This is a genomic window from Dysgonomonas termitidis (genome assembly GCF_054657735.1).
Genome location: NZ_BAAHYD010000003.1, coordinates 1 through 57,671, shown reverse-complemented (window position 1 = coordinate 57,671; position 57,671 = coordinate 1). Strand labels below are relative to the sequence as shown.

47 protein-coding genes (1 of these 47 running past the window's edge) are annotated in these 57,671 nt (G+C 39.1%); 24 read left to right on the top strand and 23 right to left on the bottom strand.

Annotated features, from left to right (window positions below; genetic code table 11):
* The 3 genes from ACYQ3L_RS21310 to ACYQ3L_RS21300 all read right to left on the bottom strand — a co-directional run.
* Positions 1-246, bottom strand: the 5' portion of a protein-coding gene (locus ACYQ3L_RS21310) for a CYTH domain-containing protein (RefSeq protein WP_379994953.1). It extends 231 nt beyond the left edge of the window; 246 of the gene's 477 nt are visible here — the first part of the coding sequence; its start codon is at positions 244-246; its stop codon lies beyond the left edge, outside the window.
* Positions 247-389: 143 nt separating this feature from the next.
* Positions 390-1,469 carry a DUF4831 family protein gene (locus tag ACYQ3L_RS21305; protein ID WP_379994956.1) on the bottom strand — a complete coding sequence of 360 codons (1,080 nt, stop codon included), beginning with the start codon at positions 1,467-1,469 and terminating at the stop codon, positions 390-392.
* A 314-nt stretch (positions 1,470-1,783) separates the two neighbouring features.
* Positions 1,784-2,371 carry a phosphoglycerate mutase family protein gene (locus ACYQ3L_RS21300; RefSeq protein WP_379994958.1) on the bottom strand — a complete coding sequence of 196 codons (588 nt, stop codon included), beginning with the start codon at positions 2,369-2,371 and terminating at the stop codon, positions 1,784-1,786.
* 185 nt (positions 2,372-2,556) lie between these two features.
* Here ACYQ3L_RS21300 and ACYQ3L_RS21295 point away from each other — a divergent pair, with 185 nt between their 5' ends.
* The 3 genes from ACYQ3L_RS21295 to ACYQ3L_RS21285 all read left to right on the top strand — a co-directional run bounded on the left by ACYQ3L_RS21295 (position 2,557) and on the right by ACYQ3L_RS21285 (position 6,238).
* On the top strand, positions 2,557-3,531 hold the full coding sequence (locus ACYQ3L_RS21295; RefSeq protein ID WP_379994961.1) for a hypothetical protein: 975 nt from the start codon (positions 2,557-2,559) through the stop codon (positions 3,529-3,531).
* A gap of 288 nt (positions 3,532-3,819) precedes the next feature.
* Positions 3,820-4,773 carry an NAD(P)H-dependent flavin oxidoreductase gene (locus tag ACYQ3L_RS21290; protein ID WP_379994963.1) on the top strand — a complete coding sequence of 318 codons (954 nt, stop codon included), beginning with the start codon at positions 3,820-3,822 and terminating at the stop codon, positions 4,771-4,773.
* A gap of 79 nt (positions 4,774-4,852) precedes the next feature.
* Positions 4,853-6,238, top strand: a complete 1,386-nt coding sequence (locus ACYQ3L_RS21285; protein ID WP_379994965.1) for an MltF family protein — start codon at positions 4,853-4,855, stop codon at positions 6,236-6,238.
* 56 nt (positions 6,239-6,294) lie between these two features.
* Here the strand turns inward: ACYQ3L_RS21285 and pnp are convergent, their stop codons facing one another.
* The 6 genes from pnp to ACYQ3L_RS21255 form a co-directional block, all read right to left on the bottom strand.
* On the bottom strand, positions 6,295-8,457 hold the full coding sequence (gene pnp, locus ACYQ3L_RS21280; protein WP_379994966.1) for a polyribonucleotide nucleotidyltransferase: 2,163 nt from the start codon (positions 8,455-8,457) through the stop codon (positions 6,295-6,297).
* 447 nt (positions 8,458-8,904) lie between these two features.
* Positions 8,905-9,576 carry a porin family protein gene (locus ACYQ3L_RS21275; RefSeq protein WP_379994968.1) on the bottom strand — a complete coding sequence of 224 codons (672 nt, stop codon included), beginning with the start codon at positions 9,574-9,576 and terminating at the stop codon, positions 8,905-8,907.
* A gap of 142 nt (positions 9,577-9,718) precedes the next feature.
* Complete coding sequence (gene argB, locus ACYQ3L_RS21270) at positions 9,719-10,492, bottom strand: acetylglutamate kinase (RefSeq protein WP_379994969.1); 774 nt, start codon at positions 10,490-10,492, stop codon at positions 9,719-9,721.
* A gap of 90 nt (positions 10,493-10,582) precedes the next feature.
* Positions 10,583-10,852 (bottom strand): 30S ribosomal protein S15, encoded by a 270-nt coding sequence (rpsO, locus tag ACYQ3L_RS21265; protein ID WP_379994971.1) that lies wholly within the window; start codon positions 10,850-10,852, stop codon positions 10,583-10,585.
* 81 nt (positions 10,853-10,933) lie between these two features.
* Complete coding sequence (locus ACYQ3L_RS21260) at positions 10,934-11,305, bottom strand: DUF3127 domain-containing protein (protein WP_379994973.1); 372 nt, start codon at positions 11,303-11,305, stop codon at positions 10,934-10,936.
* 62 nt (positions 11,306-11,367) lie between these two features.
* Positions 11,368-12,504 carry an AI-2E family transporter gene (locus ACYQ3L_RS21255; RefSeq protein ID WP_379994975.1) on the bottom strand — a complete coding sequence of 379 codons (1,137 nt, stop codon included), beginning with the start codon at positions 12,502-12,504 and terminating at the stop codon, positions 11,368-11,370.
* Between the two features lie 80 nt (positions 12,505-12,584).
* Between ACYQ3L_RS21255 and dacB the strand changes: the two genes are divergently transcribed.
* Positions 12,585-14,030, top strand: a complete 1,446-nt coding sequence (dacB, locus tag ACYQ3L_RS21250; protein ID WP_379994977.1) for a D-alanyl-D-alanine carboxypeptidase/D-alanyl-D-alanine endopeptidase — start codon at positions 12,585-12,587, stop codon at positions 14,028-14,030.
* A gap of 253 nt (positions 14,031-14,283) precedes the next feature.
* On the opposite strand, the gene ACYQ3L_RS21245 is transcribed toward dacB, so the two are convergent.
* Positions 14,284-15,417, bottom strand: coding sequence for a redoxin domain-containing protein (locus ACYQ3L_RS21245; RefSeq protein ID WP_379994979.1), 1,134 nt, complete (start codon positions 15,415-15,417; stop codon positions 14,284-14,286).
* Between the two features lie 236 nt (positions 15,418-15,653).
* Between ACYQ3L_RS21245 and ACYQ3L_RS21240 the strand changes: the two genes are divergently transcribed.
* On the top strand, positions 15,654-17,813 hold the full coding sequence (locus ACYQ3L_RS21240; protein WP_379994981.1) for a S9 family peptidase: 2,160 nt from the start codon (positions 15,654-15,656) through the stop codon (positions 17,811-17,813).
* Positions 17,814-19,133: 1,320 nt separating this feature from the next.
* On the opposite strand, the gene ACYQ3L_RS21235 is transcribed toward ACYQ3L_RS21240, so the two are convergent.
* Complete coding sequence (locus ACYQ3L_RS21235) at positions 19,134-20,939, bottom strand: hypothetical protein (protein ID WP_379994983.1); 1,806 nt, start codon at positions 20,937-20,939, stop codon at positions 19,134-19,136.
* A gap of 84 nt (positions 20,940-21,023) precedes the next feature.
* Here ACYQ3L_RS21235 and ACYQ3L_RS21230 point away from each other — a divergent pair, with 84 nt between their 5' ends.
* Positions 21,024-22,523, top strand: coding sequence for an IS1182 family transposase (locus tag ACYQ3L_RS21230; RefSeq protein ID WP_459952481.1), 1,500 nt, complete (start codon positions 21,024-21,026; stop codon positions 22,521-22,523).
* A gap of 144 nt (positions 22,524-22,667) precedes the next feature.
* On the opposite strand, the gene ACYQ3L_RS21225 is transcribed toward ACYQ3L_RS21230, so the two are convergent.
* On the bottom strand, positions 22,668-24,872 hold the full coding sequence (locus tag ACYQ3L_RS21225) for an Ig-like domain-containing protein (RefSeq protein WP_379997564.1): 2,205 nt from the start codon (positions 24,870-24,872) through the stop codon (positions 22,668-22,670).
* Positions 24,873-25,854: 982 nt separating this feature from the next.
* On the opposite strand from ACYQ3L_RS21225, the gene ACYQ3L_RS21220 reads away from it, so the two are divergent.
* From ACYQ3L_RS21220 to ACYQ3L_RS21210, 3 genes are read left to right on the top strand one after another with little or no spacing between them, the layout of a single operon-like run.
* Complete coding sequence (locus ACYQ3L_RS21220; RefSeq protein WP_379997566.1) at positions 25,855-26,904, top strand: hypothetical protein; 1,050 nt, start codon at positions 25,855-25,857, stop codon at positions 26,902-26,904.
* Positions 26,904-27,683 carry a radical SAM protein gene (locus tag ACYQ3L_RS21215; RefSeq protein WP_379997568.1) on the top strand — a complete coding sequence of 260 codons (780 nt, stop codon included), beginning with the start codon at positions 26,904-26,906 and terminating at the stop codon, positions 27,681-27,683. Before ACYQ3L_RS21220 ends, ACYQ3L_RS21215 begins: the two co-directional genes overlap by 1 nt.
* Positions 27,684-27,728: 45 nt before the next feature.
* Positions 27,729-28,283 (top strand): NAD(P)H-dependent oxidoreductase, encoded by a 555-nt coding sequence (locus tag ACYQ3L_RS21210; protein ID WP_291109858.1) that lies wholly within the window; start codon positions 27,729-27,731, stop codon positions 28,281-28,283.
* Between the two features lie 73 nt (positions 28,284-28,356).
* Here the strand turns inward: ACYQ3L_RS21210 and tsaE are convergent, their stop codons facing one another.
* The 7 genes from tsaE to ACYQ3L_RS21175 all read right to left on the bottom strand — a co-directional run bounded on the left by tsaE (position 28,357) and on the right by ACYQ3L_RS21175 (position 39,338).
* Entirely contained in the window at positions 28,357-28,773 is a 417-nt protein-coding gene (gene tsaE / locus ACYQ3L_RS21205) for a tRNA (adenosine(37)-N6)-threonylcarbamoyltransferase complex ATPase subunit type 1 TsaE (RefSeq protein WP_379997571.1), read from the bottom strand.
* A gap of 827 nt (positions 28,774-29,600) precedes the next feature.
* On the bottom strand, positions 29,601-33,212 hold the full coding sequence (locus ACYQ3L_RS21200; protein ID WP_379997573.1) for an ORC-CDC6 family AAA ATPase: 3,612 nt from the start codon (positions 33,210-33,212) through the stop codon (positions 29,601-29,603).
* 2 nt (positions 33,213-33,214) lie between these two features.
* Complete coding sequence (locus ACYQ3L_RS21195) at positions 33,215-34,381, bottom strand: hypothetical protein (protein ID WP_379997575.1); 1,167 nt, start codon at positions 34,379-34,381, stop codon at positions 33,215-33,217.
* A gap of 11 nt (positions 34,382-34,392) precedes the next feature.
* Positions 34,393-35,703 (bottom strand): hypothetical protein, encoded by a 1,311-nt coding sequence (locus tag ACYQ3L_RS21190; RefSeq protein WP_459952480.1) that lies wholly within the window; start codon positions 35,701-35,703, stop codon positions 34,393-34,395.
* Positions 35,704-35,719: 16 nt separating this feature from the next.
* Entirely contained in the window at positions 35,720-37,822 is a 2,103-nt protein-coding gene (locus ACYQ3L_RS21185; RefSeq protein WP_379997577.1) for an ATP-binding protein, read from the bottom strand.
* Positions 37,813-38,901, bottom strand: coding sequence for a DNA cytosine methyltransferase (locus ACYQ3L_RS21180; protein WP_379997579.1), 1,089 nt, complete (start codon positions 38,899-38,901; stop codon positions 37,813-37,815). The genes ACYQ3L_RS21185 and ACYQ3L_RS21180 overlap by 10 nt, the downstream gene beginning before the upstream one ends.
* 14 nt (positions 38,902-38,915) lie before the next feature.
* On the bottom strand, positions 38,916-39,338 hold the full coding sequence (locus tag ACYQ3L_RS21175) for a very short patch repair endonuclease (protein ID WP_379997581.1): 423 nt from the start codon (positions 39,336-39,338) through the stop codon (positions 38,916-38,918).
* A gap of 650 nt (positions 39,339-39,988) precedes the next feature.
* Between ACYQ3L_RS21175 and ACYQ3L_RS21170 the strand changes: the two genes are divergently transcribed.
* Positions 39,989-40,375: a helix-turn-helix domain-containing protein gene (locus tag ACYQ3L_RS21170; RefSeq protein ID WP_379997583.1), complete on the top strand. Its 387-nt coding sequence runs from the start codon at positions 39,989-39,991 to the stop codon at positions 40,373-40,375.
* Positions 40,376-40,443: 68 nt separating this feature from the next.
* On the opposite strand, the gene ACYQ3L_RS21165 is transcribed toward ACYQ3L_RS21170, so the two are convergent.
* Together ACYQ3L_RS21165 and ACYQ3L_RS21160 are read right to left on the bottom strand one after the other, a co-directional pair.
* Positions 40,444-41,319: an IS3 family transposase gene (locus tag ACYQ3L_RS21165; RefSeq protein WP_379997585.1), complete on the bottom strand. Its 876-nt coding sequence runs from the start codon at positions 41,317-41,319 to the stop codon at positions 40,444-40,446.
* Positions 41,320-41,321: 2 nt separating this feature from the next.
* Positions 41,322-41,729 carry a hypothetical protein gene (locus ACYQ3L_RS21160; protein WP_379997587.1) on the bottom strand — a complete coding sequence of 136 codons (408 nt, stop codon included), beginning with the start codon at positions 41,727-41,729 and terminating at the stop codon, positions 41,322-41,324.
* 435 nt (positions 41,730-42,164) lie between these two features.
* Between ACYQ3L_RS21160 and ACYQ3L_RS21155 the strand changes: the two genes are divergently transcribed.
* A complete protein-coding gene (locus tag ACYQ3L_RS21155; protein WP_379997589.1) occupies positions 42,165-42,491 on the top strand; it encodes a DUF6922 domain-containing protein in 327 nt (108 codons plus the stop codon).
* An 8-nt stretch (positions 42,492-42,499) separates the two neighbouring features.
* Complete coding sequence (locus ACYQ3L_RS21150) at positions 42,500-43,147, top strand: nucleotidyl transferase AbiEii/AbiGii toxin family protein (protein WP_379997591.1); 648 nt, start codon at positions 42,500-42,502, stop codon at positions 43,145-43,147.
* A 140-nt stretch (positions 43,148-43,287) separates the two neighbouring features.
* On the opposite strand, the gene ACYQ3L_RS21145 is transcribed toward ACYQ3L_RS21150, so the two are convergent.
* Entirely contained in the window at positions 43,288-44,169 is an 882-nt protein-coding gene (locus ACYQ3L_RS21145; RefSeq protein ID WP_459952479.1) for a site-specific integrase, read from the bottom strand.
* Positions 44,170-44,368: 199 nt separating this feature from the next.
* Between ACYQ3L_RS21145 and istA (ACYQ3L_RS21140) the strand changes: the two genes are divergently transcribed.
* Positions 44,369-45,952: an IS21 family transposase gene (istA, locus tag ACYQ3L_RS21140; protein ID WP_380002093.1), complete on the top strand. Its 1,584-nt coding sequence runs from the start codon at positions 44,369-44,371 to the stop codon at positions 45,950-45,952.
* Positions 45,939-46,721, top strand: coding sequence for an IS21-like element helper ATPase IstB (gene istB / locus ACYQ3L_RS21135; protein WP_459952321.1), 783 nt, complete (start codon positions 45,939-45,941; stop codon positions 46,719-46,721). Before istA (ACYQ3L_RS21140) ends, istB begins: the two co-directional genes overlap by 14 nt.
* Before the next feature lie 71 nt (positions 46,722-46,792).
* On the opposite strand, the gene ACYQ3L_RS21130 is transcribed toward istB, so the two are convergent.
* Positions 46,793-47,125: an Arm DNA-binding domain-containing protein gene (locus tag ACYQ3L_RS21130; RefSeq protein WP_379999156.1), complete on the bottom strand. Its 333-nt coding sequence runs from the start codon at positions 47,123-47,125 to the stop codon at positions 46,793-46,795.
* An 821-nt stretch (positions 47,126-47,946) separates the two neighbouring features.
* Between ACYQ3L_RS21130 and ACYQ3L_RS21125 the strand changes: the two genes are divergently transcribed.
* From ACYQ3L_RS21125 to tnpC, 10 genes are all read left to right on the top strand, one after another.
* Entirely contained in the window at positions 47,947-48,192 is a 246-nt protein-coding gene (locus ACYQ3L_RS21125; RefSeq protein WP_379999158.1) for a hypothetical protein, read from the top strand.
* Positions 48,193-48,760: 568 nt separating this feature from the next.
* Positions 48,761-49,294: an RteC domain-containing protein gene (locus ACYQ3L_RS21120; RefSeq protein WP_379999160.1), complete on the top strand. Its 534-nt coding sequence runs from the start codon at positions 48,761-48,763 to the stop codon at positions 49,292-49,294.
* A gap of 117 nt (positions 49,295-49,411) precedes the next feature.
* Positions 49,412-49,687 (top strand): helix-turn-helix domain-containing protein, encoded by a 276-nt coding sequence (locus ACYQ3L_RS21115; RefSeq protein ID WP_379999162.1) that lies wholly within the window; start codon positions 49,412-49,414, stop codon positions 49,685-49,687.
* A gap of 750 nt (positions 49,688-50,437) precedes the next feature.
* A complete protein-coding gene (locus tag ACYQ3L_RS21110; RefSeq protein WP_459952478.1) occupies positions 50,438-52,138 on the top strand; it encodes an ISL3 family transposase in 1,701 nt (566 codons plus the stop codon).
* A gap of 98 nt (positions 52,139-52,236) precedes the next feature.
* A complete protein-coding gene (istA, locus tag ACYQ3L_RS21105; protein WP_380001124.1) occupies positions 52,237-53,775 on the top strand; it encodes an IS21 family transposase in 1,539 nt (512 codons plus the stop codon).
* 30 nt (positions 53,776-53,805) lie between these two features.
* Complete coding sequence (locus ACYQ3L_RS21100; protein ID WP_380001122.1) at positions 53,806-54,528, top strand: ATP-binding protein; 723 nt, start codon at positions 53,806-53,808, stop codon at positions 54,526-54,528.
* Positions 54,446-54,811 (top strand): IS66 family insertion sequence element accessory protein TnpA, encoded by a 366-nt coding sequence (gene tnpA, locus ACYQ3L_RS21095; RefSeq protein WP_459952477.1) that lies wholly within the window; start codon positions 54,446-54,448, stop codon positions 54,809-54,811. The genes ACYQ3L_RS21100 and tnpA overlap by 83 nt, the downstream gene beginning before the upstream one ends.
* Entirely contained in the window at positions 54,811-55,572 is a 762-nt protein-coding gene (gene tnpB, locus ACYQ3L_RS21090; RefSeq protein WP_459952476.1) for an IS66 family insertion sequence element accessory protein TnpB, read from the top strand. The genes tnpA and tnpB (ACYQ3L_RS21090) overlap by 1 nt, the downstream gene beginning before the upstream one ends.
* Positions 55,572-55,934 (top strand): IS66 family insertion sequence element accessory protein TnpB, encoded by a 363-nt coding sequence (gene tnpB, locus ACYQ3L_RS21085; RefSeq protein ID WP_459952231.1) that lies wholly within the window; start codon positions 55,572-55,574, stop codon positions 55,932-55,934. Before tnpB (ACYQ3L_RS21090) ends, tnpB (ACYQ3L_RS21085) begins: the two co-directional genes overlap by 1 nt.
* Positions 55,935-55,985: 51 nt before the next feature.
* On the top strand, positions 55,986-57,512 hold the full coding sequence (gene tnpC / locus ACYQ3L_RS21080) for an IS66 family transposase (protein ID WP_459952232.1): 1,527 nt from the start codon (positions 55,986-55,988) through the stop codon (positions 57,510-57,512).
* Positions 57,513-57,671 lie beyond the last annotated feature (159 nt).

Sequence of the window (57,671 nt, the reverse complement as noted above, 5' to 3'; positions counted from 1 at the left end):
CTCACATAGCTTCATCAATTCCCGGGCTTCCTCTCCGGGTATTTCTTTTTCCCATTCGTAACGCGACATCCCCGACTCATCGCCTGCGCCTTTGATGGTAATATAAGCCTTATCCCCTTTTATACGGATACGAACCGTACGTTCAGTGACAGAGGACAGGTAGCCCTGCACGATCTCCTCATGTGCATAGGCGTACTGTTTAAAGTCCCCTTTGACTAAAAATTTCCGTTCTGTTTCTAAAGCCATAATTTCAATCAGTAAATTTGAAAATAAGCATATCAGCAAATGCTTTGGGCAGACCATCCCAATACCCCCGCGGAAAACAATATGCCAATGGATAGAGTACTTTACACTTTACCTCATTGGCATACCGGTCATATACCCGCGGTTTATTGTATGATCTGTTTTATCGCTCCCATGTCTGGATAAAAGATGACCTTTACAGGTAATTTATTGTTATCAAACATCTTTGGAACGAGTACATCCTGTACGCCATATTGTACAATGTCACAATCTTTCTGCACATAGTTTCGTCCATTATATGATATTTGCAAAGCGGCTTTTCCCGGAATATTATAAATTATTCCCGCAGAGAATTTCTTTTCCAGCTCTTTCTCCTCCTTAGGGGTAAGTACCTGCGCTTCCCTTGGCTCTTTATTCTTTAGCGTCAGGGCCACAGGAGAACCCGAAAGATCGTCCGCGCCCACAATACCCAGCTTGGAGGAAAAACGGAAGATAATACGGTTGTCTATATTCTTATCATCAGGGATAACGGTAAATTCCCTTGTCCCGGTTTCTATCGTTTCCATGCCTGCAAACATGGCTGTCAGTGCTTTCTCCTGCTCTTCCAGCTGGGTCATCACCAGTTTATAAGCGTTGCCATCAGGCGGCATATTATCGGCATCTCCGGTAAGAATATTGTTACGGCTTTCGCGCAACCGGTAAATCTGTTTAGCGATCAGTTCTGCCTGCTTCGCAGTGGAGCCGGCCCTTAATATTTCTTCCGACAAGAAGCTGCGCGGATTTGGAAGGACGGCTGAAGCCACAGGAGCATCTCCCCTGATTTCTTCTTTAGGGAATGTATAATCATCGTTAATAGCGCATATCAGGCCGTCCTTTGTCAGTGTTACAAACGGAGAAGTCGTGTTTGACCTGAATTCTACCAGATATGATTTATCTTTATCCACCACACCTTTTGTTGTTGCGTCTATTTTATCCAATGTATAAGATACCGCGTCTTCCGTTATAGGATTGGAAATGCTCAGATAACGCTCGGCATACTGAAAAAACTCTCCGGCTTTACGCGTCTTTTTTGTATAATCTACGGTGATCACCAGCGATGTTTTGGGCAGTGAATAAGCGACACCATAGTTATTCGCTTTCACAGCGCTCATTTTTACTGTTGTCTGGGCTGTTCCGTAATTTGCCCCGATAAAGAGGAACAATAATAAACTTATATAATATCTCATAAGTCTTTCATTTAAAAATATTAGAGTCTGTTTAAAATTTACAGCTGAATTTTTTGATAATTATTTCAAGATGGATTTTTTGATTTTTACTTGCGGGTTTAGCTGACTAAATCAAAAGTAAAAAGTAAAAAAGACGCTCAAAAGAATATAAAAAAAGCAGCTAAGATTTATTTTAAAGAGCCTTAAGAAAACATTTCGCTAAAATTTAAACAGGCTCTTAGTCTCACAAAGCTAATTATTTTTTTGTGAAATACTTAGAAACGGTTTGTATTTTACCGGTCCGGGTTCTCATTTAAAAGAATAAAATAATCAGGTTAAGGAATCCACTCCACAACGTTTTTCACCGGATTTTTTTCTCTCCATTCAATAAAATCCTGAACATTGTCTATCCCATCCCTGATAACAGCCTGATAATATTCTACCCCTATTATCTTTCCCATTCCGCGGGTTTCATATTTCAGTCTCAGTATCGTCTCCTTCTGACCGGGAGTCATAACTTCATTTATTCTTTTTGCCATTTGTTCAAAATACCCATCATACCTGGAACCTTTCAATATATGAATGACATCGATTTTCCATACTGATCCATCATCATCCTGATACCATACATGCCACTCGATACACTGTTCTTCCGTTTCTATACCGTTTATATATTCCAGCCGCATAATACCGGGATTTTCCGCCAGCTTACCCATTGCCAGAAAACTGTCGGATATGAGCAGCGGGGAAGAATAGACATGGAAATCGATGTCGTTGTTGGTCATTAGCAATCCCGTTTTGAGAGAGCCAACAAGGTTGACTTCTGCTCCTACCGACTCCCAGATAAGGATGATGCCGGTTTTTTCTATTATCTCATATGCTTTTTCCTGATTCTTTACCGCAATGTTAATAATACTCTCCATCGTCATCGTTTTTTTAAAGGCTCTAAGATATTTATTTTTTTATATAATTCATACGGAAAACACCTGTCTTGCCGTACCTGAATCATTTTATCCAATCTATTTTCTACATAAAGGATTCGCCATCTCCATTTTTTTTGTAAGTTTGTTAATGTCATCTTTTTATAAATTTTCAACAACTCAGCCTAATGTCAATATTCGGTTACGCGATTCTTATCTTTATTATTATCCGGTTTGTAAATCATTTTATAAAACAAAGCCGGGACCAGAAACAAACCTCCTCAAGCGGGTTCAACTGGTCTGATTCCTATTCCCTAAGGCTTCGTTCTGTACTTAAGACCTGTGAGGAATTCAACGATGATGAAATAATAGACAGTGCTGTAGGTTTCTATTTATTCAGCTACGATAATACAGCCCGGGAATTCATCTTCATAGAAGATGACGATGTCATTCACCGGCTGTCTTACAGTAATCTTATAGAATATAAAGTAAGGGAGAACAAGGACTATAAAATCATGATCGACCTCAAGGCCTCTTTTTCCGGAAAACCGTATATTTCGCTTGCCTGCTTTGACAGGGAGAAGCTTTTGCGGAAAATGCCTCAATTACAATATAAGCTGTATGAAATAGACAACCTGTATGAGTTGGAGCGGAACAAGATCGATGAGATTGAGGATATCCTGTCGGGAATTATAGAAGAAAATAAGATGCTTACCGGCACTCCGCCTCCTTACAAGAAAGAAGTGATCGTAAAAGAACCCAATGTAATCAAAATTGAGATTCCTCCTGTTACGGCAAATGTAGCCGATATAGTTACGGCAATAAAAGAAGAGAAGGAAGATGCTGTTACATTTTTGGAAGAAAGGCCTGTAATAGAGCCTGCAGAGGAAAATTCCGGTGTTTCCGAAATAGTAGCGGAAACAAAGGTGGAACAACCCGGGCCGGTTCCGGAGAAGGAAGAGGCAACAGATATTGAGCCTGAGGTGGAAGAAGAAGTGCCTGTAATAGATGGGAACATACAAATCTCACTTGCGGAAATAGAAGAATATTCACGTGGAAAATTTCTTGAATATGAAGTCCGGTCGGCGGTAAGCGATGCCAAAATGAAGGGGCAGAAATACATCTGTCTTTCTAAAGAGCAACTGGAGAAGCTGAAGTCATAAAAAGGCTATAAGGTTGAACCTGTATTGGATTTTTTTGGAAAACTTTATCTATATAATAAGAGCTAATAGCTTTTAGCGGATAACTCTTTGACAGATTGATTAAAGCAGTTACAAGTTACTGCGCCCTTCGGGCAATTACGGGTTACAAGTAAACAAGATACGAGTAAACGAGATACGAGATACAAGTTGTTAACTGATGACTGTTTACTGTTCACTGAAACAAGTGTTACCTTTGTAACCTTTTCCAAGATATGATTAACAAGTAAAAATCAAAATATAAACTAAACAATGACAAACAGAATAACATCTTTATTTGGAATAAAATATCCCATTATTTCGGGAGGAATGGTATGGTGTAGTGGCTGGAAGCTGGCTTCGGCTGTGAGTAATGCAGGCGGATTAGGGCTCATCGGGGCCGGTTCGATGCATCCCGAAACACTTCGCGAACATATCCAAAAATGTAAAGCTGCAACAGATAAACCATTTGGAGTCAACGTGCCGTTGATGTACCCTGAAATAGACACGATAATGGACATCATTATTTCCGAAGGGGTGAAAATTGTATTTACATCGGCAGGTAATCCAAAGCTTTGGACTAAAAAATTACAGGATAACAGTATCATTGTAACCCATGTTGTATCCAGTTCCAGGTTTGCCCTGAAATGCCAGGAAGCAGGTGTGGATGCGGTTGTAGCCGAAGGGTTCGAAGCCGGAGGACACAACGGCCGAGAGGAGACATCTACGATGGTACTTATACCACAGGTGAGACAGAGCATACATATTCCGCTCATTGCAGCAGGAGGGATCGGCACAGGCAACGGAATGCTGGCAGCCTTTGCGCTAGGTGCGGAAGGAATACAAATGGGTACGCGCTTTGCCCTGACACAGGAAAGTTCGGCGTCTCAGGAATTTAAGGAATTATGTATTAACCTGAAAGAAGGCGATACTATCCTCTCTCTGAAAAAACTCAGTCCTACCCGCATGATAAAGAATGACTTCTATAATGCTGTGCAGTCTGCCGAAGACAGGGGTGCATCGGTAGAAGAAATGCGCGAGTTGCTCGGACGCGGCCGTTCTAAAAGGGGAATATTCGAAGGAGACCTTGTGGAAGGTGAGCTGGAAATAGGCCAGGTCAGCTCATTAATAGATAGCTTACCTGCAGCCGGAGATGTGATAAATCATATCGTTGCGGAATATAATATCAAAGTGGAAGATATAATCACTGGCGATTTTAAATTATAATATACTGATTATCTTTGGTCTGTAAAGATTAAGAAAATCAGAACAAGCGAATCACAATGTATTAAAACAGGGGCACACTATGAAATATAACCTTATTATCTACCTGTTGCTTTCATCCTGCTTTTTTTTCTCTTGTAAGAAAAAGCAGGAGCAGCCTGTTTACGACTTTGAACAAATAAAGGAGAAAGGCGAACTGACTATTATAACACTTAATAGCTCGACCTCGTACTTTATTTACAGGGAAGAACAAATGGGATACGACTACGATCTTGCCCAGGACTTTTGCGATCATTACGGGTTGAAGCTGAATGTAAAAGTGGCGGAGAATACCACCCGGCTGATAGAAATGCTAAAAAGGGGGGAGGGAGATCTGATTGCCTATGCAGTGCCCATACAAAATGAGTTGAAAGATTCCATTTCATATTGTGGATTACAGCAAATTACTCATCAGGTACTTGTTCAGAGGGCGAATAAAGGAGATACCATAATAAAGGATGTGACAGGCCTTATAGGTAAAGAAGTATATGTAGAGGGAGATACCAAATATCACCAGCGTCTTCTCAATCTCGATTCTGAATTAGGAGGAGGAATCAAGATACATACAGTTGGTGAGGATACTATCACGAGTGAAGATCTGATAGAAATGGTGTCCTTGGGGAAAATCAGATACACGGCTTGTGATGAATATATTGCCCGGCTAAACCGTACTTATTTCAGGAATATCGATATCTCGTTGCCTATAAGCTTCGAACAACGGGCTTCATGGGCAGTGCGGAAAGATATGCCTCATCTGGCGAATGCTCTTAATGAATGGTTTGCCGAGAATGACAATACACCTGTATATAAAAGTATCATAAAGAAATATTTCGAGCTGAGCAAACAGCTTTTCGAAGGAGAGTATGTGGCTCCGAAAAATCTGCCTAAAGGCGCGGTTTCGGTCTATGATGACTTATTCAAAAAGCATACTAAGAATACAAAGTATGAATGGCAGTTTCTGGCTTCAATTTGCTATCATGAGTCGCGCTTTCAGAACAACCTCACTTCGTGGGCAGGGGCTGCCGGCATTATGGGTCTGATGCCCCGTACTGCTGCCTCGTTGGGCTTGACGAGTGAAGACCGTATGAATCCTGACCTGAGCATCGGTGCAGCGGTAGAATTACTGGACAGACTGGATAAGATTTTCCGGAAAGTAGAAAGTATCAGTGAACGTGAAAAATTCATCCTGGCTGCCTACAATGCGGGGAACGGGCACATAAATGACGCACAGGCCCTTGCCCTGAAATACGGAGCCAATCCCTATATATGGGAAGGAAATGTACAGAAGTATCTGGAGCTGAAAAGCAATCCGGAATACTATAACGATCCGGTGTGTAAAAGCGGCTATTTCAGAGGTGGGGAAACAATGAAGTACGTGAATAATGTACTCGCTACTATGGAACGGTTTAAGCGGATAAGCGGGGGATAAAAAGAGGAGGATAGCCCTTCTGAGCCATCCCCCCCATTCTTCATATAGTAGATAGATTAGTTGTTTCCATCATTATTTTTCTGCACCGGCTTCTCAGGTCTCGGAGGACGAGGAAGAAGTACCTTGCGGGACAGTTTGAATTTCCCGGTTTTAGGGTCGATGTCAATCAGTTTCACTTCTATTTCATCACCTTCTTTCAACCCGGCTTTTTCCATGTCCTCTATGCGATCCCAGGAGATCTCGGAGATGTGAAGCAAACCATCTTTGCCCGGCAGGAATTCACAGAATGCACCGTAAGGCATTACCGAACGGACTTTAGCTGTGTACACCTCGCCTACTTCGGGAACGGCTACAATGCCTTTGATTTTCGCAACGGCGGCTTCGATCGAAGTTCTGCTTGTAGCTGATATTTCCACGCGGCCATAACCGTCAATTTCCTCAATAGTAACGATAGCGCCTGTCTCTTCCTGAATACCCTGAATTATCTTACCACCAGGGCCGATAACTGCACCGATAAACTCTTTGTTGATGATAATAACCTCGATACGCGGAGCATTTTCTTTGAAGTCCGCACGTGGTTCAGGCAATGTTTCAAGGATTTTACCCATAATGTGTAAACGTCCTTCACGAGCCTGATTCAGTGCTTTTTCAAGTATTTCGTATGATAATCCGTCCACTTTAATATCCATCTGGGTAGCAGTGATACCGTCTTTTGTACCACATACCTTAAAGTCCATATCTCCCAGGTGGTCTTCATCTCCGAGTATGTCGGAAAGTACAGCGAAGTTCGTACCTTTTTTCTCTGAAATAAGTCCCATCGCTATACCCGTTACAGGTTTCTTGATCTGTACACCGGCATCCATCAGGGCCAGTGTACCGGCACAAACGGTTGCCATAGAAGATGAACCGTTCGATTCAAGAATGTCCGATACTACACGGATAACATACGGATAGTTAGCCGGAATCATTGGCTTCAAAGCTCTGTGGGCAAGATTACCGTGTCCTATCTCACGACGGCCTACTCCGCGTTGCGGACGGGCATCTCCGGTAGAGAACGGAGGGAAATTATAATGTAAAAGGAACCTTTCTTTTCCATTGTTCAGTACATCATCGATGATTTTCTCATCCAGTTTGGTACCTAAAGTAACTGTTGTCAGTGACTGTGTTTCTCCACGAGTAAAGATAGCAGAACCATGTGCTCCCGGCAGGTAATCCACTTCGCTCCATATAGGGCGGATTTCTGTCGTGGAACGTCCGTCGAGGCGTTTGCCTTCATCAAGGATAGAACGGCGCATTGCCTCTTTTTCCACATCGTGGTAATAACGGGATATCAAAGAACCCTTTTCTGCCAGTTCTTCTTCTGTCAGGCCTGCTTTATATTCATCTACGATAGCTGCGAAGTTATCCCCGCGCTCGTGCTTGTTTGTATTGGCTGATGCAGCTACAGCATAAGCTTTATCGTAGCATTTTGCCCATACGTCTTTACGAAGCTCTTCATCATTTACTTCGTGGCAGTATTCGCGTTTAACCGTTTTGCCCAAAGCTTCCATCAGTTCTATCTGAGCCTGGCATTGTACTTTGATAGCTTCGTGTGCTACTTTAATAGCTTCCAGCATTTCTGCTTCCGAAACTTCCTTAAACTCGCCTTCTACCATCATGATATTGTCGATAGTAGCACCTACCATAATATCCATATCGGCTTGCTCCAGTTGAGCGAAAGTCGGGTTAAGGATAAATTGTCCGTCTACACGTGCAACTCTTACTTCCGAGATTGGCCCGTTGAAAGGCACATCGGATACTGCCAGTGCAGCAGAGGCTGCAAGTCCGGCCAATGCGTCCGGCATATCTACACCGTCGGAAGAGAACAGTATAACATTCACGAATACTTCCGCATGATAATCATCCGGAAATAACGGGCGAAGCGCACGGTCTACCAAACGGCAAACCAATATCTCATAGTCTGAAGCACGCCCTTCCCTGCGAAGAAAACCTCCGGGGAAACGGCCGAATGCAGCAAATTTTTCTTTATACTCTACCTGTAAAGGCATAAAATCAACGTCCGGTTTAGCGTCTTTGGCTGCGCAAACTGTAGCCAGCATCATGGTATTACCCATGCGCAGCATTACAGATCCATCCGCTTGTTTTGCTAATTTTCCGGTTTCAAGGGTGATAGTCCTTCCATCACCTAAATCGATACTCTTTGTAATCGGATTCATCATAAATATTTTTTTCTAAACTTCTTAAAATCGGACAAAGGTACGCAAAGTTTTTGAGAATTAAGGGGATGGAGACTGAAAAGACAATATACATGAGTTGCGTACCCTTCATTCTTAAATATTAAATGCTCAATAGATATAAAAAAGCAAGTTATTTTACTTATTGGCTGATCGTTGTTATCCAATAGTTTATAGGAAAAACTTTACAAAGTTGACACTTTTTACAGTAAACAGTTAACAACTTGTATCTCGTATCATGTTTACTTGTAACTCATAACTGCCCAAAGGGCGAAGTAACTTGTAACTGCTTTAATCAATCTGTCAAAGAGCTCCGGCTATCAGCTATATATAGATAAAGTTTTCTGAAAGTGTTTAAGTGGGTAGTAAGGCATTGTATATAAAAAAACAAGCCCCGGAACCCGGGGCTTGTTCTATATATTGAACTGTTATTCAGAATTTATATCCTACTGTCAGGTAAGCGTTCATATTTCTCACTTTACCGGCGTTACTCGGAGCTATGTTAGCCAATCCAAAGTCATAACCCAGGCTAACACCTATTTTGCCAAACTCTGCCCCTACGCCGAGTCCCAGGCCGACATCAAACCGTTTAGCCTTATCTTTTCCGAAAAAGTTAACGTCAGTGTCTAGATCTATTATTATGTCATCAACAGTGGCTTTTCCTTCTATTTTGCTTTTTCCGCCCACACCATAGGCAATATATGGCCCAGCTCTGAAAATTATATCTGTAGCGTCTGTCACCGCTAATTTATAACCGAGATGGACTGGGATCTGGAGGTACATCGGATTATCGTTCTCTTTCCCGGTAAAAGAAATTTGACCATAGGTAGGATCTGTCATCGAGAAAGAACCTTCGTCTTTCCCCCCTTTCATCGTAAACTCTAATCCGGTTAATAAATATAAGTCTTGAGTTAGCGCATAATCAACTGTCAATCCGACATTAAAACCGATTTTAGCATCCATTCCATCCGCGCCGTCTCCACCAAAGTTAGAAAGGTTCATCCCTGCCTTCACGCCGAAAGTAAGAGGTTTATCCTGAGCATTAATACTCACGGCTAATAAAAATGTAACAACAACTAAACTTGATTTTAGAATTGTTTTCATAATCGTTTTTTTAAGTTAAAAAATATTATCCGGGAACAAATATATACTCTTTTCCTGATATTCTTTAGCAACTCGTAAGAAATAATATAAAAAGATGTCTTATAGATTATATTTTAATAACCGCTTAACAGAATACTTTTTTTCAGGGAAGATAAATGTGTGTGCCTGAGTTTTTCCCAATCTCATCCGCACTCGTTATCACTACTTCCTTAACGCCTGCTTCGACAGATTCGAATGCATTATCAAGTTTTGGGATCATGCCTCCCTGTATAATGCCTTTCTGTACCAAATCCTTAAACTCTGCCTTATTCAGAGAAGGGATTACACTATTATCATCATTTTCGTCCATCAGCACCCCCTTCTTCTCGAAGCAATACACAAGGTTCACATCAAATACTTTAGCAAGGGCTTTTGCCGTTTCTCCGGCTATTGTATCGGCGTTGGTATTTAATATACGGCCTTGCTTATCATGGGTGAGGGGAGCCAGTATAGGTACTATTCCCTGGGATATAAGGGATGATAATATCCCTGTATTCACCTCCTTCACATCTCCTGCAAATCCGTAATCTATATCTTTTACAGGCCTTTTTTCGGAGCGGATCAGATTCATATCCGCACCCGTGAGTCCAAGAGCATTCACTCCCAAGGCTTGCAATCCGGCGACAATATTTTTATTTACCAATCCTCCGTATACCATAGTTACCACTTGCAATGTTTCCATATCGGTGATACGGCGGCCGTTTATCATACGGCTTTCAATGCCCAGGCGCTCGGCCAGCTTTGTCGCCGACCGGCCTCCGCCATGAACGAGTATTTTGTGCCCATCTATCTGGGCGAAATCTTTTAGTAATCGCTTCAGCGATTGTTCTTCTTCCACGATCTTGCCGCCGACTTTTATTATGGTTAGCTTCTCCATATATGTTACTGAATGAATGTGCATAAAGATAAAACAAAAAGAGATTGTTCCAATCGAAACAATCCCTTAATAAATCTTTTCTCCGAAAGATTACTTTCTGATACCTAATTCTTTGATGACAGCACGATATCTTTCGATATCATTGTCTATCAGATAATCAAGTAAACGGCGGCGTTTACCCACAAGGCGTCTTAGAGATCTTTCAGTGTTATAATCCTTCTTATTTAACTTCAAATGTTCAGTTAAATGCGAAATACGGTATGAAAACAATGCTATCTGAGCTTCAGGTGAGCCAGTATCAGTGTTAGACTTTCCGTACTTTGCGAAGATTTCTTGCTTTTTGGCTGAATCTAAATACATAAGTTGTTATTTATATTTATTTAACGAGGTGCAAAGATAAGACTTATTTTTTGACAGACAAACATTTAATCCGAAAATCCATCAAAAAGGGAGGTCATCGCCGCTATCGCCGCTAAAATCCACTGGCGGGGCAGCCTGTGCCGGTTGGTTGGCTTGTCCGTATCCCTGTGCCGGAGCAGGTGCGCCTGCACCGGCCGGCTCCACTTTCCATGCTCTGAGGTCAGTGTACCAGTTTCCGTTATACTCGCGGCTTTCGATATCGAAAGATACATCCAGAATGTTTCCTGTCTGAAGTAAAGACTCATTTATTTTATCTCCCCAGAAGGTCATGCACACTTTTTTAGGATACATGCCATCGGTTTCCAGAATAATACTTTGTTTTCTCCACTCACCGTTTTTCCCCATGCCTGTCTGCACAGGAAGCACTTGAATTAATTTTGCTGTTAACTGCATTATTATATTATTTTGTTGATTTTCAAAAATGAGGCATAAAGATACAAAAAAATCAATAAACCTCAACTTTCGTCAAAAGGTATCTCCTGCTGCGCCTCTTCCACAGCTTGCAGCTTTTCGGCCGATGTAATAAATTCTTTGTAATAAGAAAGAAGCATCGTGGTAAGAGGGATAGCAATTATCATACCCACTATGCCCAGCAGTGAACCCCATACGGAAAGGGACAGGAGTATGATTGCCGGATTCAGCCCCATCGCCCTGCCCATTATCCTGGGGACTAAAAACAAATCCATAATACATTGTACAATAACATATATCAATGCCACCAGTCCCAGCATAACCCAGAAGCTGTCGGCGGTCTGTGATGCCCGCAACCAGCAAAGCAGGATAGCCGGCGGGAATGTAATAACCTGAAGGTATGGTATCATGTGTACAAGACCTACAAAAAGGCCGAACATAATTGCCATCGGCAAGCCTATCACCTGAAATCCTGTAGCATATAATACTGCAAGAATGCAACAGATAAACGCCTGATGGCGGAAATATTTATTCATGCTTGTTTCAACATCCAGCGTAATGCGTCCTACTATCGGGCGGTATTTAGGAGGAATGAGAAATCGCCAAAGTTCATTGATCTTATCATAATCGAGCAGGATAAATATCAGGTACAGGATAACGATAAAAACAACTGTAAGGCCAAACAGAAAGGATATCGTTCCCGAAAACAGCGATTCAACGGCAGGGCTTACATATTGGATAATCTCCACAAGGTTGTCTTTCGATAATGTGCTTTGAAGTTCTTTATAGTCTACATACCTGCCTATAATATCGGCTACGCTTACCGGAATCCTGTTTTGGCTTATTGCCGACAAATCGTAAGTCGCAATAAGGTTGTTGATCTGCCATATTTCATTTTCAATGAGGGGAACCAGTATAAATCCCAACAGCGTGAACATCCCCGCCACCGACAGCAGCGTAAGCACAACGGCTATAGAGTGCGGGAGTTTTAGCTTTCTTTGATAAAACCGTACCAGCGGATTGAGCATATAGGCTAAAAGCCATGCCACGAAAAAGGGCAGTAATACGCCTTTCAGTAAATACAGAAAGTAAAGGGCGGCCCCGACAGCCAATACGCTTATCAACAAGCGGATAGTACGATCGAAGGTAAAAGGCTTGTCGAATGGTTGTCCCATTGTCATATACAGATGCTGTTTTAATTAATTTGATATATCTTTACAAAGATATTTTATTTTTTCTTATTTACGATAACAATCTGTCTATGATGAAAACAACGGGTCGATATTTATTAATATTCTTGGTATTAGTTCCTTATATACTGAATGCGCAGGTAAAACAAGCAGGGATACAAACTTTCCTCGATCATCAGGGGCTCAGGCATGCCTCCGTCGGTATTTGCGTCAAAGACCTGTCTGGCAGGCAGCTTGCCGGATATAATGAAGATAAGGCATATACTCCCGCATCCATACTAAAGGTGGTTACTACCGCCACCGCGCTGGAAACGCTGGGCCCGGGTTATAAATATCAGACTACACTGGCCGCCGATAAAGATAAACGGGACAGGCTGCTGGTACATGGATATGGCGATCCTACACTGGGCACCGGGCAACTGGATAATATCCCCGATGCGTTCCTGCCTCAATGGGCAGAGCAAATCAGACAGAAGTTCGATACAACAAAAAATCTGAATATAACTATCATCGATGATTATTTCGGGTATGAAGGAGTGTCGCAACGATGGATATATCAGGATATGGGCAATTATTACGCTGCGGCAAGTTATGGTATCAGCATCTACGATAATACCTATAAGCTCTTTTTCAATACGATGCGCCGCGATACCTGCCCGGTTATAATAAGTACCCAGCCCGAAATGAACCTCTCATTCCGCAATACCCTTACCCTGAATACGACAGGCCAGGATAACGGATACATTCACGGAGAACCTTTTTCTGTGAACAGGATTCTGTCGGGCGACATCCCCGCTGGAAAGCCGTCGTTCAGTATAAAAGGCGACATCCCCGATCCGGGTTTATATCTCGGTGAAGTACTGGCAAAGACCCTGTCTGACAAAGGCTTTAAAATAGGTTCGGTGGAAAACGCTTATGACAGGTATTACAACCAGATGTATTCGGAAAACAGGAAGGCCTATAACGAAGATATATTTTATCGCCACGAGTCTTTCCCATTGAAAGACATAATAAAGGATACCAATGTGAGAAGCAATAACCACTATGCGGAACATCTTATACGCACCGTAGGCCGTACAAAAACGACCGACATATACTCCTCTGCCCTCGATGCGGGAATTGACAAAACGAAAGAGTTATGGAAGACCCGGGGGTTGAATACCAACGCGCTTACCATGTTCGATGGAAGCGGGCTTGCCCCGTCCAACGCCGTGAGTCCGGCATTTATGTGCGACCTGCTGGTATATATGCAGGCAAAAAGCAAGTATGCCGATGTATTTCTGGAATCGTTACCCAAAGCGGGGGAAAACGGAACCGTAAGCAGCCGGCTGAAAGGAACACGCCTTGCAGGAAAGATTTCAATGAAAAGCGGCAGTATCTATGGGGTACAATGCTTTGCGGGATACTATACCGACGGGGATAAAAAATATGCTTTTACCGTAATGGTGAATAATTTCACGGGTTCGCGTAGCCAGGTGGTACAGGCTATAGATAAATTGTTGCTCTCAATGTTTTGAGGGTAAGTAGTAAAGAATCTATGAGGGTGTGTCTAAAGTATTTTTTACTATCTATTTACATACGCTACACTCCTGTGACCGTTGGTTGTCATGTTGAACGGAGTGAAACATCTCGTTTCTCAGGGCTGAGATCCTTCGTTGCACTCAGGATGACAAAGAGGATAGCACATTGATAGTGCTGTTCTACTTTAGACACACCTCCCTAAAGATCTCCACCAGAAAATGGTGTATTAATTTTTATTGATTCTTTATCTCACTTTTTCTTTTCGCCCGTAAGCTCTTCCATCTTATTCAAGACTGCACGGATCGGTAAATCTCTTTCCAGAATGATTCCGGTCGGTGAAATCAGTATATTGTAAGGTATTTCGCGAATGTAATAAGTATCGAACGGCTTGGCAGCCCAGCCCCCTTTTACAGGTAATATATTCCATTTTATAGTATCGCCTATGTTTTCGGCGATAGGGACCTGTTCGGAGTCTTTCACGATGGAAACAAATTCGATGTTCTTTTTTTGTTTTTTCAGCTCGTTATAGACATCCACTGCGTCTTGTTTTTCGTCACGGCATACATCGCAGGTAGTAGCAGCAAATAAAAGAAGTACATATTTCCCTCTGAAGTCGGATAATTGCACGGTCTTATCCTGCATGCTTTTAAGCGAGAAGCCCGGAGCGTAGGCATTTACTGCCGATAGTTTTATTTTATCCCTGAAATTTTTAAGTTCTTGTGTCAAAGGAAAATCCACAGCTTTTCCTTTCAGCAGAGACAGGTTCTCGTCGAGCCTCGGAATCGAAGTTTCATCCTTAAAGAATGTGTTTATCAGCATTACACTGGCTATCTTGTCGGGATTCGCCTTCACATAAGCCGCCGCAATATTTGATAATTCGAAGTTGATATTCTTTAATTCCACAACATAATCCTTCACCACCAGGCTATCCTTGTTCTTGAGATTATTTTCAGCGGTATTCAATATATCGGCACGGGATTTCAGCAGGGCCTTGTTTTTATCTTTGAAACTTGTGAGATCATCGTTCACATCACCGCCTTTCACATCTATGATGTCGGGATATAAGACATCGCCTTTAAGCTCCACTTTCCAGCCTTTATCTGCCAGGACAAAAGTGCTTTTTGTATTTTTATTGAAATACAATGAAAATTCGGTCAGCGTATCAATTTCGCTGCGGAAAGAGAATTCTCCTTTTGCATTGATCGCCACAGTGTCTATAAACACAGAATCCCCGGCTTCATGCGACATGAAAAAGTGATCACCCGTTACATTGTCAAGTTTTCCGGTTATTTTAAATTCTTTAGGGTTTTTGCTGCATGACGTAACTATCGCGACAAGCAATAGGGTAAGTCCGGTAAAGCGCGCTATATTGAGTTTTAACATCTTCTCGTTCTTTAGATATATACTAATTCCCATTCTTATAATTAGTAACGCAAAAGTATAACTTTTATTTCTAAAACGTTTAAAAAAATAAATTGTTCTAAAAAAAAATTAATTAACCCGCTGTACTCTTGCTGGTTCCGGCAATAACAGGCGTTCAAAGTATCAATCCGCACATGTTAAATCAATCTGCAATTTAGAAATTCACTATCTTTGTTTACCAAAAAACAGCTGTAAGTATGAAATTTATCAATTCCGTTTTTTTAGCCATAAGCATTTTGCTTCCAATGAAATCACACAGCCAAGAAATACCCCTGACATTAGAAGACCTGACGCCCGGAGGTAAAACATTCAGCAAGTATCGTGCCGAAATGCCCCGCCAACTAAGCTGGCATGGGGATAAACTGACTTACATAAAAGGAGATTCCGTTATGATTGCCCCTAATACCGACAAGGAGAAATCCCAGGTGTTGCTTAGCCTTCAGGATATTAATTCGGGAATGGGGCTCGATCAAGAAGAGTCACTGAAAAGTCTGCATACAATACAGTTTATTTCTCCGGAGTCAGACGAGATACTAATCGCCACTCCTGACAAGATATACTTATATGACTTTGTGGCAAAAAAGATAACGGCCACATTCCTCTCGTTAGATAAAATGAATAACCATGACTGGTCCGGAAAAAGCAGGATGCTTGCATATACAAAAGACAATAATCTGTATATACAGGATTCGGAGGGGAAAGAGACTGCCATAACAAGCGAAACTGATCAGGGTATCGTCTCCGGACAATCTGTCCACAGGAATGAGTTCGGTATAAACAAAGGCACATTCTGGTCTCCGGCAGGAAATCTTCTGGCATTTTACCGTATGGATGAAACTATGGTTGCCGATTATCCGTTAGTAGACATTTCGGCGCGTATCGCCAAACTGAAAGATATAAAATATCCGATGGCTGGCATGAAAAGCCACCATGTTACAGTTGGGGTTTACAATCCTGTCACACAGCAAACAGTGTATCTGAAAACAGGTACTCCTAAAGAAAAATACCTTACAAATATAGCATGGAGCCCCGATGAAAAAAGTATCTATATTGCTGAAGTCAACAGGGGACAGGATACTTGTATTGTCAGGAGTTATGACGCTGCGACGGGTAAACTGCAAACAACGCTGTTTACCGAAACCCATCCGAAATATGTGGAGCCTGAAAACCCCGTGCTATTTCTGAAAAACGACCCTTCAAAGTTCTTGTGGCAGAGCGAACGCGACGGATTCAATCATTTGTATCTTTATGATACGACCGGAAAATTATTAAAGCAAATTACTTCCGGCAGATGGGATGTTACTTCTATATTGGGATTCGACGAAAAGGGAGAGAATCTTTTTTATGTATCTACAGAAGTAAGCCCAATAGAAAAGCATATATATAGATTGAATCTGAAAACCGGGAAGAGAGAGCGGTTGTCGAAAGAAGAAGGTGTCCATGACGGCATGCTTAGTGCTTCGGGGAAATACATCTGTGACAGATATACTTCGCAGAATAACCCCGGAAAAGTGTCGGTTACAGAAACCAAACCGAATAAATCGTATATCTATTATTCTGCCAAGAACCCTTATAAAAATGTACAACTGCCTGAAATATCACTGGGTAAGTTAAAAGCGAATGACAACACGACAGACTTATATTACCGTCTGGTGAAACCACTGAATTTCGACCCGGACAAGAAATATCCCGTCATTGTTTATGTATATGGAGGGCCTCATTCACAGATGGTGGATAACTCATGGATGGGGCAAGTCAGAGGATGGGATATCTACATGGCAGAGAAAGGTTATGTGGTGTTCACGATGGACAACAGAGGTACATCGAACAGAGGAATGGATTTCGAAAATATTACGCATCGCCGGCTTGGGGTAGTGGAGACGGAAGACCAAATGACAGGTGTGGAATATCTGAAATCGTTAGCGTATGTAGATGCCGACCGGATAGGGGTGCATGGCTGGAGCTATGGCGGATTTATGACACTGAACCTGATGCTTCGCCATCCCGAAACATTTAAGGTGGGAGTAGCGGGAGGACCTGTTACTGACTGGAAATACTACGAAGTGATGTATGGCGAACGCTACATGGATAGTCCGCAGGAAAATCCGGAAGGATATAAAAATTCGAGTATGGTGGAGCGTGCCGGAGACCTTAAAGGCCGCCTGATGCTGATACATGGGGATGAAGACCCTACTGTGGTGATGCAACAAAGCCTGCAATTCCTGCACTCTGCGATCAAAAAGGGTACGCATCCCGATTTCTTCATTTATCCGGGACATGGGCATAATATGACAGGGCGCGACAGGGTACATTTACATGAACATATAACCCGTTATTTTGATGATTTTCTGAAATAGGGAACGAATCGTTTATGATATTATGGGCAATGATCATATAGAAGCCGTCTGGACTTTTCAAAAAAAGTTTCTTTTGATCTGTTTTTATTCTCTTTGTCATGTTGAATGGGTAGTCAATTGAATTGAAAATCGACGGAGTCAAAATCGCCGAAGTGAAGGCATGGCAAATATCCCCTAAAACGAGATTCTTCGTACCTCAGAAACAACGTTCGGCAGAGCGAAGCGGAGCCAATGACAAAATAATACAAAATAAAAAGTCTTGACTACTTCATAATTTTAATATATATTTTTCCGGAAAGTTTATCTATATATAAACGTTAGCTTATAGCTCTTTGAAAAAGTTTTTTTATATACCAGTTTGCTAAAAGTAATGAAAAATGTAACCTTTGTTACCTTTTAAGAAAGTTACGAGTTTGCCTCGCCTTCGCTTCGGCGAATGTTATTTCTTCGCCCTTCGGGCAGTTACGAGTTACAAATTGTTAACTGATGACTGTTTACTGTTCACTGAAACAAGTGTTACCTTTGTTACCTTTTTGACCCCGCTCGCGCAGACGCCCCGTCTATGTGTTGCGTGCCCTGTCAACAAGACACGGACTGGAAGTCCCCGCCAGCGGGGGCAGTAAGTCATAAGTTGAGAAAGTTGTATTACTGTTTACTGCTAACTGTTTACTGTTAACTGTAAAAAGTGTTACCTTTGTTACCTTAAAAGTTGTCGGAAAAAATTTCAAAAAAATTAAAACGCCATAATTAAAATTAATAAACATATATACAAATAGTTATACACACATATACCGCACTAGCATAACTCTATTTTTTTAATCATATCTTCGTTTTCTTGTTACTTTTGTTACCTATCTGTTACTTAAAAATTAAAATAATTGTTACTATATCTATTTTATGTAAAATATGCTGTTGCTTTTAATTATTATATTACTATATATCAAACAATTAAATATATATAAATCAAAAGGTAAAATAGTATTTATTTCCCTTTAATAGACCATGCGTTATTATCATATTTTCTAAAGGTTTCTGGGCAAACCTGTACAAAGTAGATAGTGGGAACATCCGGCGGGTACCGCAAGTGAGGGAGTATGCAACGTTTGATTTCTTATATAAGAAAGGCTCCTGAGGGAGCCTTCTTCATTTACCGTTTTTTCGTAATTTTATGCACATTTCCTGTTTAGACGATGTAGTCTAATCCCATTTGTTTTCTATCAAGAGCCCGGTTACAATACAGATTGAAAAGGTTATCGATTACTCTCCTGCGGCTTGGGAGTTTATTATCTGAACTTGCAGGCGATACCTGCCGATGGAGAATTAACTTTGCCACCAATCTACTGTCTTTAAATTATCAATCTTGTTCTTCACATTGTTCACAAGGCCCAACCCAATGCTTGAAGAAAGCACAAGCATATTGTAGATGTCATTTAATTTATCACGTGCCTCTACTTTTTGTTGATCATTATAAATACCTTTTCCTATTGCCTCTATTATGGTAAGGGCAATCTCCGCTATAAACGAATTCTCGAATACTTTCGGAATTCCCCCAAAAGTTTCTTCAAGTGCTTCCCATTCATAGCGCACATTCAATGCACTGAAAAAGTCTGTTATTGAACGTGCTTTATAACTATTTGCGTTACCAGTATCGTATTCTGCCAAAAGTGAATAGCTGCGTGCGCGATTATACAAACTGTAACCTTTCCAAAGCGTTTCCGCTTCGCTTGTGCCCAATTGGATTACATCTATGCAACAGCTCAATGCCGCTATGGAATGATTCAAATAGACTGTCGGAACAAATAAGGCATCAACCGCATTGTCTTTTTTGTATTCTTCGACAGTGGCCCTGCACGACAACCCGATATAATCATTCAGATAAACATTTATAACCGGATTTGTCCTCATATTCCCTGTGACGCGTTGTTGTTTAATAGCAAGTAACGTATCCGCGATATATTTATATCCTAAAAAAGTGCCATTGCCAGCCGCACGATAAGTCATGTAATCCCTAATCTGTGTTAAAATAGAGTAATACTCCGAGCTTCTGTCCTCAATCGATTGTAATGCCATATTCATCCAGACAATGCCGGGTCGCCCATGATCTTTAGGAAAATACGGAACAAATACAAGACGCTCAAAAATATAAACTATCCGTTCATCGTCATACCGGAGCGATTGGATCTCCCTAGTCCATATATCAGCAATCAGCCTGAATTTTTCAATATGGGTAATTTTATGTTCGTTATCTACATGCGTTGATTTCAGACCGGCTATTTCCCGTAACTGTTCCCCACTGAAAAGCTCCCTATAATTTACTCCATACGCCGAATCTGTCAACAGGTTAACATAGGGAACTATATGTAAACCGCCATCAATCAAACTATTACTGACTATCGTTTTTATTTCAGTATCCATATTAGCAGTAGATAACTGTAATATATGATGATTAGGAAAATCAGAGGGCAAGTCATATTGATTATTCAAGTCGTTGTGTGAAAATGTAGATATGAATTTAATTCCCTTAAAACCAAGCGTGCCCCAAATAAGTCCGGTTTCAAGAACAACATTCTGCGATGCCCGCAACTTGAAGTTCGATAGCTTTCCTCTAAATTCATCCTTTGTCAGCATCGTCTTTGTACTATAAGCATTGTCCGCTATCTTATTGATAGTCGATTGCAAAGAATCGCCCCTTAATGCATCAGGCAGGGAAAGGGCAAAGTCGTCAGGGCCCAGAAACACAAAAGCCCACACCACCCCGTAAAAATGCTGTCTAATAAATTCATCAATACCTTGTTGGTTTGCCGCTGTTCTGAAAGCGGAATCATCGCACATAACCGCTTCAACTGGATACCTTTTACCGGCATTCAAAGCGTTCAATTGGTTTATGCAAGTCATGAACCTCTCGGCAATTTCCCTTGTGGATTGCCCGTATAGCAATGCTATTTTATTATAGCTTTTTATCATAATGTACCTCCTGTCTTTTATACTTTCCCGCCCACGCACACCGTAGGTGGGATGAGTATTATATTGTTTGACTATTATTTTACATACGTTTGTTGCCAATAGACGGCAATTATCAGTTTGTCCGGAATGAGGCACAGGGGTAGCTGCCGGTGTCTGTTGCACAACTAAAAAAGAAAGAAATAAGCATTAATAAAAATTGATTATACGGTTAATTATTAGTATATTACATGAATAAATTCAATCATTATGCTAGGTAAAAAACACTACGAAGAAAAACTCTTTCTAGTCTTCAGATTGTCAGATCGGGTACCAGATAATAATTTTTATCGCCGTTTAAAGAATACGCTTGATTTATCCTTTCTCCGTAAAAAGGCTCTGCCTTATTATGGGCGGGAAGGACAAGCCAGTATTGATCCGGAAGTCTTCTTTAAACTCATGCTTATTGGCTATATAGAAAACCTAAGCTCTGACAGAAAAATCATCGAACATGCCAGTATGCGTATGGATATGCTTTACTTCTTAAACTACAATGTCGATGAACCTTTGCCTTGGCATAGTACACTAAGCCGTACACGTCAACTCTATGGTGAAGACTTATTTCTTGATGTTTTCGCTCATATACTCTACCTCTGCTTTGAAGCAGGAATGGTTGAGGGTCGTTCTCAAGCAATTGATAGTGCTTTTATTAAAGCGAATGCCTCTATGGAAAGTCTTGTCGATAAAGAAGTTCAATTAAAGGTCACAAGCTCTATGTATTATCAGGATCTATGTGCTAATGAACAAGAGCATAAATCAGGGCCTCAGTTCAATAATTCCTCTATCAAGCCATCAAATCCCAGGCATGGCCAAAATAAAAAGCGATGCAGTTCAACAGATCCGCAAGCACGGTTATCCAGGAAGCCACACAAAGCGCTAAATCTCAACTATCTTGCACAAATAAGTGTAGATACGAGTTCCCATGTTATTTGCGGTGCTTTGGCAAGCCTTGCAGACAAACGGGATTCACTTTGTTTACCTGATATCTTAGCTCAGGCAAGAACTAATTTATATCCAATGGGTATAACCATTTCCCAGGTATTGGCGGATACAAACTATAGCAGTGGACGTTCTCTCAGACATTTAGAAGATCTCAACATTCAAGGGTATATACCCTGCATGGGAAACTATCTTCCTAAAAGGACGAATTTCACTTTTCATCCGAAAGAAAATTATTACCAATGCTATAAAGGCGTAAAGCTCCCCTTTAAGTATATACGCACCGATCACCGGGATAATACCCGGACCAGAATCTATGAATCTTCCGGCAAAGATTGTAAAGACTGTTCGCTTAAAGCAGCGTGTCTTGGTAAAAAAAACTTCAAACATTTAGAAGATACCATAGACAAAGCTTACTATGATCGAATGTATCAACGTATTCATACTCCTATAGGCAAGCGAATGATAAAACTGCGTTCATCTACCGTTGAGCCTGTTTTAGGGACTCTGCTTCATTACCGGGGAATGAAAAAAGTATATACAAAAGGTATAAAGCTTGCCAATAAACATGTCTTATTAGCTTCAATGGCTTATAATATCAAGAAATTATTGTCGTACATCTTCTCCCCCGGCTTTAAGGAGGCTCGTATGTGGCTGAAAAATCTGTGTTATAAACGCACTCGTGCCTTTCTTGATGAATATGAGTATCTTTTTTATAATTTTTTCCGCTTGAATAATAATTTCCGGTTTTTTTTAATGCTTGTTTCATAAATAGTATGGTTTTAATAATTATCTAAAATTAGTTGTGCAACAGACACTGCCGTCTACCCCCGTACTGCATATCCAGATAAAAATATTGTAAAGAATATCTTTCATTCCTTACACATCTTTTTTCTGTCATTCTCCTGGGAGTTGCTAATTACGCACGCACCTCACCGACAGAGCGGCGTTGCGACTTATATCGTATCCCGGAGAGATCCCCCCCCTTTTGTCAAACCCGTAAGCACGTTCTTCCCCATTAGGAGTAGACGTCCAGTATACCGACTTAGGATTTCGTGTACTCCCCAACGCATTTATGCCGGCCCCATCGCTAAAAACAATGATGTTATCTTTAGTGTGGATCAGAACGTCGCAATTATTACCGCTAATCCTTCGATCATTGAGCACAGCTAGCCAGGGTGTTGTCGATACTTGCTTACATTCCTCATAAGTCGGTAATCGCCACCCAGTTGGACAAGGGTCATTCTCCGGAGTCCATGATGTACCTTGCGCCCCCCCCGACAAGCTGCCGCCCGCCGGCACTGATACTAAACTGTAACCTTCGGAAGTCCAACCGATTTTTCTATTCCATTGATACATCATTCCTTGATCGCTAGCACTTGTAGTAAAAGTTCCCGGAACATCCACATTTTTCGATGCCCAGGTAACACCTTTATAAGTGAATGTTGCAGAAATAGCATAAACAGTGATTTCACAGGAAACAGTTTGTCCCTTGTACGTTGCGTTAATAGTTATCGTTCCGGGAGCTTTGGCGATTACTTTTCCTTGGGAATACGGGCCTTCTACTGTAGCGATGCTTGTTTTACTACTTTGCCAGTCTACTACCTGACCAGGAGGGGTGGTAGTCGCATTTAGCGTGAATTCTTCACCTACAACCATTTGAAGTTCACTGTAATCCAATTTTATTAAAGCTACATCCGAAACCGTCACCGTACAACTTGCTGTCTTATCTCCTGCTTTTGCGGTGATAGTTGCTGTACCTTTGGCTTTTGCTGTTACCTTGCCGTTTGCATCTACAGTTGCCACGGAAGTATTGTTTGAAACCCATGTTACGGTTTTATCCGTCGCGTTGCTTGGGGTAACAGTAGCGGTCAATGTTTCCGAGTTTCCTACAGTCAGGGCAAGCGTGGTTTTGTTTAATGAAACGCTGCTAACGACTATGGTAGCATCTGAAACCGTTACCGTACAAACGGCCGTTTTATCTCCTGCTTTTGCGGTGATGGTTGCCGAACCTGCTTTCACGGCTGTTACTTTTCCGTTCGCATCGACAGTTGCCACGGAAGTATTGCTTGAAATCCATGTTACGGTTTTATCCGTTGCATTGCTTGGGGCAACGGTAGCGGTCAATGTTTCCGAGTTTCCGGCCGTCAGGGCAAGCGTGGTTTTGTTCAATGAAACGCTGGTAGGCTCAACAGTAGTAGTTTTTACGCAACGGATACTTCTTCCTATTTCTGCGGAACCACTATAGTAAACGCCTATTTCACAACTATATTCCATGAAATTAAGGCATATTGTACCAAGAGGACTGGATCCGTCGCTTCTGTGTGTATTTTTTGAATGATACGTCCCGGATTCATTAACTGCATATCGTTTTGGAATACCGTCGCTATCAGGCAGTTTGCTGGTTATATATCCGGTAGCGGGTAGAAAGATTTGGTTGGGTACAGTACCGAATATCCGTCCGACTGCTCCGCTACAAATAAAGTCGTCAGTCCATATTCCCTCACCAAGACTGCGCAATTCGTCTCTCGTTGGTATACACCATCCTGCCGGGCAAGGGTCGTTAAGGGCCTCCCAGACTACGCTTTCCGTATAAATGTTGTCATCCCATTGATTTCCTTGCGGGGCGGATGTATACGGGGCGGATGTCGACCAACCTACTTTTTTACCCCACTGATAGAACATCCCTGTACTTTCGTGTTTAGCTGCAAAAGTGCCGGGAGTATTGACATTACGTGTTGCCCATGTAACACCGTTAATAGTAACTTCCGATTTTGAAGTTTCAAAAACTATTATTTCGCAAGTGGCGGTTAGGTTATTACTTGCCTTTGCGGTAATGGTTGCCGTGCCTGAACCCTTAGCCGTAACCACACCGTTTTCCACGCTTGCGACAGTTGTATTACTGCTTTCCCATGTTAGGGTTTTATCCGTTGCATCATCAGGCAAAACAGTTGCGGTTAAAGTTTTCTGTAGCCCTACTGCGAGCGAAATAGCTGTACTGTTTAATTCAATGCTTGTAACCTCTATATTCTGCGGCTCATCCTTCCCGCAAGAGGTGAAATATACGGTTGCCGCACCTGCCAGGAGCAGCAACCGGAATACATAAAACGCTTTATTCATTTTTTTTGTAGAATTTTAAATTTGCATTGTCTTTTTTTAATCTATAAAAACATGTGTCCCGCATGTTGCTGCTTGTATATCTCACATACACACATAAAAAAAGCGTGGACAAAACTACAATTATCTGTTCATGAGGTCTTCGACTACCTGTCCACCAAATAAATGAGTAAAGCCCACGCCATAGCGTGAGCATCATTGCTTTACTCTTGGTGGAGCTGAAATTGTCGAAGTTTCATGAACCAGAATACAAGCTAGACGCTTTTTCCAATATATCTTAAAATGTGCGTAGTTTTACGCTTTATACCATAGGCAAATTTTTTTTTAATCCTTAATTTTTACAAAAATAGTAATATCTTTCTGACCGTGCGCATTTTACAGGCAGTTTTTAACGGCATATATACTTATTGCCTTTATACATAGTCGTTTGCCTATATTATATCCACTTTCCCGCCGAGTGTGGAGGCGATTTAAGTATGTTTATGCCTTAAACTTTTATACGGTAGATGGCCACAATATCTATGAGCAAAAAAAATAGTCAGGATAAACTACAGACAGTCGCCATGTGGATTTTATAATGAGCATATGGTTTTGATATTGTTTTTTTTAATTTATAAAATCTATTAAATACAATCTATAATAGACAACATATATACGGTGTGATTATTTCAATTATCTTTTTTTATCTCTCGGCTATTGCCTGTATAATGATGTCACGGAAAGCAAAAGAATAGTAGTTGCTAATATCGGAAAAGAAATGTATCTTTACACAATCAATCTTACCTAGCGAATGTTGTTTTCCGCATTTTTGTTACCCATTTGTTACTCACCATTTCTAAAAAATAGGTTTATGTGTTTATTATCAGTTTGTTACGAAAGTGATTTACCTTTATTACCTTTTAACAGTTACAGGTTGTTTACTGTTTGCTGCTAACTATTTACTGTAAATATTGTCAGATTTGTCAACTTTTTTAAAATATTGATGATGGAAAACCAGTTTAAAGAAACCAATATGGGAGAGGCATCCCTGATAGAAAGCATTCGTCTGCGCCCTGCAATGTACACAGGCAGCACAGAGGGAAAAGGTATCTGCACAATGATAGAACATTTCATTCTCGATTTAATGTCCTCAGCGAAAATGGAAGAGGTGGATATCGAACTGGCATCGGACGGCACGGTTCATATCACATCATCAGCCATAGACGTAGATTCCCTCATTAAAAAACTCGGACTTCTGAAGAAAGCAGGCAATCCCGGCACACAAAAAAACATTCTGGATCTGGCTGTGATTTTAGGCCTGAGCCGGTCGGCAAAGATAGAAGTATATAACGGGGGAAAGATCCATACGCTTTTATCCCAAAACAATCTATTCGAAATTAGTATAGAAGAAGGCTATCTGAGGGAAGACCTTATTATCGATTTTATTCCCGACAGCGAAATATTCAAGACAACGGATATCGATTTTGAATATCTTTGTTCCGTATTCCGAAAAACAGCCTGCCTCAATCCCCAGATAAGAATCAATTTTAGCGATAATCTGCATAATGACTTCCAGCAATGTATATTCCACTATCCCAAAGGAATATTTCACAGGATGGACTTACTTATTATGGAACGTTCTGTAAACGAACCCTCTTTCCGGCTAGACATAGAAAAGGAACACAACGGATTTCAGTACAAAATATCCATAGCGCTTCCCGACTACACGGCAACCGCTTATATCCAGTCTTTTGCTGGAGATACAGAAACTTACAATCACGGGTCTCTCGTCGACGGGGTCAAGAAAGGGATCATACGATTTATAAGAGATTATACAGATCAGGAGGTCTGTACGGACAATTCCGGGCTTATACTTATCGCATCCGTATCGGGAATGCAACTCACCTATGGCGGCTCGTTGAAAATCAGGTTGGAACAACCCGAAATAGAGAAAGCTGCCGAAGAGATTGTTTACAAAGAATTAACGGACTACATGGAATCCGACAGGGAGAAAGTCCGTAAATTTGCAGAAAGATTTAAAGACAAAGTAAACTAATGTCAACTATATTATTCCACGAAATAGTTTTCGGCCCTATACACAGCCGGCGTCTGGGCAGTTCGCTGGGGATGAACCTCCTCCCCTACGACGGCAAGCTGTGCTCATTCGACTGTATCTACTGTGAATGCGGATACAACAAAGATTTCAGAACGAGAACAAAACTACCCGGCCGCGAAAATGTAAAGGCTGCGCTGGAAGATAAACTGATCCGTCTCCGGGAAGAAAATACCGATATTGACGTTATCACCTTCGCAGGAAACGGAGAGCCGACTATGCATCCTCAATTTGCGGGGATCATAGACGATACGATAGAATTACGGGACAAATACTTCCCCAAAGCAAAGATCAGCGTACTGTCCAACGCCATGCATGCCGGAAAGCAAAAGGTTTTTGACGCGCTGGAAAAAGTAGACAACAATATACTCAAGCTCGATTCGGGGATACTGGAAACTATACGCCTGATAGATCGCCCCAACTCGCCGGAATACAGTGTCGAGAAACAAAAGGAACTGTTTAAGCGTTTCAACGGCAATTTTATTATGCAAACAATGTTTGTAACAGGCAGTCACGACGGAAAAACCGTGGACAATACTACAGAAGAGGAAATATCGGCATGGCTGCAAGTGGTAAAAGAAACAAATCCGCGCGAAGTGATGATTTACACAATCGACAGGGAAACACCCGAAAAGAACCTTGAGAAAGTTTCCGTGGAGAAATTAAAGGAAATCGCAAAGCGTATCGAAGAATTAGGAATAAAGGTCAATGTTGCAGGTTAAGCTGCATCGGCTATTAACTCTATATAATAAATTTTAAACAGGATAATGGTAACAATCGTATTCAGCCATCCATGGCATGGTAGCTTCAACAAGGCTATTTTAGACACAATCACTTCTAAATTCGAACAAGAGAACAAAGCATATCAGGTAATAGACCTTACCAAAGACGGATTCAATCCATCGTTTTCAGAAGCGGAGCTCGCGGTATATAACCAGGGAAAAGCAATCGACCCCCTTGTATTGAAATATCAGGAAATGCTGAAGAATTCCGGAGAGATCATATTCATGTATCCTATTTGGTGGGGAACAATGCCTGCAATACTGAAAGGCTTTTTCGATAAAGTGCTGCTCCAAGGCTTTGCTTTCAGCTACGAGAATGGATGGACTCCATTGCTTAAAATAGGACGGACTACAGTAATCACAACATCGGAGAGTGCCGGTGAAACATTTAAGCCTTTCGTTCAGGATTATTTTATTCCTAACATGCTCTATTCGGTAGGTATCAACAATGCCACATGGCTCAATTGCGAACATACCTCCACAGGTACGGATGAGATGCGAAAAGACTTCCTCAAGAAAGTGGAAGCTGCGGTGATATAAGAAAAGCTTACAATACAAAGGGACAGGCTACTATACAGCCTGCCCCTTCTTATCTTCTATAAAGAACCGGACATTAAGCGCCGACTACTACACTCCTGCTACCATCTTCCAGCGCTTTGATACTGACATTCACCGTATCGGTCGGCAACAGGTTCTCAATCAGTTCGGGCCATTCGATAAAGCAAAGGCTGCCACTGTAGAAATAATCTTCGTAGCCGAAATCGAAAGCCTCTTCCACTTTGTTGATCCGGTAGAAGTCGAAATGGTAGATCAGTTCCCCGCTATCGGAACGGTATTCGTTGACTATAGCAAACGTAGGACTGTTTATAGTATCTGACACACCCAACTTCCCGCAGATGGCTTTGATAAAGGTAGTCTTTCCCGCGCCCATTTCGCCTCGGAATGCAAAAACAGTATTATCTCCCATCGCCTTTACGAATTCGGTCGCGGCCTGATCTATGTCCTCTAGTGATTTTATTGTAATATTCATATCTAATCATCATTAATTTGATTACAAAGATATATTTTGTCTTGCATTCTTTATGCTTTTTTACGCTTATCTCCTTATTTTATTTGATGAAGTTTAAATAAAATTATCTATATGGAAAGAGGGAATTATAAGAATGAAAAAAAGCGACAAAAAGAAGAAATCTTCAATTTGTCGCTCTCAGTGCGGATGAAGGCAGCAGAACCTGCTTTATAACCGTCTATATTATAACAATTTAGTTTTCCTTCAAAATCGCTTGGCTACGAATTGGCTATGACCTCAACGTAGTGTTCTACAACGTTTTGCAGAAGAGATGTTTTAATGAGATAAAGATAGTGTAATTATTATGAAAGTGAACCTTGTTTATTGGAGTATCTAAAAAAAATAATTACTTTTTTGACAAAGACAATCTTGGATATGTGAATAAAATTAGTGCAAGATGTCTTATAATCCTCTTTCACATGTATTAACAAGACTACAATTCATTTCATATATAATCAGATTGTCATGCCATGAGAATTTATATTAAGTATTATAACTTGTTTAGATGTTTAGATTCAATTTTTCGAGAAAATTCACAAAAACAAAAGGATCCTGAAATTCTATTTTTTCATTATCCCATTTATATCGATACAGAATGCATAACCTAACAATGAAAATCAGAAATCTTAGAAAAAATTCACCAGACCATAAGATACTGAAAAATTTATTTTCATATTAATATGGAAATAATAATAAAATAAGTCATTTGTAGGTTAAATTACTCGTTATCAAAAACCTGATAAATCCTTCCTGTTTTCTTATATATTGAAACGACTATATTAATTACACTAACTTCGATCAAATGTAATAATAGAATAAATATAGGTATCTGAAGTCCCAGAGGAGAACGCATTTGATTTCCATTCTTGTGGTCTAATATACCAACAGTTATTTATCTTATTTTTAGTAGCAAAAATTCCAGCACATAGTGTTTCAACTTTAGATCCAGTCAAAGCAATATCAAAATTGCAACCTTCTTGCAAATAATATTTTTGATAAAACATAGTCATAACTTTCAAAACTTCATGTTGATTTTCAGTATCAATATCTCTTATTTCCGTTTCTATAGATGAATATTTATCTTGAATTACTTTTGCTGATAATCTAGCTAACTTACTTCTATAGTCCTCTTTTATAGGATTAATAATTAAGATTTTCTCATATTGTTTTTGGTCAAGAAATGTCAGCATCCTTTCAAATTTAGGAGAACTAAAGCAAAGTATTACTCGTGAGTTAGATTCATCCGTATCAGTTGAGTATATTCTTTCGATTGAATAAGGCTTCAGTTCCCCTAATTCAATATTTTCTGTTACTGCTTTTAAAACCTCCGTCGCCTGTTCCTGTCTATCTACAATCTCTTTCAAATCTTCATCAGAAGGAGATAAAATCTTTGCATCTGTCTCAAGGACAGCGATTTTATCAATGTTATTCTTTGCCATTGTGATCAACCTAAATATCATTGATTTAGATAAACCTGAAATATCAATTATTGTTCTCAAAGAAAAATCGATACTTTCAATTTCATCAATATCTAGAAATACAACATTTTTTTTCGATTGGATTAAAGTCTTTTTTATGTCATCAAACCTCCCTTCTTCTAATTTATGCTTAATGGCATATATTTTAGTGATATTCGAGTGGTTAATTACTTTCATCAGAGATTCATAGGTTCTATCTTCAAATCCTATTCCTAGCACATATTGTTGAAAATTATTTATTGCATTACTATCAAAAAGCGATTTATCTAAAGTGATCCTGTTTTCGGAGATAAAGAAGTTCTCAATTTCTCGATTTTCCTCTTTAGAGTCGACAAAATCTAAAGAAGCTTGAGATCCCGCATTTCTTGTCACTTCATTAAAACCATAAGAGGCTTCATCAGAATCTACATCCTCTATTATTTTATTTTTAAGTAATATTTTTTCTCCCTCTTGAGGATTTCTTAGCCATGTTTCCAATTCCGAGCCACTTAATTCAAATCTATCCGATTGAGAAATACCTATAAAGTTGGTCAAACCTAAAAGTTTTCTAAATGCTAATTTAAATTGTAATAACGGATTTGTATCATTTCCAGTCGTTCTCGGAGCGAGAGGACTACCATCGTATATGAAAATCCCAGCATCTACCAAACTCCGTAATTTATCAATTTGAAATTCCTGGTCTCCTGAAGTAATCTTCACATAAATAGAATTATACTGTCTAAGCCTTCCAGAACCTTTAGACTCCAAAAGTAATTTATATGAAGCTTTGGCAAATGTCAAAACAAAATCTTTCAAGTCATTCTTGTTTCTATCTAAATCAAATAACTTGTTTGCACTAACATTTTGGTAAACTTTATTTTGTATTTCTATTTTCAACGGAGTGTGAGGATTATTTTTATATTCCTCTAACATTAGGTTATAAATATGTATGATATCTCCAATATCTCCGACACACACTTTAGAAAGCATCGTGACACCATGGTAAAATTGTTTTTTATTTTTCTTATTTGCACCTGTCTTGGTTATATTTAGTGCAATTTCTCTAAGAGAGACATCCCCTAAAAGATATATAGGATGAGGGTAACTATTAGAATCTTTAGAAATAAGTCTATTCCTCTTCTCCAAAATATCAACGACGAAATTTTTATTATTTCTAATTTGTTCATTCACCAAATTACCCAAATCAAATGTTTGTAAGTCTCTTCCTATCCTTGTTTTTTCCTGATTACCAGGAGAAAAAAGAATGGCATTTAATGTCTGCGCTTCAGTAGTAATTTTAAAAGCACATTTAGAACTTTGAAAAATAAATGTAGAGATAATCTGTATTATATTTTCCTGGTTTAGATATCTTGTGGATACATCGTCTAATAAATAATAGATTTTATGATTTAATAATATAGGACTACAACTTGTAATAGCTGTGGAGAGATCCTCAAATACAGCAGGAGCGGCTGTAGAAATTAAAATTTCATTCCCGTCATTCTTCTCTAACAAATTAATTTTCTTAATTAAAATATCTTCCAACTCTTTATCAGAATTGATAGCAGATAAATTAAGATTACTAACTTTTGAATTTATTTCATTTAGTAAGGTTTCAAAATAAAGGTCTACAACCGAATTATCCTCTATCTTTTTTAACGTTCTCAAAGTTCTTAGTGCCTCCAAGGAAAATCTTAAGTATATCCTTTCCAAAGGCTTATATATTTCCTCATCTTTTTTACCGACGACATCCAATAACTTATTTGCATTAATATACAATCCTATAAACCCGTCATTTACGATTCTGTTCACAATTCCATTAGACCCTTTGTTTGAATATTGATCGGAATTTGAAGAACTAATACGAGAATAAAAAGTTAATCCCAATAATAAAATGGTTTTTCCACAGCCTCTCATACCATAAATAATAAGAGGACCTGCTTTAACTGACTCATTAAAGAATTTATTGTCAGGATCTACAAATATAGCAGGTACATAATTGGGTTTCAGCGATTGAGCATTGTATGCATAATCAAAGCTTTTAAGAGAAAATGTTTCATTCCATGGGTCTACAACATGACGATAAGTGCTTTTTATATCATAAATAAGATCATCAAACTTAGGAAGTCTTGTATTCGTTACTTTTTGACTTAATAATTTACCATAATTTTCAAAATGGGAAAGTATTCGACTTTCTTTATCAGTTAATTCTTCTTTATTCTCTTCTTTTCTTGCAATAAACCGTTTAGACAAGTCCTGAATACTCTTACCAATCCAATTTATGTCTCCTAATCTAGTTTCGGAGCTTTGTGTTCCGTCTGAAGTCGAATTTAAGTCTATAACTTTTAATCTGATTGAATTATCAATTTGGTCTACTCGTTTTGTTCCTTGACTAAGGGTTGAAACCAAAATATTTCCTGGGTGTAAATCATTGTGACTTTTACCATTATTTTTTAAGACCTCAAGAATTTCTAATAAATCTATAACTATCTGAGTCAATTTCTCAATAGAAATATCAGAATCCATCTCCTTTTTTAATGGGATTCCATCAACATAATCAAGCACACAAACATGACAAGGAATAACAGTTCCTTTAAAATCAACATCTTCATCAAAATAGTCATGAATCTCAACTATATGCTCATTATCAAGTTGTGAATGTTGATTACATTCATTTTCGAAGTTCTTGCCAAATAATTCATAAATCTTTTTAGGTATTATTTTTAATACTCTCTTTTTAGGTATTCTTTCTTTAGAAGTTGCTATATAGGTTGCTCCATAAAAACCTCTTGCAATAGATTTTTCTAATTTAAATCCATTGACCTCTGTTGGAAGTAAATCAAGGGGAAAACCATAATTCATCCCACATTTTGGACATTTATCAAACAATTCTTTTTCAGTATAGTCTTTTTTAGGACAGTTAAAGCAGCAGTATTTATCCATTCCTAGTCTATTATAATAAATTTATTTAATTCGTTTTTAAAATATTCCAAATCATTCTCAACAACTCTGAATGTCAATACAGCTTCATTTTTTGAAATATGTTCATTCTGATTTTTGAAAAAAATTAATCCACAAGGGTCTGGAAATTCATGATCTTTGTCGCTATATTTGTTTTGAATTTTAACAATTGTATCCCTCATTTTCATCATATCAATGCTAAGAATACCTGACTTGTTAGCTGAGAACTCATATATATGTGAGTCTCTCGTCTTTTGTACAACATTTTCAAAAGAATCAATACTACCTCCTTGACATTCTATATTTTCCGTAAAATTTTTTATAATTATACTTTTTAACTCAGGTGATTCTATCTTATGATTTGTAAGAGTACTAACCATTTCTCTACAATCATGTTCAATGTGATGATTTAGCCAATTATTCTTAGTATCCAAGAAGTATTCATGGATCGCCAGAAGAGATTCACCTCTCCCTATATATGGCTGAAGCAATCTTGTATTATCTGAAAAATAAAATGTACTGTTTATTCCCAGTAAACTACTTACTAACTTAAAATTATCGGAGAGCTTTCTGGCTTCCTCCAAAGAACTGCCAAAATTACCAAAATGGGAATATCGAATATCTAAACATACATTCTTGATGTCAACAGCTACTTTTTTAGATAATAAGCTTGCTATTACTAATCCGGGAACATTCTTAAAATTATTTTCACTCCTATATTTAAAAAGTTTACTGTCTAAAGGAGCAAAGTGATTATTAGAGATAAAATGACAATATTGTGTTTTGTCAATTATCTCATATATTTCCTCTTTAGAAAGCTTTAAATTATATCCTTGAATTTGAGCCAAAACATCAATACCTCCAGCAGGCCTTCCAATTATTCCTAATTTAGGTACAGCAAAATACTCTTTAAGAATTAAAGGACTAATTATAGTCGACAATGATGAAGGCCCTCCTGTTGACGGAATATCAGCGGTATTGAGATTAGGAAAATTTAATTTATCTCCGCTCTGAGCTAGAGTATTAGCAAGATCTGCAATCTTGTTTTTGTCGAATATTATATTTTTAATGATAGAACATAACTCCTCCATACTCTCATCGGCAAGAGTCGACTGGAGATCTTTCAATATCGAGTAAAAATTTTTTGCCATATAAATAATCTTTATGGATATAAAACGGCTATGCCTAATCTGGCTGTGTGTGAAGATAACTTTTGAAGAATATCAGCAAAAAGTTTATCTTTAGTTTTCATAATTATTTTGAATTTATCTTTATTTTTTAAATCATTTTCGTTAATTGTCTGAAATCTATAAAAATCAAAGATTATCATCTGAGGCTTTTCAAACCCCTCAATATTAACGGGGTATAAGAAAGTGTAAAAATTATCCGTTTTAAATGGACTATTATTTCCTTTCAAAATTTCTTTATTAAAATCCATTTGTAACCCTCCAACAATTCTTGAAAGAGACTGTTTTTTGTTTTGGGCAAAATCGCAAGGAGGTGTTATTTCTATACATATCCTTCGCTTTTTCAAATCTTTAAAATCTGTATGGGTATCTATATCTTCATTATTCTTTTTATAGATCAGATCTTTTATATAAAGTGGTGAATTATCATCAGTTATCTCATACACATTACCTGGAATTGGAGAGTTCTGTGACAAGTTTTGTAAATCTAGTAGCAGAAGTGAATTTAACTTCGAAAACACTTTCGATTTTTCATCAGTTGTTTCATTAAAGTTGAGTTTATTCTGTTGTGTAAACAACTCTTTAACCCCAATATAAGAACTCGTTATTTTAAATTGCAATGTATCCATCAAAGATTTTACCAGATCCTTCTGTAAATCATAGTTCTCTATGTTGTTTTTTGGTATTCCAGTAAAATTCAATGCTAAAGAATATAAAACCGCTTCTAAATGTTTATTTTTTTTATCGTTAGTATCAAACAAATTATATAAGGTTGTTATAGTGTTATCAGAGCCTATTTTTACAGCCTTATTCCATTCAACAAAAAATGAGGACGCAACATCTTTCTCCAATTTCCCCTCTAATTCCTCTAGAACTCCCTGATAATCTCCTTGCCGTTTATATTTTGTTTTATCTAAAGGAATAACAAACAAAGGAAGTGTAAAGGGATTATTTTTTTGAAAAATTTTGTCACAAAAATCTTCAAAATGATTGGTGTGCTTTGTCCACAAAACAATTCCATATGTGCCAAAATTCTCACCTATTATTGATTTAAAATATTTCCTAATTACAGCAATATTGTCTGTGCTGCTTCTAGAGTCATCCAGATACAAATCAAGAAAAATAATTTTTCTGTTATTAAAGGAAGTTGTTTTTGATTCTATATCGGAAGGAGAAAAATACCTTGCCCAAATATCTTTTTCATCTTCTAAATAAGAGATCAGATCTTTAACTTCTTCGAAATCATCATCAATAACTAATGCACTCGTAATAAATTCTTGCAGCATACTCTTTCTTATATCTTTATTTTTTTTCTTTTGGAAAGCAGAGAGAAACAATTGCTTTATTAGCCTTATTATCCTTAATAGGTTTTGGAAAATCAATCTCATTTTCATCTGATATTAATAATAATTTACCTTTCATTGCGATCATCATTTCTTTAGCTACGTGAAGTCCTAATCCGGAACCAATATTATGAGGCTTTCCTGTTTGGAAGGGTTCTACAGCAACATCTAATGGTAAATTAAATCCTGGACCATTATCTGAAACGATAATTGAATTATATCCTTTAATTTGATCAGTAATGTACACAGAAATATACCTATCCGATTTCCTGGCGTAACTCAACCAAAAAATTGCATTGTCTAATAAATTAGTAACTACTGATATTGATTCGGCCTTAGCCAAATAGGCGTTTAAATTTGATGACTTCCAATTTGAGATAATTTTAATCGAATGGTCTAAAAATCGGAACTCATAGTTATCTAAAGCAACTGAAACAATTTCACTTAAAGAATGTAGTCGAATATCTGATTTCTTCAGCATTGCAGAGTACCCTCTTATAATTTTCTCTAGAGACAGAGATATTCGGATTGCTTTATCTTTATCATTTCGTTCAATACAGCCTGTAAGTTCAGCAATTAATTTATCTAGTTCGTGTATTACAATTCCCAAATTAAGTCCGGCATTTGCACTTTTTATGAGTACTTCCTTAACTTCTTTGTATTGATCATTGACTCTGTACAAATATTTTAAGATTTCATCTTTAACCTCTTTATTATCTACTTTAGCTTCAATAAGTGTCATTACTTCATTTAAGTCAGATAATACAGGCTCTACAGAACGATGCTTTTTATATAAGGTTGTGAGTAAAGCTTTATCTGTATTTCTTTCTCGAACAATTAATGAGAGAGCATAGTTTACTGCTTCAACAAAATCAAAATAATGTTCATTTTCTATAAACCCCTCTCTGTTTGTTTTTTCAACAAGTCCGGTACTGGAGTCCCTTCTTATTTTCACAGAACCAATGACTATATTATTACTAACATTTCCACCAACTCTATGGACTCTTTTCAAATCAATACCCAGCCAATCATTATCTCTTTCTCCATAATTGTAAACTCTTACACCATCTCTATAAACTCTTACTCCTCCGTTTTCTCGTAAATAAGTTTTTAATGCTGTCTTTTCAGCGTTTACATAACTGAAAATCTGTGCATCAGTATCAAAAATTATTATATCAAATTCGATAGTACCTACTTTGCTCTCATCCAAATCAATATCTTCAAATTCCCTTGTTTCTGAATTCCATTTTTTAATTATTTTATCTTCATCAAGTAAGTCTTTCAATACAACCTTTCTTCCCGAATCAACTCTGTCAAGCGAACTCCATGGTTTAAAGTTATATTTAAAGTCAACTATTTCTCCGCCACGCATCCTACAATGGCCAAAATAAAGAGCACTATTTTTTATATCTTCAAAATCAGGCAACCCTTCAAAAATATTTGTATTACTTTTTGCTAAAACACGAAATGTATCATTTCCATCAGAAAATGGGCTATTAAGAGAAGTAATATTTCGATGAACTTCTCGAAGTTGACGTCTATCCCAATCAGTTTTAAGATCTTCTACAATTATTTTGGTTCCTGTTGAATTTAAAAATGTTTTTGGTCTTACATTTTCAATTAATTCTATGGAAAAGTCGTTAATATCTTTAGCTTTCGAGAGTTTATTCCAGTCAATGTTTAATTCAACTTCATTACTTCCTTCTGCTTTGGAAATCAATGTTATTTTATTTCCTAACTTATGAATACTTAGTCTTCCGATGCCCTTTTCACCTAAGGGTATTCTCCCACATTGGTTCGGTTCAAGCTTTTTCTTTTTGTTATCAGTTCCTACTACAAGCCACACCGTTTCGATAATCTCACTACTCATACCGAATCCATCATCTTCTATAGTAAGTGATCTTAATTTCCCATTTTGAAAGTTAAAATCAATAATACAATGTTCCGCACAAGCATCATAAGAGTTTTTTATCAGCTCAAATAAAGCAATGCTCTCATTTTTTATCAGATCTTCTCCGAGATGAGATAATATACGCGGTGATATTGAGAAAGTTACTTCCATTTATGATTATTTATTATTGCCTTACCAATAGCCGTTGCATATTTAGGAGGTACTGCATTACCAATCATTCTAGCGATATTTGCAACACTTGTCCCTTTGAATTTATAGGTTAACGGGAACGACTGCAATGTAGCTCCCTCTCTTATAGATAAAGCTCTATCTTCTTCTGGATGTACAAATCTCCCGTTAGAGATACTGAAAAATTTGGTTGTAATAGTTGGTGCAGGCCTATTCCACCACAATCGCCCAAAGGTATCCTTGAAAGATTCATTTTTCCCCTCAAAACACTTCAATTGTAATTCCAGATCATTCGCGAATCCCAATCTGTTACCTCCATCCTTTTTTACTTTTTTCAGTCTCTTTTTATTGATGTCACTGATATTGGGAACTGTATGCAGAAAATCTGAATTATCCTTATGCCCAGGCTCTATTCTGGCAAAACCGTTTTCTATTCCCAAAACATCCTTTACAACAACTCTTCTTCCGTCTAACTCCTGGGGTTTAACTTCATCCTGAGAAATACGGGTTGCTATTAAAGTAAACCTTTTGCGGCTTTGCGGAACACCATAATCGTTTACATTATGAACTTTAAAATGAGGGTTTTCATAACCGTTATCTTTGAGCCATTCAATAAACTCATTTAATCCGCTTTCTTCTTTTCTTCTCAAAACACCTGGTACATTTTCAACAACGACATATCCAGGACGAAAATATTTAACGAAACGAGAGAATTCGACTAAAAGATTTTTCGATTTAGCAGACTTTGTTTTATCCGTATTAATTATACTCCAGAACTGACAAGGACTACAGCCTATCAGGACAAGCTCATCATCATTTTTTCTCAGAGACAAATTTTTTTCAAGCTCTTTTTCTTTCAAATCAAATACATCTGCATGAATAAATTTTGCACCATTTATGTTAGCTTCATAAGTCATTTTACAGTTCTCATCAGAATCAATTCCAGCGAGAATTTCAATTCCGGCTTCTTGCATTCCATAACTCATGCCGCCACCAGAACAAAAGAAATCTATAGCCTTTAACTTTTTCTGATTTTGTTTCTTTTCCGTATTATTTTTCATACCATAAAATCAATTTAAAATTGGTTTTGTATGTTGCTTAGAATGTTATTCAATGTATGTTCTTGTCTACCTTTTCTCAGCTCACACTCATAAACAATTAAAACATTCCAATCATCGCTCTTTAATTGATCAATATTTTTCTTATCTCTCTTTTTATTACTCTCTATTTTATCACTCCAGAATTCAGTCCTTGTTTTGGGTAGTGCTGAATATTTACAATTTTCGTGTCCATGCCAAAAACAGCCATGTATAAAGATAATTGTTTTATATTTTCGTAATACTATATCAGGTTTTCCTTGTAACTTCTTATCATATAACCTATATCTTAACTTATTCGAGAATAGAAACCGCCTAACAATAAGCTCAGGCTTTGTATCTCTAGCTTTTACCTGGCTCATGTTATAACTTCTTGTTTCTTTAGAATGTATATCGGTCATTATTATCAATTCTGAGTGAACATTAAGTACCTTTATTTCTTATTAAAATACACTACTTAATTCTATATTATATCATTAACCCCCAATAGATACTAGTTTAAACAAAAATATATAAAATAACCCAAACAATATTCTATTATTCATAAAATTAGTTTCAAAATTTAAGACCTAATTATTACCAGAATATCAAATTATATTATTTAGTTAAGGTCTAAAGGATATAATTACCTCCCTTGCATTTCAAATCTATCCTATCCTATATGAGAGCTAAACCTAAAAGTGATCTTTTCTTTAGATCAAAGAGATTGACTTTAGCATTTTCTTTTTCTAATGATTAAGAATACAACAATAGATTTTCAATACATAATATTAAAATAACAATAGTTCGATTTAGATCTCTTCAAGTAGCATTGTACAAATTAGGAAACTGAAAAGTTCATGCGTACAAAGAAGAAAGAATAAATTGGAAGTAAGAGCAAAAAAGACAAATAAATAATATAAGAATTATCTTACTGAATCTTGTTCATTGCAGATATCCTTCAGTTGTCCTTATCAATACATTTGAATGATTATGCATTAATATACAGCTGTTTATAATCAAATTTCAATTAATAGAATTCTCCCCTGCTATCGAAAACCTTCACTGTTTTGTGAAAGGACATTCGCCAAAGAGGAGAAACATTTCATTATTAATATATCACGAAGCGATAGCTCATCTGATCAAGACTGTAGATCAGCTTAAAATCTTACTTATCAAAACGGAATCCCACAACATTGAAAAACGGATGCCAATAGGAATAGATGAAGCATGTCGGATTATTCAAGAAGCTAAATCGACAATCTACTCTTTAGCTAGAAAAGGATTGATACCGTGCTATAAGAAAGGTGAAAAATTATTCTTCTTTGAGGATGAACTTATCAATTGGATTCAAAAAGGTAAAAAGAAAGGCTTGGATCAAATCAGAGAAGAAATGAGTAATAGTATTTATAGATATGGAAATAAAAAATGTCATAGACATCATCGTATCTTGTCCTGAAAATAGTTTACAGATTATGAATAATAATTAGTTAGTTTGTATTCCATTTTAATAGTCCTGCTATAAGTTTACAACTTCGTTGATAAAGATATTTTATTTGTCTGATAGTTTCTCTTCTTCCAGCGTCTTTTTATTTGTCCGGTCAGGTTATATGACTGAACCGGAGTTTTCATATCGCAGCTCAAATGAGGTCTATGATGGTTGTAAATAGATATAATTTCATCTATCCTATTGCTGAGATCTTCAAAGCATATGTAATGCTCATGATCCAGCCATTCGTCTTTTAAGATACCATTTATCCTTTCTGCTACTGCATTTTGATAAGGGTCTCCGTTTTCAGTCATACTGATTCGAATGCTGTTTTCTTTCAATAATCTTACATATTCATGGCTACAATACTGAACTCCTCTATCTGAGTGATGGATTAGCCCGATTCGATCTTCACATGGAATATGCTCCAGTGCCATTTTCAGGGCTCCTACAGCCCCGTCACGCTCTAAAGTCAGTGATAACCTGTAGCCTACAATCAGATGAGAATAAACATCTGTTATCAGTGAAAGATAAACAAAGCTATTGTTAATAGGTATATAAGTAATGTCACTTACCCATAATTGGTTAGGGCCACTAAAACTAAAGCCTCTGATCAGGTTTGGATATTTCTTCATCCAATGTTTAGAGTTGGTAGTTACAGCATACTTTTTCTTTCTTTTGATCAGCATCCTGTTATTTCGAAGAATATCATATAAAATATCTCTGCCTATATCTATTCCTTTTTCTTTCAACAGGTAATGGATTTTCTTACAACCCAAACGAGGCATATCCTTGCGGATTAATCTTACCTGACTGATAATAAAACCTTCATCCAGAGCCTTCCGCGCGTTTTTATTCAATTGCTTGTTATATGCCTGCCTTGTATAGCCAAACAATCCGCATAAAGTATCCAAGCCTACTTCTGCGTATCGTTCTTTAAGTCGGAAGACTGTTTGGCTTCGGACTTTTTTAACAAGTCAACACCATACTCCTCTTGTAGAATATCACCCATGATCTGATAACCTTCAAGCTTGAGTTGTGCCAGCTTCAATTGACGTCTCAATTCTTCATTTTCTAACTTAAGGGATAAATCTTCCTGCTGTTTCTTTTTACGACCCATAATCGGTGTTGTAATACTTTCTGCTAAGATAGTGCCATTTTTCTGTTGATAACGGTGAACCATCTTATTTATGTTCTTTTGATCGACACCATACTCTATACTTAACATATAGGAGCTTTTCCTACCACTCAGATAATCCTGAATGATCGCTTGTCTTAATAACCGGGGAATCGTAACCCCTCGTTTCTTCTTTTGTCCGTCCATTGGTTTACACTTTTTATTGTCAACCATTTTCAGGACAAGACAAATACTCAAACTTCTTCAAACAAAGGATTATATTCTAGATCCAAGAAAAGAGATCCAGGAAGTGAAACGAACAAATCATCAATTTCATATTGGAGAAAATATTATTGAAACAGTTTATGCTTTTAAACAGAGTATAAGGAGCACATGTATTGAGGCTTCTGCACCAGAAGGCATTTCTTTGCCTCTTCAAGAGGTAATCGAAGATGTGCTAAACAATAAATAGAAAACAGAAATAAATTAATAAAAATATATGGACATAAAAAACATTCAGCATAACAACCTTAAAAGCTTCAGATTATTAAATTAAATAAGATTAATGATTAAGTTTGACTTTTAATAATAGAATTTCTCGGCGTTATTCTTTATCTTTGTATAAGAAGTAATTACATGGTTATGTGGTCAGATTGGAAAGAAAAATTAAAAGAAGAACCTAGGATCAATTCAAGCCTTTTATGGGAGTATGACCTTGAGAATTTTGACTGGCAGTATATGCGGGACACTGTAGTTCAAAGGGTCATTGAACGCGGATGGAATAATGACTTTTATGCCATATTTAATCTTTATGGAGGTATAGATGGTGTAAGGGATATAATAAAAAACGAAGTAAAAATTCTTTCTGACAAAGAAATTGCTTTTGTTTGTTCCATATTTAAATTAAAGAAGGAGGAACTAAAATGTTATATACGAAAACAGTCAAGGATGAAACTCTTGAACTCCTAAAAAATATCATGTCCGATGTTACTTTTAGTGATTTCTGTTTAGCTGGAGGTACCGCTTTAGCGTTGATAATGGGGCATCGAATAAGTATAGATTTAGATTTATTTACAACAGCTGGATTTGATTCTTCTAAATTAGAAAAATATCTTCAAAATAACTATGGTTTCAAAGGAAGCTATATGGAAGATTACACATTAAAAGGTGAGGTAGATGGTGTTAAATTAGACTTTCTTCGACATGATTATAGGGATGTTAGTTCACGTTTTGTCGAAGATGGTATACGCTTCTATGATATTGAAGATATTGCCGCAATGAAACTACTGGCTATTGCGGATAATGGAACACGTTTGAAAGATTTCGTTGACATAGCCTACCTGTCTACAAAAATGTCTTTAGGTGATATGCTGGAAGCTTTTGAATTAAAATATTCTCAAACAAATTCTATTAGGGCATTAAAAGGATTGACTTATTACGAAGATATAAAATTTGATGAGCCAATTCACCTAACAGAGAAATCATATTCATGGGATGATATAGAGGATCGGCTTTCGAAGATGATACAAGACGAGAATAAAGTATTTGTAACAATGCCTGAAAAAGAGCAAAGGCGCAAAATTCAAGTCGATCCTCCCTCTAGAAAAAAAGGTAGAAGGATGTAATATTAATTTTACTGATAACTCTAAATAAAATAGACAGGGCTTCAAAAGTCTTGTCTATTTTGTTATTTGGATTATATCATTTCAACATATACAATAGAGGCTTTTATAATAGCATTTAAATGTTATTATTACTCAATTACTCAATTCCTCATTTTCTTCATTTCCGATTCAATCTTTTGATTAGTAACATTCGCATAAATCATCGTGGTTCTGATATTTGTATGCCCAAGGATTTTACTTACAGATTCCAATGATACGCCTTTGTTAAGTGCCAGTGTGGCAAATGTGTGTCTTGCTACGTGAAAGCTGATGTTCTTCCGAATACCGCAGAGATTTGTGATTTCTTTCAGGTACTCATTGGTCCTCTGATTGCTTGATATTGAAAATAAAGGCTTCTCACAAGGATATTCATGGAAGTCCGGATGGTACTTTTCTAATATTTTCAAAGGAACATCTAATAATGGTATTTGTGATATGTTATTGGTTTTTTGCCTGACGATAATGAGCCAATATTGTTTATTGCGGAATTGAATATCAGAAATTTTTAAGTTACAAACATCTCTGTAGGATAGACCTGTCCAGCAACAAAACACAAAAACATCCCTAATCCTATTTAACCGATCTGTCAGAAAGATTTTATGAGTAATTAAATTCACCTCATCTTCGGTGAGGTAAAGGGGATACTTCTTCTCTATATGAAACCGAAAAAGTTTAAATGGGTTAATCTTTAATAGTCCAATTTTCTCTGCAAAATTCAAAATAGCTGCAAATCGTTTCATATACTTGATTGATGTATTATTACTACAGTTATATTCTTTTCTCAGATAAGTATAAAAATGCTCTAGAAATACCAGATCAATATCCTGAATAATTATATCTTTCTTCTTATATTTTTTAAGTAAGAATTCGTTAATACGCCTGTGTGTAAGCTTATAGCAGTCTGCCGTGACAGCTGATATATTCCTACCATTTTTAGACCGAAAAATCTTAACTTGTTCTTTAAACTGATAACTCAACAGCATTTCATCTTCATTTCCTAGATATTGGAAAATCCAGTGAGCGTTGCCCCCTCGTGCCAGTCTAAATTGACCCCATGTACCAAAATATGTTTGACCCTTTTCGCCAAAATAAAAATGTCCCCTGTCGGAATATAAACCAACAGGGGATTTTTATGTAATTTAGATTTACCCTCCTGGTCGATGGGTTAAAACTAAAATTACTATGACAACAAAATTAGCAAACATTCTTCATTGCTATGCAATGGGGATGGGTATAAAAGGTATCAGCGCGACCTTTGAGCTATCCCGTAACACAGTGCGCAAGTATGTGCGTTTGTTTCAAGAGAGTGGTATGCCAATGGAGCAGCTTCAGTCCATGCCGGCGAAGCGCCTTGAGGAGATGTTTGGAAGCAGCGGTGAGAGGGAACGTACCCCTTCAGTGCGTCAGTTGGAACTGGAGGCGCTCTTACCTGAGTATGCCGCAAGACTTACACGCAAAGGAGTGACAGTAAAATCTTTGTATGAAGAGTACCGGCGAGAGCATCCGGGTGGATTCCGTCATGCAAGTTTCGGCGCGTACATACAACGTTATCGGCTTGTATCACGTCCGGTGGGTCACGTTGAGCATTACGCCGCAGACCAGCTGTATATTGATTTTGCGGGCGACCGTCTAGAGGTTGTTGATGAGCAAACAGGCGAAGTCAGATCCGTTGAAGTTTTTGTAGCCATCCTTCCTTGTAGCCACTATACCTACTGTGAGGCAGTCTGGTCGCAGAAGAAAGAAGACCTTATAAAAGCATGTGAGAATGCACTACACTTCTATGAGGGTGTGCCCTTTGCAATCGTCCCTGACAATTTGAAGTCGGCGGTAACTCGGAGCAATCGCAATGAGCCGGTTATTAACGAAGACTTTGCCGCTTTTGCCGAGCATTATGGTTGTAGTGTATATCCGGCACGTGTCAGGCACCCAAAAGACAAAGCCCTTGTAGAGAACGCTGTAAAACTGATGTACAAGTCTGTTTATACCGATCTCGAAGGTCTGATGTTCCATGATTTGGAATCACTCAATGCCTGCATTATCCAATCTCTAAGTCGTTTCAACGAGAGAAAACTTACCGGACGCAATCAGTCTCGCAGGCAGTTGTTTGAAGAGGTAGAAAAAGACTATCTACGAACTTTACCCTCTGTGCGGTATCAGATGAAGGAACGCAAATCTGTGACCGTGATGCGTAATAGCTATGTAACTCTCAAGAAGCATCATTACAGCGTGCCAAAGGAATATGTAGGCAAGCGTGTCGATATTGTTTACGATGCTGATACTCTCGATATCTTCTATGGCCTGCGGCTGGTAACAACCCACCAGCGTGATGACACTCCCTATGGCTACACTCGGAAGGAGGCACACAATCTTCCCGGTAGGCATGGTAGCTACGAAAAGGATCTGGACGAGGTTTTTGAACGAGCTACTCAGATAGATAATATCGTCTTGCTTTATCTCAAGGATGTAGCATCGCAGAAGAAATATATGCCTCAGGCCTTCCGCTCATGCAGAGGTATCCTAGCCTTGGAAAAGACCTTCGGACAGGACAGGCTTGTGGCGGCATGCGCCTGTGCTTCATTGATGCGCGTTTACGGATATCAAGATGTTATCGGTATCCTGAACCGGGGCGATGATGCAGACTTTCTGCCACAGGCTGATCAGGACTCGGACACCAACTTATCACTTCCGCACCACAAGAACATCCGTGGACGTGAATACTTCTCAAAATCAACAACAAAAACTAACAACAACAATGGAAACAAATAATAAAACCGCACCCGTTACTCAGGAGAAAGACCAAAATATCATTTCTCTGGATCTGATGAACCGTATGAAGCTGCATGGTATGGCTGCCGCCTTTAAGGAAAGCCTGCAGTCCACCGTTGCCGAGTCTATGACTGCTGACGGCTTCCTCTCATTACTATTGGCTCGTGAATGGGACTATCGTTCGGATGCCTCCATACAACGCCTGATTCGAGGGGCCGGCTTTCGATACAAGGCTTATCTTGAGAATATAGACTATACCATCAATCGAAGTCTCGACCGCAACCATATAGAACGGCTCTCGTCGCTTGACTTTATCCGTCAAGGAAAGAATCTGTTCATTACCGGTTCATCCGGAACCGGCAAAAGTTATATTGCAACAGCCATTGGGTATCAGGCGTGTAAGAACGGAATACGAACTAACTATGCCAATGCATCCAAACTTATGGGAGCGCTAAAAGTTGCAAAGACAAAGGGGATCTTCGAGGCCGAACTCAAGAAAATAGAACGATGTCAGTTACTTATACTTGATGATCTCTTTCTTGTTCCTCTTGACGCTAAAGAACGTTCAATATTGCTTGACATCATCGAAGATCGTCATGAGCGCAAATCTATCATTGTGACCTCACAATTACCGGTTGCCAACTGGTATGATGCAATAGGAGAACCAACAGTCGCTGATGCCATTCTTGACCGCATCGTCCACTCGGCGCATCAGATAGAACTTACCGGTGAGAGTGTGAGAAAAATGAAGGTAGACAAAAACAAGTAAATCTAAAATAAAAATGACCCCGTCGACCAGGATAATTTAGGGGTAATCATAAAGTTTTTTCAGGGGTCAATTTAGATTTGGCACGAGGGGGCAACGCTCACTGGATTTTCCAGATATGCCTGTTTAAGCCTGGCCGGGGATACTGAGTCATGTTTTAATAACAAATTGAAGTAAAAGCATTTTATCTTATCTCTTATTACCTGTAAGAGTTCATTGATATATAAAAAAGGTTCATGAATTGCTTTATTCTCTTTCTGAGACCAAGCTCCTGGATCAACCTCTAATTTGCTGCTAAACTGAATTTGTTTTCCGTTGATTGTGATACGGATCATGATAGTTCCTAGTCCATTATCTTTTAATTGATTCTTTCTTATAAAAAATAAGACTCTGAATGTCTCTTTCATTTTGAAGTTGTCTTATTACAATAAACAAAAAATAATCGTTCCTCTGAATAACGTATTTTTAGGAACGATTTAACATCTTATTTTAGGAATATTATAGAAAATTGAAGATCGCTATACTAATAAGGGCATATATGCAGTTAGCATATTCTTGTATACAGTTTAGACAAAAAGTCAAACTTTTATACAACAAATAGGTGTAAACAATGGAGTTATATTTTATAATCTTCGAACTTTTACGAACACAGATAATAAATAGTGATCTTCTTGCTATATATTTGGAAATAAGTTTCCATTTCTAGCATAAAGTGTATAGTCCCAGGCAGAGTTGAATCACATCTCTATAAGATACCAAAAAACAATCATCTAGCCCTTTATGCTTTCACCAGTTGTCCAACAATCGTAAAACATATTTATAATTAAAAATATTTACTTGCTGACCATCTGTGGATATTCGCTCTAAATCTCCTTTAACGGCTTAGCCTCTCTCAGTAAGCGGATGCAAAGGTAAAGCATTTTTCTTTATCTGCAAGTTGTTTGACTATTTTTTTTATTTTTTCTATTTTTTCGAATCCTTTAAAGATCTCAAAAATCTTACAGTTAATTATTTAGGCATAAATCTTCATTCAAAAAAATATTGTCTTAATAAAAAGAAACCACCATTTTCACGTATTTTACACAAAAACACCCTATTCTGCTAATTTTCATTAAATACTCAACAATAAATTTATCCACATCGATTACATCAATAATTTAGAGATTCAAAATATGGGTCACAATCCGGAAATATCTCCGGATTCAAAACAATTAAATAAAATGTTCTTATGGAAACTATCATTGTTACTACAGAATCGGATATCGAAAAAATAATAGAAAGAATTATAGATCGGAAATTCCCTAAATCTCTAATATCGGAATTAGAAAAAACATTTAGTATTAATCAAACCGCAAAAATGCTAAAACGATCGCATAAAAAAATCTCTGATCTAGTCGCGGCAGGCATATTAAAGACAACTCCCGATAAGAGAATATATGAAAGTTCAATCATAAAATACTGCCAGAATAAATAATATTTTCACAAAAATAGAATATTTCAGATTTTATACGTTACTGATATTACGCTTATTTATTGGTCCATTATGTATATTATTAAAGAAGATTTGAGAACTTCATACTTACTTATTGTGTCCTGTCATAAGTTATTATTTCGGAAAAAACTTTTATCCCCAATATATTGGCTATTGTCGATACCAGCTAAGAAAAACAGGTTAAATTCCAACTGTCTTTTATAATCAAATTGAATTTTATATACTAATCTCTTTTTCAATTTATTTTTCTCAAAATAAAATCGACCTTCATGATTAAAACTATATTAAACGATATACAAAAGAGAATCTAAATTTTCAATAGGAGACTAGAGATATCTAACTATTCAGGAAATTTTTCACGATGCCCCTTACAATTGAATAAATTTAATATTCAATCAGTTTATAATTTTATATTAAGATGAATAATAAAGGAAAAGCATCTTATACATCTAATTATAAAAGCATTAAAAACATTCAATCCCAAGATAATTTAACTATATTTAAAGAAATATCCGTCAGGCTTTGTTTTACCTTTTAAACGAAGCACATTATGAAAGCGAAAATAATTAAAATCAGCCTTCTAGTATTTAAAATCGATGATAAATCTAATATTGAAAAATTAAGCAAAAGACTAGTCAGGGATTTAACTGAATATTGCACAACGGAAAATAATCTTCTGGAAGTTTACAGGCTTCTTCGAAGAATTAGGTACACGATCCTGATTAATAAAAATCAACATCCCCAACATGAGTGTCAATGTGACTATCTATTATATATTATAGATACAGAAATTGAAATAAATAGATTAAAAACAGAACACTCTGATTTAAGAATAAAGATACCTAAATTATTAAAGTGGACAGACACATTTAATGCATTGATTGAATTGATTTATGGGACACAAAACCTCTCTATTAATTTCGGAAAAGGTAAATTGGAAGAAATTGCCGCATGTTTTGAGTTTATTTTTCAAATTAAACTGGGAAATATAAGCGAAAAGTTCGGTGATATGTGTACCAGGAAACCCAAAAAAATGTATATTGACAGGATAAAAGAGAACTTATTTAAAAAAATGAAAATATAAAACACTAGTTTTCTTATGTTTAAGATAAATATTTCCCTATTTAAAAATAATTAGGGAAATATTTTTTTTTAAGAAACCCATCTTTGCATTAATACAACTATAAATAAAAGAAAAAGTATGGGACAGGACTTTAAAGAATACATAGAATTAATCATAAAACTTTTAACCAAGAGATTTGATTCGATAGATAACAAATTAGATAGATTATCCCGTATAAAAGACGTTATGGAGGGTGATGAACTTCTGGATAATCAAGACGTCTGTTTACTCTTGGGTATTACTCCCAGAACGCTGCAAAGGTATAAGCAGTTTGGACTATTACCTTATGAGAAAATCAAGGGTAAATCATATTATAAAAAGTCTGACGTTATGAACGCCTTGAAAAGAAAATAATTATCTATAAAGAATGAGGTAGAACAATGTTTGTCTGTCCAAAGTTCTCTTTTCTAAAATAGTCACGACTCAACCTAACATAATCCTAAAAATAAACTTCACGAATAGATTCCACAAATGATATTTTTATATCTTTACAACTCAGAGTCGTTCTTTGTATTCTATGCAAAATGAGGTAAAAGGTTGAGGTTCAATCATTTTCAAACCATTGCCTGCTAAGAAAAATATTCTCACAACTCGTTTGTTTTCAGTTGATAAGAATATTTTCTATGCCTTAAAGGCTGCAGACTGACACGTTTTCCTGTCATTGATGGTACACAAGGCTAGCAATTTTGCCATACCTATCAACCATTTCATATATTCCATAGCGCGTTATCGGATTACCGTACCTGTTGATAAAGAGGTTTTCATTTGTGGTACGACCGTTAATAAAAGGCTTACGTCTAAGGAAAGTCCGGGGACATTCCCGGGATTGCCGGCAAATTGTCGTGGCTTAGCCTGCACACTCTCCACTGGCAGGGAAGTAGTTCCTCCAGATTTTTTCCCGATTTTGGGGCAAGGTAATAAGGCAGTTTGGTGATGACTGGATAATCTTGAGTATGCCGGTTCTTCGTCAAATTTGATGCAATAATTTTAGGACAGAGGGTGTATTAGTTAATTTATTCATTATCAAGCAAATAGATGTATAAATATTGGTATATCCAAATAATAATTCGTAACTTCAAGGTATTGATAATCAATATTTTGATAGTGAATAAAAAAGCAAATAAGGATAGATGTAATATCCGGATATGCAAGTTATATGAAACAGCGCAGGTAAAAATAAAAAGGTCCATTATTAAAGAAAACCTGTTGTATCTTTACGCTCATTCAACTAAGGGACACGGCACTTGTCCCTCGTGCGGGCGACATAGTAAGACAGTACGTTCCCGTTATATCCGCAAACTGATGGATTTGCCTGCATCAGGTTATAGTATCCGGATTCTATTACAGGTCCGCAGGTTTAGTTGTAAAAATACCCGATGTAGGAAAAAAATATTTTCAGAGCAATATCCCGGTTATGCATTGCCTTACGCCAGAAGAACGTTAGCGACAACCGTTTATCTTCAAAAAATACTACTTGAAATCTCAGCCCGGAAAGGAGCTTATATCACCGATGCCATTCATTTGCCGGTAAGCGCTTCGACTTGTTTGCGTATTGTCGGCCCGTTAAATATTCCCATACAAGAGGGTGTTGATGTCGTGGGAATAGATGACTGGGCCAGCCGTAAAGGCATGAGCTATGGTACTATCCTTGTCAACGCTAAAACCGGACACCCCATCGATTTGTTGGCTTCCAGAGACTATGCCGATGTCGTTAAATGGCTGTCAGGATATCCGCAAGTCAAATATGTTACCAGAGACAGGGCCAGCAGTTATGCCAAGGCTATCACTGATGCTTTGCCCGGAAGTTCCCAGATCGCAGATAAGTTCCATCTGGTAAAAAATCTGAGTGATACTATTTATGACGAAGTACTCCTGCGCTATCAGGAAATAAAGAAAACCTTTACTGAAGAACATAAAAAGGGAACGCCGGATATTCATCCGGAAAATATAAATGTGCCCTCTGATATGCCGGATACCGGTACCGATATCGATTTTATTCGGCCACCATCTCTTCATCGCCGGCAGGAACTGTTCGAACAGATCCATCGCTTAAGTAAATCCGGATTCTCTCAAAGGCAGATTGCAAAGACCCTACATATCAACCGGAACATGGTGCGGTATTATTTAGCCAGACAGGAATTACACCCCAGGTTCAGAACATTCACGAATAATTATGAGGATTATCTGGATGAAATAAAAGGAGGGTGCCGCAAAGGGTTAACTGTCAAGGATATATTCCGGTCTATTTCCCGGAAAGGTTTCCGTGGTAAGGTTGCGCCTTTTTACCAATGGTTCCGTTATTGTTTTCCTGACTATAAATCCGGCAAGTATAAAGTTAAACAACAGGCTATAAGTCCGCAAATCGAAATGAAAATTCGCTTTGGAGCCATATCGGCGCGTAAATTGGCTATATATGTATCGAATCCCGAATGGGGAGTCTGCGAAGCTACAGGCAAACGCAACCGTGAAAGCCAGTTTGCTCAGGAAATTATTACATCCAGTAGCTTACTGCAAGAATTACGGTATATTAGCCAGTCTTTCCGTAAGATTATTAATGGCGATAATGAAGATGCCCTAGATACTTGGATAACCGAAATAAAACAGTTCAATATCAAGAATATAAATTCTTTTGTCAATGGAATAATCCGGGACAGGGATGCAATTTGTAATGCTATACGTTATCCATGGACCAATGGCTTGGTGGAAGGAAATGTGAACAGACTCAAAAATAAGAAAAGGGAAATGTACGGACGGGCCGGATTTGAACTGTTAAGGCGCAAGGTGGTGCTATCTAAAACCGGATAAAAGACTGCATCAAATTTGACGAAGAACCACTATACCCACCCATTAGGAGAGACTTTACCATAGTTTTATATTATGTAAAAAACATAATCACTGATACTATGGCAGGAAAACCAACGCGTATGAGCAAAATAAAACAATTATTGAGATTACACCAACAAGGTGTCTCCAATCGTGGGATAGGCAGGGAACTGGGCCTTTATAAAGCCACCGTTAACTCGTACATCGACAAGTTAAAGCTTCACGGGTACGACATTGACCAACTGCTGGAGTTAGAAGATCCGGTCTTGGAAGCAAAATTTATGGCAGGCACAGCAGCCTATACACAGGATAAGTTCACCGTTTTCCGGGAGCAGATTCCATATTTTGAGAAGGAACTCGGTCGCGCCCATATCACCCGTAAACTGTTGTGGGACGAGTATAAGCTTAACCATCCGGATGGCTATTCCTATCCGCAGTTCTGCTACCACCTGAAGCAACTGAAAGTGGCCCGGCACCCTGTGGCCATACTTGATCACCAGGCAGCCGAGAAGCTGTATGTGGACTTTGCCGGAGATACGATGTCATACATTGACCGGGAAACAGGAGAAGTTCTGAAAGCGCATATCTTCGTGGCTTGCCTGCCTTACTCGGATTATACCTTTACGATGGCTGTATCCTCACAAACTACAGATGACTTCCTGTATGCTCTCTCATCAGCCCTGCGGCACCTGGGAGGGTCAGCCAAGATACTGACTCCCGACAATCTGAAAGCGGCCGTCATAAAGAGTGACCGCTATGAACCGGACCTGAACCGTCTGATGGAAGACTTTGCCAATCATTACGGGTTTGTAGTTATTCCGGCCCGCTCACGGCATCCCCGGGACAAGGCGGCAGTCGAGAACCAGGTAAAAATCATTTACCGCCGTGTCTATGCAAAATTGCGTGATACTACATTCTTCTCCCTGGCGGAACTGAACCGGGCCCTGCTTGAAAAAACGATGGAGCACAACCAGACCAGGATGCAGCAAAAGCCATATACACGGCAGGAGAAATTCCTTGCCGAAGAAAAAAACAAACTGACGGCTTTACCTCCAACAGATTTTGAAGTTAAATACTATGCCCAGCTGCGGGTGGCCAATAACAACTGTATTTACCTGGGAAGGGACAAGCATTATTACTCTGTCCCCTATTGCCATATAGGAAAAAAGGTTCAGGTGATTTATACCCGAACCCTTGTGCAGATATTTTGCGAAGGAACATGTGTGGCTACCCACCGCCGGGCTGCCGGTTATGGCTATACCACGCTCAGGGAGCACCTTTGTTCTACCCACCGCCACTATAAAGACCGTTCTCCCGATTATTACATAGCCAAGGCCAGGGAGCGTTCCCATATGCTGGGCTTACTGGTAGAGAAGAACTTTGAACAGAACCTGGTTCCGGAGATGATTTACAGGCGCTGTGACGGGTTACTGAGTCTCCAGCGCAAGACAGACCCCGTCATCTTTGATAAGGCATGCCGGTTTGCCCTGGATAACAATATGCTGTCCTGCAAATCGCTTATCAGGATCATAGACAATAAGACCTATATACAGCATGAGCTGGAGTTTAAAGGGCTTCCACGGCATCTGAATATAAGAGGAAAGAACTATTACTACTAATATCAATGTATCATTAAAACAAAAGTAAAAATGGAAAAGATTAAAACTGATTTGGAGAGTTTAAAATTACCGGGCATGACATCCTGCCTGAAAGCCCTGGAGGAGACCCGCAGGGTACATGAGCTTAGCTTTACCGACGGGCTAAAGCTACTGTTGCAGGCTGAGCAGGACTATCGAGAGGAAAAGCGGTACGCCCGTTTACTAAAGAACGCCACCTTCCGTTACAGGGCTTCAATAGAGGAACTGAGCTTTGACCGGGCAAGGGGGTTGGAACAATCCGCTGTGATGAACCTTGCCTCCGGTAATTTTATCCGCAATGGAGACTCTGTCCTGATTACAGGACAAACCGGATGCGGAAAAAGTTTCCTGGCCTCCTCCCTGGGAACCCAGGCTTGCAGGTTGGGCTTCTCGGTGGCCTATCATAATACCCAAAAGCTAATGGTCAAAATTAAATACGCAAGGCTCGATGGCAGCGTAATCCGTTTCTTTGAAAAACTGGCGAAAACCGAACTGCTCATTCTCGATGACTTCGGACTGGCCGCCATGGATAACCAGCAACAGCTGGACCTGCTGGAAATTATTGAGGACAGGCATACGGTTAAAGCTAATAGTTCGGGTAACCGCGTCTTGCAAAGCCGTACGCGAGTTCTTACCTTTGAGGAAAAAACCTATGGAAACGAACGATTATGTGCGAGGAGTGGCGTTGAGCGAAGCCGAAGGCTTTGCCTTGATAGAAAGTTTTTATACAAGTAGACGGGGAGCCGAAGCGTGGTATAGAGGCTTGGGCATGTCCAAGCACACATTCTATAAGTGGAAGCACCGCTACGACGCCATTCACGCAGAGGGAGCACCGTCGGAGCCGGCAGCAGAACCGGAGCCCTGCCGCCTGGTCCCTGTCAGGATAGTAGATGCGCCCTCCGGCGAAGTTGTCCGGGGTATAGAGGTGCGCTACCCGAACGGGGTGGTACTGGCCCTTCCGGCTGAGCCGGGCATCGGAATAGGCCAGCTGGCCGAACTGCTAAAACTTAAAGTCTGATGTTCAGCCTGGGAGAAACGGATAAGTATTACTTATATTCGAGTGCCTGCGACATGCGCAAAGGCTTTGACACGCTGTCGGGAATCGTCGCCTCTGTTATGCGGCATGACCCGGCCAGCGGCGAAGTTTTTATCTTTCTTAGCCGCAGCCGGCGAACGCTGAAGTTGCTACATTGGGAAAGAGGTGGATATGTTATCTATCACAAGCGGCTGGAGAAAGGACAGTTCAGCCGCCCCCATTATGATGAAAAGACAGGTTGTTACCGCTTAAAATGGGTTGAACTGGTGATGATGACCGACGGCATCAGCCTGGAAAAAGTAGTGTACAAAGTAATAGTTCGGGTAACCGCGTCTTGCAAAGCCGTACGCGAGTTCTTACCTTTGAGGAAAAAACCTATGGAAACGAACGATTATGTGCGAGGAGTGGCGTTGAGCGAAGCCGAAGGCTTTGCCTTGATAGAAAGTTTTTATACAAGTAGACGGGGAGCCGAAGCGTGGTATAGAGGCTTGGGCATGTCCAAGCACACATTCTATAAGTGGAAGCACCGCTACGACGCCATTCACGCAGAGGGAGCACCGTCGGAGCCGGCAGCAGAACCGGAGCCCTGCCGCCTGGTCCCTGTCAGGATAGTAGATACGCCCTCCGGCGAAGTTGTCCGGGGTATAGAGGTGCGCTACCCGAACGGGGTGGTACTGGCCCTTCCGGCTGAGCCGGGCATCGGAATGGGCCAGCTGGCCGAACTGCTAAAACTCAAAGTCTGATGTTCAGCCTGGGAGAAACGGATAAGTATTACTTATATTCGAGTGCCTGCGACATGCGCAAAGGCTTTGACACGCTGTCGGGAATCGTCGCCTCTGTTATGCGGCATGACCCGGCCAGCGGCGAAGTTTTTATCTTTCTTAGTCGCAGCCGGCGAACGCTGAAATTGCTACATTGGGAAAGCGGGGGTTACGTTATCTATCACAAGAGGCTGGAGAAAGGACAGTTCAGCCGCCCTCATTATGATGAAAAGACAGGTTGTTACCGCTTAAAGTGGGTTGAACTGGTGATGATGACCGACGGTATCAGCCTGGAAAAAGTAGTGTACAAAAAAAGATACGAAAAACCCGTCGAAACCTTATAAATAAAAGGATTAACGCTTGTATATCCGGTAAAAAATGTGTATCTTTCATACATGGAAAAGATACGGGAACTGGAAGAATTATTAGCCGAATCCAAGCTTGTTATACAGGAGTTGGAGTCGAGGAACATTTCCCTGGAATCCAAACTAAGCAAACTTACCGACGAACTCCTTTATCTTCGCCGGGCCATGTTCGGACGTTCGTCTGAACGCTATGTAAAGGAAGATCCCAACCAGCTGAGCCTGGCCTTCGAGGGTGTTGACAGCCTGCCGGAAGAAGAAAAGGCGCTGGTTGAAGAGTTGCGTCAAACCATTACTTACGAACGTGAGGCCAGAAAGGAAAATTCCTCTAAACCGGTACGCCAGGAACTGCCAGCCGGATTGGAACGTAAAGAAGAAATCATAGAACCCGATCCGATACCCGCAGGAAGTACCTGCATCGGTCAGGAAGTGACAGAGATACTGGAATATACACCGGGAACATTGTATGTGCGCAGGATTATCCGCAAGAAATATGCCTTGGCCGGCCATCAGGGCGTGGTTATAGCGGAACTTCCGTCCCTGCCGCTGCCAAAGAGTAACGCAGGAGCGTCGCTGCTGGCACACCTGCAGGTAAGCAAATACCAGGATCACCTTCCCTATTACCGTCAGATCGACATCTTCAGCCGGCAAGGCATAAAACTGGCCGCTTCTACCGTTAACGGCTGGAATGCCGGTTCAGCCTGCCTGCTGGAACTCTTATACCTCGAACTCAGGAAACAGGTGCTGGCATCGGATTACATCCAGATGGATGAAACCTTCATACCGGTAGTGGACAGGGACAAGCCCGGTGCAACCCGTAAAGGCTACCACTGGATCGTCAAGGCGCCGGAAGAGCGGAAGCTTTTCTTCCATTACGACCACGGCTCGAGAGGGCAGAAAGTGGTGATAGAACTGCTGAAAAACTTTAAGGGAGCCGTCCAAAGCGACGCATACGCCGCCTACGGGATATATGAGAACAAGAAGGATGTCTTGTTGCTGGGCTGCTGGGACCATGCCCGCAGACGATTTGAGCAAGCCCTCAAAAATGACCCCGCCCGGTCATCCTTTGCCATGGATCAAATACAGTTGCTTTACCGGTTGGAGAGGCAGTTCAGGGAAACCTGTCATGTTCCCGATCAAATTGCTGTGGAGCGTAAGGCCAAAGCCTATCCCATCCTCAAGGCTTTCGAGCGCTGGCTGCTGGATGAGTATCCGAAGGTATTGCCGCAGTCCCTCATTGGAAAGGCAATCGCTTATACCTACAATATTTATCCCCGCCTGGTGCGCTATGTCATCGACGGAAGATATCAGATATCCAATATCGGTGCCGAGAATGGCCTTAGAGGCCTGGCCGTAGGCAGGAAAAACTATATGTTCTGCGGCAGCCATCAGGCTGCTTACCATGCCGCTATCATTTACTCCCTGCTGGGTACATGCAGGCTGCATGGCGTGAATCCCGAAGCCTGGCTTACGGATGTCCTGAACCGGTTACCTGATACCAAAACGGAAGACCTGCATCTGTTGCTGCCCGGAGCCTGGCTGCCGACGGGCCAACATTAATATAAATCCCTCAAGGGCGGCGATGTTCGCCGTCTGCCACACGAATAAAGTAGAGCCGGACGGTCATGTGACCGGACGGCTCTGTCTATTTTGTATGGATAAGCCCGAGGCTGCTGGCACCTGGATCTATGGACGCAATTCCCCGAACTATTACGGATC

What these genes read in the sequence shown, in the direction of transcription:
- ACYQ3L_RS21305 (WP_379994956.1), bottom strand. Translation starts at nt 1,469, where the DNA reads ATGAGATATTATATAAGTTTATTATTGTTCCTCTTTATCGGGGCAAAT.
- ACYQ3L_RS21300 (WP_379994958.1), bottom strand. Translation starts at nt 2,371, where the DNA reads ATGGAGAGTATTATTAACATTGCGGTAAAGAATCAGGAAAAAGCATAT.
- ACYQ3L_RS21295 (WP_379994961.1), top strand. Translation starts at nt 2,557, where the DNA reads ATGTCAATATTCGGTTACGCGATTCTTATCTTTATTATTATCCGGTTT.
- ACYQ3L_RS21290 (WP_379994963.1), top strand. Translation starts at nt 3,820, where the DNA reads ATGACAAACAGAATAACATCTTTATTTGGAATAAAATATCCCATTATT.
- ACYQ3L_RS21285 (WP_379994965.1), top strand. Translation starts at nt 4,853, where the DNA reads ATGAAATATAACCTTATTATCTACCTGTTGCTTTCATCCTGCTTTTTT.
- pnp (WP_379994966.1), bottom strand. Translation starts at nt 8,457, where the DNA reads ATGATGAATCCGATTACAAAGAGTATCGATTTAGGTGATGGAAGGACT.
- ACYQ3L_RS21275 (WP_379994968.1), bottom strand. Translation starts at nt 9,576, where the DNA reads ATGAAAACAATTCTAAAATCAAGTTTAGTTGTTGTTACATTTTTATTA.
- argB (WP_379994969.1), bottom strand. Translation starts at nt 10,492, where the DNA reads ATGGAGAAGCTAACCATAATAAAAGTCGGCGGCAAGATCGTGGAAGAA.
- rpsO (WP_379994971.1), bottom strand. Translation starts at nt 10,852, where the DNA reads ATGTATTTAGATTCAGCCAAAAAGCAAGAAATCTTCGCAAAGTACGGA.
- ACYQ3L_RS21260 (WP_379994973.1), bottom strand. Translation starts at nt 11,305, where the DNA reads ATGCAGTTAACAGCAAAATTAATTCAAGTGCTTCCTGTGCAGACAGGC.
- ACYQ3L_RS21255 (WP_379994975.1), bottom strand. Translation starts at nt 12,504, where the DNA reads ATGACAATGGGACAACCATTCGACAAGCCTTTTACCTTCGATCGTACT.
- dacB (WP_379994977.1), top strand. Translation starts at nt 12,585, where the DNA reads ATGATGAAAACAACGGGTCGATATTTATTAATATTCTTGGTATTAGTT.
- ACYQ3L_RS21245 (WP_379994979.1), bottom strand. Translation starts at nt 15,417, where the DNA reads ATGTTAAAACTCAATATAGCGCGCTTTACCGGACTTACCCTATTGCTT.
- ACYQ3L_RS21240 (WP_379994981.1), top strand. Translation starts at nt 15,654, where the DNA reads ATGAAATTTATCAATTCCGTTTTTTTAGCCATAAGCATTTTGCTTCCA.
- ACYQ3L_RS21230 (WP_459952481.1), top strand. Translation starts at nt 21,024, where the DNA reads ATGCTAGGTAAAAAACACTACGAAGAAAAACTCTTTCTAGTCTTCAGA.
- ACYQ3L_RS21225 (WP_379997564.1), bottom strand. Translation starts at nt 24,872, where the DNA reads ATGAATAAAGCGTTTTATGTATTCCGGTTGCTGCTCCTGGCAGGTGCG.
- ACYQ3L_RS21220 (WP_379997566.1), top strand. Translation starts at nt 25,855, where the DNA reads ATGGAAAACCAGTTTAAAGAAACCAATATGGGAGAGGCATCCCTGATA.
- ACYQ3L_RS21215 (WP_379997568.1), top strand. Translation starts at nt 26,904, where the DNA reads ATGTCAACTATATTATTCCACGAAATAGTTTTCGGCCCTATACACAGC.
- ACYQ3L_RS21210 (WP_291109858.1), top strand. Translation starts at nt 27,729, where the DNA reads ATGGTAACAATCGTATTCAGCCATCCATGGCATGGTAGCTTCAACAAG.
- tsaE (WP_379997571.1), bottom strand. Translation starts at nt 28,773, where the DNA reads ATGAATATTACAATAAAATCACTAGAGGACATAGATCAGGCCGCGACC.
- ACYQ3L_RS21200 (WP_379997573.1), bottom strand. Translation starts at nt 33,212, where the DNA reads ATGGATAAATACTGCTGCTTTAACTGTCCTAAAAAAGACTATACTGAA.
- ACYQ3L_RS21195 (WP_379997575.1), bottom strand. Translation starts at nt 34,381, where the DNA reads ATGGCAAAAAATTTTTACTCGATATTGAAAGATCTCCAGTCGACTCTT.
- ACYQ3L_RS21190 (WP_459952480.1), bottom strand. Translation starts at nt 35,703, where the DNA reads ATGCTGCAAGAATTTATTACGAGTGCATTAGTTATTGATGATGATTTC.
- ACYQ3L_RS21185 (WP_379997577.1), bottom strand. Translation starts at nt 37,822, where the DNA reads ATGGAAGTAACTTTCTCAATATCACCGCGTATATTATCTCATCTCGGA.
- ACYQ3L_RS21180 (WP_379997579.1), bottom strand. Translation starts at nt 38,901, where the DNA reads ATGAAAAATAATACGGAAAAGAAACAAAATCAGAAAAAGTTAAAGGCT.
- ACYQ3L_RS21175 (WP_379997581.1), bottom strand. Translation starts at nt 39,338, where the DNA reads ATGACCGATATACATTCTAAAGAAACAAGAAGTTATAACATGAGCCAG.
- ACYQ3L_RS21160 (WP_379997587.1), bottom strand. Translation starts at nt 41,729, where the DNA reads ATGGACGGACAAAAGAAGAAACGAGGGGTTACGATTCCCCGGTTATTA.
- ACYQ3L_RS21155 (WP_379997589.1), top strand. Translation starts at nt 42,165, where the DNA reads ATGTGGTCAGATTGGAAAGAAAAATTAAAAGAAGAACCTAGGATCAAT.
- ACYQ3L_RS21150 (WP_379997591.1), top strand. Translation starts at nt 42,500, where the DNA reads ATGTCCGATGTTACTTTTAGTGATTTCTGTTTAGCTGGAGGTACCGCT.
- ACYQ3L_RS21145 (WP_459952479.1), bottom strand. Translation starts at nt 44,169, where the DNA reads ATGCTGTTGAGTTATCAGTTTAAAGAACAAGTTAAGATTTTTCGGTCT.
- istA (WP_380002093.1), top strand. Translation starts at nt 44,369, where the DNA reads ATGACAACAAAATTAGCAAACATTCTTCATTGCTATGCAATGGGGATG.
- istB (WP_459952321.1), top strand. Translation starts at nt 45,939, where the DNA reads ATGGAAACAAATAATAAAACCGCACCCGTTACTCAGGAGAAAGACCAA.
- ACYQ3L_RS21130 (WP_379999156.1), bottom strand. Translation starts at nt 47,125, where the DNA reads ATGAAAGAGACATTCAGAGTCTTATTTTTTATAAGAAAGAATCAATTA.
- ACYQ3L_RS21125 (WP_379999158.1), top strand. Translation starts at nt 47,947, where the DNA reads ATGGAAACTATCATTGTTACTACAGAATCGGATATCGAAAAAATAATA.
- ACYQ3L_RS21120 (WP_379999160.1), top strand. Translation starts at nt 48,761, where the DNA reads ATGAAAGCGAAAATAATTAAAATCAGCCTTCTAGTATTTAAAATCGAT.
- ACYQ3L_RS21115 (WP_379999162.1), top strand. Translation starts at nt 49,412, where the DNA reads ATGGGACAGGACTTTAAAGAATACATAGAATTAATCATAAAACTTTTA.
- istA (WP_380001124.1), top strand. Translation starts at nt 52,237, where the DNA reads ATGGCAGGAAAACCAACGCGTATGAGCAAAATAAAACAATTATTGAGA.
- ACYQ3L_RS21100 (WP_380001122.1), top strand. Translation starts at nt 53,806, where the DNA reads ATGGAAAAGATTAAAACTGATTTGGAGAGTTTAAAATTACCGGGCATG.
- tnpA (WP_459952477.1), top strand. Translation starts at nt 54,446, where the DNA reads ATGGAAACGAACGATTATGTGCGAGGAGTGGCGTTGAGCGAAGCCGAA.
- tnpB (WP_459952476.1), top strand. Translation starts at nt 54,811, where the DNA reads ATGTTCAGCCTGGGAGAAACGGATAAGTATTACTTATATTCGAGTGCC.
- tnpB (WP_459952231.1), top strand. Translation starts at nt 55,572, where the DNA reads ATGTTCAGCCTGGGAGAAACGGATAAGTATTACTTATATTCGAGTGCC.
- tnpC (WP_459952232.1), top strand. Translation starts at nt 55,986, where the DNA reads ATGGAAAAGATACGGGAACTGGAAGAATTATTAGCCGAATCCAAGCTT.